Source organism: Bradyrhizobium sp. HKCCYLRH1034 (genome assembly GCF_051168375.1).
Lineage (GTDB): Bacteria > Pseudomonadota > Alphaproteobacteria > Rhizobiales > Xanthobacteraceae > Bradyrhizobium.
The window spans coordinates 114114-171784 of the sequence record NZ_JBNPUW010000014.1 but is presented as its reverse complement, the minus strand read 5'-3'; the positions used below and the strand labels follow the sequence as shown (position 1 = coordinate 171784).

Genomic DNA, 57671 nt, shown 5'->3' with positions numbered 1-57671 from the left:
CTCGGGCGCGGACAGCGGCGCGGTGACGATCTTGAAGTCGATGGCGCCGTCGGCATTGGTCAGGATGAACAGCTCATCGCCGCGGTCGGCGATCGAATATTGCACGCCGTTCTCGCGCGCGGCCACGAGGCGCGGCGGCGCCTCGGGAGCATCGAGATCGATCAACCGTTGTTCTGATGTCTCGTGGTCGCCGCCGGCGATGACGCAGAACCGGCCCGACGTCGACTCGTGCACATGGGTGAACCAGCCGGTGTCCTTCTCCTCGTACACCAGAACGTCATCGGCCTGCCTGGTGCCGAGCTTATGCCGCCACACCTGCATCGGACGGTGATTGTCGTCGAGCTTGACGTAGAAGAAGCTCGTGCAGTCGCGCGACCACACCGCGCCGCCGTCGGTCTCCTCGACGACGTCGGCGAGGTCATCGCCGCTATCCCAGTCGCGGACGCGGATGGTGAAATATTCCGAGCCCTTGGTGTCGGCGCTCCAGGCGACGCGCTTGTGGTCGTGCGAATGCCTGCTGCCGCCGAACTTGAAATAGTCGTGGCCTCGCGCCAGCGCATCGCCATCGAGCCCAATCGTCTCCGCCCCGCCGTTGCGCGGCGTCCGGCAGAACAGCTCGTGCTGGCCGCCCTCGCGATATTTGCGGAAATAGGCGTAGGGCCCGTCCGGCGACGGCACCGAGGAATCGTCCTCCTTGATGCGGCCGCGCATCTCCGCGACGAGCTTCTTCTGCAGCGGTGAGGTGTGGCCGAGCACGGATTCCGCATAGGCGTTCTCGGCCTCGAGATAGGCGCGGATATCAGCATCCAGCAGCGACGGATCGTGCAGCACCTCCTGCCACCGCGCGTCTTTCAGCCACGCATAGTCGTCGCTTACGGTGATGCCGTGACGGGTGAAGCTGTGCGGATGGCGCGGCGCCACCGGCGCCTTGGTGCTCAAGTCGGTCATGTCGTCCTTTACGGGGTCACGCTCTCGCCGAGCCATTGGATCGCGGCGTCGAGGCCGCCGCGGCCGTGCGGAATCTTCAACGCCACCAGCGCCATTTCGATCACGCCGAGCGTGCCCAGCACCATCGGCGCGTTGACATGGCCCATATGGGCGATGCGGAACGCCTGGCCCTGGAGATCGCCGATCCCGGTGCCGAGCACGACGCCGCACTGCTCCTTGCAGTAGGTCTGCAACACGGCCGGATCATAACCTTCGCCGACCAGCACAGTGGTCACGGTGTTGGAGCGCTCGGCGGCGTCTTCGATGTTGAAACCGATCACCTGGCCCTCGCTCCACTTCGCCACCGCGCGGCGCACGGCCTCAGCCAACAGCTCATGGCGGCGGAAGGCATGCGGCAGTCCTTCGGCGAACAGCATGTCCATGGCCTGGCGCAGTGCGAACAGCAGATGCACCGGCGCGGTGCCGCCATATTTGCGATAGTGCTCGGTGCCCTCGCGCTCGCTCCAGTCCCAATAGGGCGTGCGCATGTTGGCGCGCTTGTGCGCCTCGAGCGCGCGGTCATTGGCCGCGACGAAGCCGAGACCCGGCGGCGTCATCAGGCCCTTCTGCGACCCGGACATCGCGACGTCGATGCCCCAGGCATCCATCTCGAACGGCATGCAGCCGAGCGAGGCTACGGTGTCGACCATGTACAGTGCCGGATGGCCCGCGGCCTTGATGGCGCGGCCGATCGCCTCGACGTCGTTGACGACGCCGGACGCCGTATCGATCTGCGCCACCACGATCGCCTTGATGCTGTGCTCCTTGTCGGCGCGCAGCCGCGCCTCGACCTCGGCCGGCCGCACCGCGCGGCGCCAGTCGCCGCGGAGCACTTCGACCTCGGCGCCCATCGCGCGCGCCGCATTGCCCCAGCCGATCGCGAAGCGGCCGCTCTCCAGCACCAGCACCTTGTCGCCGCGCGCCAGCACGTTGGAGAGCACCGCCTCCCAGGCGCCGTGACCGTTGGCGATGTAGATGTAGGTCTTGCCCTTGGTGGCGAACAGCCGGCCGAGATCGGACATGATGCCGTCGGTCAGCTCGACCATCTGCTTGGAGTAGATGTCGAGCGCGGGGCGGTGCATCGCCTGCAGCACCTCGTCGGGCATCGTGGTGGGTCCCGGGATGGCCAGAAACTCCCGGCCCGCGCGAACGGTCATTGTCAGTGTCCTCGGCGATGTGGTTTGGCGGTTGAGGGTGGTGACGGGCTCTCGCACACGGCCGGCCCATGGTCGTTTTACGTGGCGCGGCGCATTAAGAAAAGCCGGAGAAGCCGGGGGGCTGGCATGCCCCGGCAGGCCGGCGGGTCGGGCCGTCAGCGCCTCGTTTCGCGGCAGCCGGCGGCCTCGGCCTCCTCGACCGAGCAGAACCAGCGGGTGCCCTTGGCGACGTGCATCTTGATCTGCGCGTACCAGCGGCTCTGCGGCGTGTGATAGATGCACTCGCCGGCGCCGTTGACATTGCCCTTGATGGTGCAGTCCGGCGAGGGCGCGACCGGGCCCGAGGCCGAGGCGAGCAGGATTTTGCGCGCGCCCTCCGGCGGGTTGGTGGCCCCGAGGATCGCAGTCTTCTTGTTGCGCACGCGCCAGTCCCATGGCGCGATGAACGCGCCCTGCCACATGCCGGCCTTGGCTGCGCGCGCCTCCGCCTCGTCGGGCTCGTAGTCATGCGAGAGGGTGCGATAGGCCAGCGCCCAGCCGCTGCGCACCAGCCATTTCTGGATGTCCTCGCCATCGACGTCGCAGCGCGCGACCTGGCGGCCGCGGCGGTCGATCGAGCGCGGATGGCAGGTCCAGCTCTTGCCGTCGACGTACTTGATCAGCTCGTCACGCGCCGCAACGCCGCAGGTCCAGCGCTCGCCGTTCTTGTTGAGGCAGAGCTGATCCACGGAGGGCGCGTCGATGCCGCCGAGCCGGATGCGGGTGGTCCCGATCGTGATCCCATCGGCCTCACGGATCTTGGGAATCCCGGTGATGTCGGCCGCGGACGCGACGGAGGGCAGCAGCAGGAGGAGCGCAAGCAAAGCTGGTTTCATCGACATCAACGGGCGCGGGTCGTCCTTGGGGATGGGAAGGCTGTAGCAATTGTGCGGCGGATCGGCCCGCGGTTCCAGCGCCGTGATTGGCTGAGCCGCTCAACTTCGCGCGATGGCGGGCTGAGAGAAGGGCGACTCGAGCTATCACCTCGACGGCAGTGCGCTCCCTTTCCCGCAAGGGGGAGGGGAGCCGACCGCCATCACTCCCTCACCGCACGACGACCCGCCGCGCCAGCGCCAGGCCCATCAGCACGAAGGCAGATGTCACCTCGGGGCCGCCGACCAGGATCCGGGTCGGGGTCTTCATCTTGTTCCACTCATAGGCGCGGTACGGATGCCGCCGGCCACCCTCGCCGAACGACGTCACGATGCAATGCACTGCGGGCGCGAAGCTCGCCGCAGCGCCGCCGAGATGGCCGAGCGCGATCAGCGCCAGCGCGGCGTCGAACGGGTTCATCTCGCGGCCGACCAGCTCGTCCTCGACATAGGCCAGCACGCGCAGGCGAATGAGCTCGAACGCGCCGTCGGGATCGATCGCCTGCCGCGCCGCCGGCGGCAGCGCCATGAAGGCGTGGTAGCAGCGGCCGAAATAGGCGCAGTACAGCTCCGGCAGATAATAGATGTGCGAGCGGGGGTCGGCGAAGGCGCCGCTCAGCACCAGCCGCTGCTGGAAGCCGACGATCCGCCTGACGACGTCGAGCCGGGCTTGCGTCTCCAGGATCTGCCAGCGCCCGAGATTGCGGAACGATACCTCGAGCACGTCGAGGTTCAACGTCGGATCGAGATCATTGCCGTAGGGCCGCTCGCCGGCCAGGCTGTCGATCCAGGTCGCGACACCGCCCTCATAGTCGATGTTGTCGTTGATCGGCACCGTCACGCGCGGCTCGTTGCCGCCGGCGCGCACCTGGTAGCCCGCATAGAAATCCAGCAGCGGCTGGCTCAACATCGGATCGTCCGAGCCGGCCTGCGTCGCCGCCGAGAACGAGCACGCCGTGGTGTCGCAATCCGGCACGTAGATGCCGAAGCCGAGGTCCTGCTTGATCTGGGTGAAGAAGCGCGAGAAGCGCGGATGCGGCGGCGGCGCCAGCGCGGTGACGACATTGTAGCTCTTGCCGTCGGCGCCGCGCACCTCCTCGCGGCTGATGGTCAGGCAGAACTCGACCATGGCGGCGATGGCGCTGCGCGCCGCGCTTGTCTGCTCCGATGACGCGAGGCCCGTCTCCAGATAGCTCAGCAGCGCCTCGGTGAAGAACGCGTCGTAATAGGCCGAGCGGTGGCGGATCTGCACCGGCTCCCACATTGGCTCGGCGATGCCGCGCCACGGCGGATTGATCACCGCGGCCGCCGGCGATCGCGCGATGAAGACGCGGGCGAGGTTGAACAGCAAGGTCGAGTTCTTGTAGCCGCGGGCGTCGAGCCCCTGCAGCGCCATCTTTACCTCGCGGCCCTTCATGTCGGGATCGCCGATCAGGTTGAAGGCGGCATAGGTCGGGATGAAGCCATTGCGGCTGAACGAGCCGAGCAGATCGGCGCCACAGGCCCGGATCACGCGATCGACCTCGCCGGCCGGCGGCATGGCCGCCGCCGCAGTCCGGCGCGGCGGGGCAGGGTGGTGCAAGGCGACGCTGTCGACCAGATCGGCGACGGGGCGGCCGACCTGCTCCCAGTCCGGCGTCGGATTGTCGCGGGCAAGGACCAGCGCGTCGCGCAGCGCATTGAGAACAGCGGGATCGTTCAACTCGGGCAGGCCGGCCCGGCGCAGCAATGCGCGCAGCGCCGGGTTCCCGAGCGCGGTCCGGTAGAATTTCGACAGATGCGGGTCGCCGCTGCCGGGCCGGCGCAGGATGGGATCGCAGACCTCGTACAGCGAGGGCCCATCCTTCCGGGCCGTCAGTGCGCGACAGGCCGCGCCGGCGAAATACTGGAAACTCAAGCGAGGACTCGCGGGTTGTCGAAGGCAGGACGAGCGGCATGCGTTGCTCGAGACGCCCGGCAAACGGTGCGTCACGCGCATGCATTGGGCAAACTGACACGCTGGACGGCCAAAGACAACGTGACGGCGGTCACGGCGCGGGAGGCGGATTTGGCGGCAATGTGGTCTCCCGGGCGGTCCGTCCGGGGCCGTTTGGAGATCGCCGTCATGGTTAAATTTGCGTTTCTCTTCAAGTGCTTGAAAAGTCAATGGTGTTCCGATGTTGCTTGGGACGCGGGTTCGGGTTAAGCCTTTCTTCGTTGCGGCGCCGCAATTTGCGCGCATTGAGACGACACATCGTCTCGCAACCCCTCAAACCTCAGAGGCGCCAGCGCGACCAAAGGGTGCACCCCTTTGGCATCGATGGGCAGGCTCGGACCAGGATTGACGTGATGACCGCAAGGCAGCCTTCTCTTTCCCGCCGATCGGCCGTGATCGCCGCCGCGCTTCTCTGCACGGTGTCGCTCGCGATCGGCGCGCATGCTGCCCTGAACAAGCGTTCGCTCGAGGCGCCCAAGGCCGCGGCCTCCGAGCAGAGCAGCGTGGCGACCGGCAACGGCGCGCGCCTCGCGCTCGTGATCGGCAATGGTCACTATCCCGACGCCAACGCGCCACTCGTCCAGCCGATCAACGATGCCCGTGCACTGACCGGCGCGCTGCGCCGCGACGGCTTCGACGTCGACGTCGTCGAGGATGCCAACAAGGACGACATGGCCCGCGCGGTCGAGCGCCTGAAGGCCAGGATCAAGCCCGACTCGGTCGTGATGCTGTTCTTCGGCGGCTACGCCATCCAGGCCGGACGCGAGAGCTACATGATCCCGGTCGACGCCAAGATCTGGCGGGAAGCCGACGTACGCCGCGACGGCACCAGCATCGAGCGCCTGCTCGATACCGTCCGCGAGCAGGGCGCGCGCGCCAAGCTGGTGGTGATCGACGCCGCCCGCCGCAATCCCTATGAGCGCCGCTTCCGCGCCTATTCGCACGGCCTGGCGCCGATCAATGCGCCGGCCAACGCCCTGATCCTGTCGTCGGCGACGCCGGGCAAGGTGCTGGACGATCCGAAGGGCCAGAACAGCGTGCTGGTCACCGAGCTGCTGAACCAGCTCGGCAAGAGCCCGAGCGCCGAGACCGTGTTCAACAAGACCCGCAACGCCATCGCCCGCAGCTCCGACGGCGAGCAGGTGCCGACCGTGTCATCCTCGCTGGTCGAGGACATCCGCTTCAGTGCCGACGTCGCGAACGCCGGCAGCTGAGCTTAGCCTGTCCCGCGCCTGAGATGCTCCGCCCTCTCGGCGGCCTCCCACCCTCCCCTGGAGGGGGAGGGTCGCCTCACGGCGAGCGAAGCGAACCGTGGGGCGGGGTGGGGTGATCTCTCCACTTGCGCCGTCATCCCTGGCTCCACCCCACCCCGCCGCACGACGCTGGCGCGCCGCGCGACGACCCTCCCCCTCCAGGGGAGGGTGGGGCCGCGTGCCCCTCAGACCCCTGCGGCGTCGCGTCTTTCAATTGCTCGCCATCACCGGCCGCACCGGGTCGCCCTCGCGCAGCAGCGCGCCGGCGCGGGTGACGACGACGTCGCCCTCGGCGAGGCCGTCGCGGATCTCGACCTGGCCGCCGGCCATCAGGCCGATCTCGACCCGCTTGGTCTCGATCCGCTGGGCCCGGACCACCTGCACCACCGTGCCGTCGGGATCGTACAGCACGGCGGTCAGCGGCACCGCGACGCCGCAGCTCTGGCCGATCTTGATCACGGCGCGGCCGAACGAATTGACCAGCAACCGCGCCGTGCCGGTGATGCCGATGAAGGCCTGGCCGAGCTGGCTGTTCGGCTCGACGGTCGGCGCCACCCTTCGGATCTTGCCCTCGACCTCGCCGGCCCCGACGATGCGGATCCGCGCCGTCTGGTTGACCGCGAGCTTGCCGAGCTGGGCTGATGGCACCAGGCCGACGAGATCATATTCGTTGCGGGCGAGAATCGAGAACAGCGCCTCGCCGCGACCGGAGGCGAACGCCCCGATGGTGGCGCTCGACGACAGGATGGTGCCTGCGACCGGCGCCTGGATCATGATCGTGCCGCCCTCCGGCGGCGTCAGCCGCGCCAGGTTCTGTCCGGCCGTGACGGTGTCGCCGGCATCGACCAGCACCTCCGCGACCTTCAGGCCGGGACGATCGGGCCTGACGGCGGTCTCGTCGCGCGCCAGCACCATGCCGGACACCTCGACCGTGTTGTCGAAGCAGGCCTTGGTCGCCTTGAGCACGCTGACCGCGGCGCCCTTCGGCGCGCCGTCATCGGCTGCCGCAGCCTGGATCATCGCCAGCAGGCCGGCGGCGGCGAGCATCGGCATCCGGCGCATCGTGGCGGCAATTGCGGCATGTCCCATCCGAAACCGATCCTCGCGAACCCAATTCATTGCACGGCTGTCGCCGGGATAGCAGACGCACCGCCGCCGGGCCAGCCGACCCGCGTCCCTGGTAGTCGCGCCAGGATGCCGCGACGTTCAGCCGATGGTGCCGAACTTCTCGGCCGGGTCCACGTTGACGCTGCCGAATGTCAGCCGTCTTTCACCTGGGACTCACGACCATGCTTCGGCTCTGGATACCGCTTCTGCTCTGCGCCGTCGTCGTCACGCCTGCGGTCTCCGCCGAGCTCACCGCCGACGCCGTCAACAGCGCCGAGCTGCGCAAGCGGCCGCCTGCCGAGGAGAAGATGGATCCGGTGGCGATCCGCGCCCAGGTGCTGCTCGATCGCGCGCATGTCTCTCCCGGCGAGATCGACGGCCGCTTCGGCGACAATGCGCGCAAGGCGCTCGCCGCGTTCGCGCGCGCCAAGGAGCTTGCCGGTGATGCGAAGCTGACGCCCGAGCTGTGGGAGGCGCTGCTGCGCGGCGACCAGGCGCCGGCGATCGTCTCCTACACGATCACCCGCGACGATGTGAAAGGGCCGTTCCTGAAGAAGCTGCCGCAGCACATGGAGGACATGAAGGACCTGCCGGCGCTCGGCTACACCTCGCCGCGCGAGGCGCTGGCCGAGAAATTCCACATGAGCGAAGCGCTGCTGTCGGCGCTCAATCCGAAAGCCAGCTTCGACAAGGAGGGCGAGCAGATCGCCGTCGCCAATGTGATCAGGCCGGACGAGAAGGCGCCGGAGATCATGCGGCTCGACATCAGCAAGGACGCCGGCACGGTGCAGGCGTTCGACCGCGACGGCAAGCTGGTGGCGGTGTTTCCCGCCACGGTCGGCAGCGACGAAAAGCCGACGCCCGACGGCACCTTCAAGGTCACCTCGCGGGATGCCGATCCCAACTACCGCTACAATCCGGACTACGAGTTCAAGGGCGTCAAGTCGCGCAAGCCGTTCACCATCAAGCCCGGCCCGAACAACCCGGTCGGCGCCTATTGGATCGGCCTGTCGGTCGGCAACGGCTACGGCATCCACGGCACGGCCGAGCCGTCCAAGGTCGGCAAGTCGGAGTCGCATGGCTGCGTGCGGCTGACCAATTGGGACGTGCGATTCCTCGGCGACCACCTGGCGAAGAAGGCGAAGGTGGAGCTGCATTGAATGTTCACAATCATTCCGGGGCGGTTGGATTGCTTCGTCGCTTCGCTCCCCGCAATGACGGAGCACGTCAATCTGCATCTGCGCGTAGCGGCCGATTTATTCAGTCATCTCAACTTGATCTGGGCTGTCCAGATGTTCGGTAAAAAAGAAATCGCTTGTGCCGTCGGGCAAATCAGGTGGAGACTTCCGCCCGTCCCGCCTCATTGAAGAGGGGCGCTTTCGCGAACGTCACGACGCGTTGAGGTGGGATGCGATGGCCGCGGCGGGGCGCAGCGTGAGAGCACGCGGACGTACGCCATGCTGCGGACGGTGAAGTCGCAGGGTCCTGGCCTCCCGACGCTGAGGTCCGCGCGGCGCGCGTGATGCGCGCGTCGTCGCCACGGTGACAAACAAGCCGGTCACCGAGGAGACTGCGTATAAATCGTAAAGCCATCGCGCAGGGAGGGCCGGGTCATTCCGGCTGTACCTGTGGTTCTGCCGCCTGCATTTTTTCTCGCAGGCGGACCGCAGGCCTCAGCCGAGGCCTGGCTCTCCCTGCGCCCTCTGTTCAGAAGAGGGTGTCTCGATGAGTAAAGCTCGGACGCGAAACGCGCCGCGAGACCGAAGTGTCATGTTCGCGCGGCGCTTCGTCGATCACCCGCGCAGGCGGGTGGTCCAGTACGCCGCGGCCGTGGTGATTGAGCCTGTCCGTCTCGGAGTCCTGGATCGCCCGTTCGAGCCAGGCGATGACGGCGAAGAAAATCAGCACCGCCTCGGGATGGCGGAAACGATGCTCATTCCTGTCACGTCACTTGGTCCTGCCGCGCCGCTATCTCGCAAACGACCGAGACGGCGCCACATGCAGTGCGTAGGCATCGGCCGCCTCGCTCACGCGCGGATAGAGTTCGGTCACCAGCGGATCGTGGCCCGGAATGAATCGATCCGGATGCCCGGCGAGGCGCTCGATGATCTCCCAGCCCTGGATCATGTCGCCGATGTTGAGCACGATCGGAAACGGGCTGCGGCGCTGCAGGTTGGCGTAGTAATGCGCGGCGTCGGAGGCGAGCACGACCGGGCCGCGCGCGGTGTCGACGCGCACCACCTGCAGCCCGTCGGAATGGCCGCCGACCCGGTGCACGGTGACGCCCGGCGCGACCTCGCTGTCGCCGTTGTGGAAGGTGACGCGCTCGCCATAGACGTGGCGCACCATGGTGGTGACGTGCTCGACCGTGAACGGGTAGCGCAGCATGCCGTTGCACATGCAGCGTCCGGTCGCATACGCCATCTCGCGCTCCTGCAGGTGAAAGCGCGCGTTCGGGAAGCGGTCGAGATTGCCGGCGTGATCGTAGTGCAGATGGGTCACGATGATGTCGCGGATGTCGGCCGCCGCGACGCCGAAGGAAGCGAGCGCATCGATCGGATCGCGCGTCAGGGTGCGATGGCGGATCTCGGCCTCCGCGGCGTTGAAGCCGGTGTCGACCAGGATGTCGCGCCCGTCACGGCGGATCAGCCACACGAAATAGTCGAGGTCCTGCGCCGTGCTGTCGTGCGGATCGGGCTGCAGGAAGTTCATGTGCGGCGTGCGCGGCGACATCGTCGCGTAGCGCAGCGCGTAGATCTCGGCGGCGTTCCCCATAATGGCCTTCTCGTTGGTTGGGCGCGGCCACCATCGAGCCATCGGCAGGGATCGAGGTCAATCGCATCGAGGTCAATCGCGGTGCTCGTCGAACCGGACGCTGCGCTGCCGCGACACAGCGTGAGGCATCTCACATTTCAAGCCATTGGGATCGTTGCATGGTCCGCTCGTGTCATGGCCCGCAGCTCGCAAGAGGCTCCTGCGGGCGGTCGCCGCCTCAGACGATTCGTCAACCTCTGCAAGCGGTTGACGTGCCGTCACGGCGATTTGATAATGCCTGACGCGTGGGATATGGTCGCCGCGGCGCAAGCTGGACGGCGCCTGATTGCTGACCGCTGGACCGCCATCGTGATGACTTTCCGCCTGCTGTTGCCGCTCGGCCTGATGTTCTCCGTCGCGTTTTCGGCCGTTGTCTCCGGGCCCGCGCACGCGGCCGGCGACCGCTTCGCCCTGGTGATTGGCAATGCGAAATATCCGGATGCCGAGGCGCCGCTCAAGGAACCGGTCAACGATGCCCGCGATCTCACCGACGAGTTGAAGCGTGACGGTTTCAGCGTCGAGACGCTGGAAAATGCCGGCGGCGACGCGATGCGCCGCGGCCTCGATCGGCTCTATGGCAAGATCAAGCCGGGCTCGGTGGCGCTGCTGTTCTTCTCCGGCTACGGCATCCAGTCGAGCCGACAGAGCTACATGATCCCGGTCGATGCGCAGATCTGGCAGGAGGCCGACGTGCGGCGCGACGGCATCGGCCTCGAGCAGGTGCTGCAGGAGATCAACAGCCGCGGCGCCGGCGTGAAGATCGCGCTGCTCGATGCCTCCCGGCGCAATCCCTATGAGCGCAGGTTCCGCACCGCCTCGGCCGGCCTCGCGCCGGTCATCGCACCGAGCGGTACTTTGGTGATGTACTCGGCGGCGCTGTCCGCTGTCGTGACGGATGGCGGGCGCGATCGCAGCCTGTTCGTGCAGGAGCTCCTGAAGGAGATCCGCGTTCCCGACCTCACCGCCGAGGAGACGCTGAACCGCACCCGCGTCGGCGTCACCCGCGCCTCGCGCAGCGAGCAGGTGCCGTGGATCTCGTCGTCGTTGGCGGAGGACTTCTCCTTCGTGCCGGGCAATGGCGGCGTCAGGCCGCCGCCGGCCGAGAGCAATGCCGCGCCGGCGCCTGCACCTGTACCTGTACCTGCGCCGACCCCGACACAGGTCGTGGTGGCGCCGCCGGTGCCGTCGCCGCTGCCGCCGGCTCCGCCCGCGCCGCAGCCGACGCCGGTGCAGAAGGTGGACACCCCGTCGCCCGCGCCGGTTGCTCCGGCGCCGCCGGCGCCCGCGCCATCTCCCGTGATCGCGAACGTCGCGCCCGCCGCGCCTGCGGCCCCAGCAGCGCCCGCGCAGGATCCGTTCGCCGAGGATCCGACGATCAAGAGCCTGAGCGCCAAGATCGCGGCCAATCCGGAGGATGCCGGCGCGCTGTACCGGCGCGGCCAGGTGTATGCGAGCAAGGGCGCCTACGCGCAGGCGATCCGCGATTTCGACGACACCATCCGGATCAATCCGAAGGACGTCGAGGCGCTCAACAACCGCTGCTGGGCCCGCACCGTCGTCGGCGAGCTGCAACCTGCGCTGCGCGACTGCAACGAGGCGCTGCGGCTGCGGCCGAATTTCGTGGACGCGCTCGACAGCCGCGGGCTGGTCAACCTCAAGAGCGGCGCGGTCAAGAACGCCATCGCCGATTTCGATGCGGCGCTGAAGATCAACCCGCGGCTGACGTCGTCATTGTACGGCCGCGGTCTCGCCAAACAGCGTAACGGAGCCGCGCAGGAGGGCGCGCTCGACATCGCCAACGCCAAGGCGATGGACCCCAACATCGTCCGCGAGTTCGAAGCCTACGGCGTGCGCTGATTTGTTGCGCGCGTCGGCCGGCCGGCTCGAACCATGCGGCAGGCCGGACCGACATAACAGCGAACAGCCGGGTGTCGCGCCGGGCGCGGCGGAGACCGGGACGATCAGTTCGCGTGAGGAGGGATTGGCAATGACCGCACCGAAAACGAATTCGACGATGACCGCCGGCCTGACGGCTCTCCTGGCCGCGACGGTCCTGAGCGCGGCCGCGTCGCTGAGCGCGATGCCGGCCTTCGCCGCCGATGATGTCAGCGAGGATCAGATCGTCCGCGCCCTGGCCGGGCCGAAGAGGCCGCTGACCCGGGGACTGTCGATGTCGCCGCCGTCGGAGGCCACACCCGCGGTCGCGCCGGAGCAGGACAAGTTCCTGCAGAGCATTCGCGGCCGCTCGACGCGGTCGCTGTCCACTGCCGAGCGCGAGGAGATCGCGGCGGTCGCCAAGACCAAGCCGAACATCGACCTCGAGATCACCTTCGACTACAACTCCGCCAACATCAGCCAGAAGTCGCTGCCGTCGGTGCAGGCGCTCGGCCGGGCGCTGACCAACGCCGAGCTGAAAGGGTCGACCTTCGTCGTCGCCGGTCATACCGATGCCGCCGGTGGCGAGGCCTACAATCAGGATCTCTCCGAGCGCCGCGCCGATTCGATCAAGCGCTATCTGGTCGAGAAGTTCGGCATCGCCGGCGCCGACCTGGTGACGGTGGGCTATGGCAAGAGCAAGCTGAAGGATCCGAGCCAGCCGCTCGCCGAGGTGAATCGCCGCGTTCAGGTCGTCAACATGCAGAGCAAGACGGCGGCGGCCAAGTAGCGCCGCGTCCATCAAGCGCCGTCGGAGGTCGCGTGGCCGGAGATCGAGGTGGCCGGATGCGTCCCGCAGGATTGCGGGGCGCATCGCCTTGTCGGAGCGCCCCGTGCCAAATTCGCAGCATCCATAACCCGCATCTCGCGCCGACCGGATCACCCTGCCGATGAAGCTGCCAAAATCCCTCAAGTCCGCGGCCAGTGCGGTCGTCTTCGTGGCCCTGTTCGCCGGCTATTACTGGTATGAGCATCGTCCCCATCACACCGCCGAGGAGCCGCCGATGCAGGCCCAGGTGCTGGTGACCAAGGCGGTGAAGGCCTGCTTCTCAGATCTCGTGCGCGTCACCGGCTTCGTCGTGGCCCGCCGCGAAGCGGTGGTCGGCGCCGATCAGGAAGGCTCGCGGGTCATCGACGTTCTGGTCAAGGAGGGCGACACCGTTACCGAGAACCAGGAGCTGGCGCGTCTGACGCCGTCACCGCCGCAGCCGGGAGCGCCGGCGGCGGCCGCGAACCGGCCGGCGTCGCTGCGTGCGCCGGCCGCAGGACTCGTCACCGAGGTCCGCACGATCGCCGGTGCGCCGGCCTCGCCGCAGGCCGGTCCGATGTTCCGCATCGCCGTGAACAACGAGCTGGAGCTCGACGCCGAAGTTCCGAGCGTTCATCTCCTGAAGCTCGGCACGGGCGCGCCGGTGCGCATCACTCGCGACAACCTACCCGACATTGTCGGCCGCCTGCGCGTGGTGGCGCCGCAGGTCGACCGGACCACGCAGCTGGGCCATGTGCGCATCGCGCTGACCAGCAATCCGTCGCTCAAGCCCGGCATGTTCGCGCGCGCCAATATCGATGCCCGGCGGAGCTGCGGCGTCGCCGTGCCCAATACGGCGATCGATCATCTCACCATCCAGGTCGTGAAGGGCAACACGATCGAGACCCGCCGGGTGCGGGTCGGCCTGGTGTCGGATACGGCGAGCGAGATCCTCGACGGGCTGACAGAGGGAGAAATCGTGGTGGCCGACGCCGGCAGCTCGCTGCACGATGGCGACCAGATCAAGACCATGTTTGCCGAAGACATCGATCGCACGCGGGTACGCTGATGGCACTGAACATTTCGGCATGGTCGATCAGGAACCCGCTGCCGTCGATCCTCTTCTCCATCATCCTGCTGATCCTGGGCTGGATGAGCTTCACCAAGCTCGCGGTCACCCGGCTGCCGAACGCCGACATTCCGGTGATCTCGGTCGCGGTGGCGCAGTTCGGCGCGGCGCCGTCGGAGCTTGAATCCCAGGTCACCAAGATCATCGAGGACGGCGTCTCCGGCGTCGAGGGCGCGCGCCACATCCAGTCGCTGATCACCGATGGCCTGTCCGTGACGACGATTACGTTCGCGCTCGAGACCAACACCGATCGCGCCATCAACGACGTCAAGGACGCCGTCACCCGGGTTCGTTCCGACCTGCCGCAGAACGTCACCGAGCCGCTGATCTCGCGCGTCGACAAGATCGGCCTGCCGATCGTCACCTATGCGGCGATCTCACCGGGCAAGACCCCGGAGCAGCTGTCGTTCTTCGTCGACGACGTCGTCAAGCGCGAGCTGCAGGGCGTGCGCGGCGTCAGCCAGGTCGAGCGCATCGGCGGCGTCGAGCGCGAGATTCTGGTCTCGCTCGATCCCGACCGGCTGCAGGCCATGGGTCTCACCGCCGTCAATGTGAGCCAGAGTCTGCGCGGCACCAATGTGGACGTCGCTGGCGGCCGCGCCGAGATCGGCAAGAACGACCAGGCGATCCGCACGCTTGCCGGCGCCAAGACGCTGAACGAGCTGTCCAACACGATGATTCCCTTGTTCGGCGGCGGCGAGGTCCGGCTCGCCGATCTCGGGACGGTCACCGACACGATTGCCGATCGGCGCACCTTTGCGCGCTTCAACGGCGAGCCGGTGGTCGCGCTCGGCATCAAGCGCGCCAAGGGCGCCAGCGACGTGGTCGTCGCTGCCGCGGTCCAGAAGCGCATCGACCAGGTCAGGGCCGCCCATCCCGATGTCGAGCTGAAGCTGATCGATACGTCGGTCGATTTCACCAAGGGCAATTACGAAGCGGCGATCTCGACCCTGTTCGAGGGCGCGATCCTGGCCGTCATCATCGTGCTCTTGTTCCTGCGCGACTTCAGGGCCACGGTGATCGCGGCGATCTCGCTGCCGCTGTCGATCTTTCCGGCCTTCTGGGCGATGGATATTCTCGGCTTCTCGCTGAACATGGTGTCGTTCCTGGCGATCACGTTGTCGACCGGTATTCTCGTCGACGACGCCATCGTCGAGATCGAGAACATCGTGCGCCACATGCGGATGGGGAAGTCGCCCTATCGCGCGGCGCTCGATGCCGCCGACGAGATCGGGCTCGCGGTCATCGCGATCAGCCTCACCATCATCGCGATCTTTGCGCCGGCGAGCTTCATGTCCGGCATCGCCGGACAGTTCTTCAAGCAGTTCGGCATCACCGTCTCGGTGCAGGTGTTCTTCTCGCTGCTGGCGGCGCGCTTCGTCACGCCGATGCTGGCGGCCTACTTCCTCAAGGACCACAAGCACGACGATCCGCCGCCGGGGTTCATCCTGCGTGCCTATCAGCGCATCGTGACGTGGTCGGTAAAGCACTACTTTGTCACGGTGCTGCTCGGCATCGGGATCTTCGCTGCCTCGATTTGGAGCACGACGCTGCTGTCGCAAGGGTTCTTGCCGGCGCAGGACGCGGCGCGATCGCTGCTCGCGATCGAGCTGCCGCCAGGCGCGCAGCTCGCCTACACCGAGAAGGTCACCGAGGACATCGTCGCGCGCCTGCGCAAGCGGCCCGAGGTCCGCAGCGTGTTCGTCGACGGCGGCCGGCTTCAGGGCGCGATGGAGGTTCGTCGCGCCGGAATGATCGTCAACTACACGCCGAAGACCGAGCGCAAGATCACCCAGAAAGAGCTCGAGCTCGAGATCACCAAGGATCTCGAAACCATTCCGGACATCCGTTTCTGGTTCACAGACGAAAATGGTCTGCGCCCGATCAAGCTGGTGCTGACGGGCTCGGATCCCAAGCTGGTCGACAACGTTGCGAGCGAGCTCGCCTCGCAGATGAGGCGGATTCCGATCATCTCCAACGTGGTGTCGGACACTTCGCTCGACCGGCCGGAGTTGCGGGTGCAGCCGCGCGCGGATCTGGCGGCACGTCTGGGCGTGTCGACCGAAAGCCTGTCGCAGACGATCCGCGTCGCCACGATCGGAGATGTTGGACCTGCGCTGGCGAAGTATGACGCCGGCGGCCGGCTGGTCCCGATCCGGGTGCAACTCGAGGACGCGGCGCGCAGCGACGTGAAGATCCTCGAACAGTTGCGGGTGCCGCTCGGCCAGTACGGCGAAAAGGGCGGCGTGCCGCTGGCCGTCGTCGCCGACATCAAGCTCGACCAGGGCCCGACCAGCATCAGCCGCTACGATCGCGGGCGGCAGGCCACCGTCGCCGCCGACCTCGTCGGACTTGCGGCGCTCGGCGACGCAACCAAGCAGATCGACGAGCTGCCGGTCAGAAAGAGCATGCCGGCCAGCGTCAAGCTGATCCCGTCCGATGATGCCGAGAGCCTGAACGAGCTGGCGTCGGGCTTCATCACGGCGATCACGGCGGGCTTGATGATCGTCTACGCCGTGCTGGTGCTGCTGTTCGGCACGTTCCTGCAGCCGATCACGATCCTGTTCTCGCTGCCGCTGTCGATCGGCGGCGCGATCGCCGCGCTGATGCTGACGGGCAAGCAGCTCACCATACCGGTCTATATCGGCATGATGATGCTGATGGGCATCGTCACCAAGAACGCGATCATGCTGGTGGAATTCGCGGTCGAGGCGATCCATGCCGGCGTCAGGCGTGACGAGGCGATCATCGATGCCGGCATGAAGCGGGCCCGTCCGATCGTGATGACCACGATCGCGATGGTCGCCGGCATGATGCCGAGCGCGCTCGCGGTCGGTGCCGGCGGCGAATTCCGCTCGCCGATGGCGCTGGCGGTGATCGGCGGGCTGGTGTTCTCGACCGTGCTGTCGCTGTTGTTTGTGCCGGCGATGTTCCTGGTGATGGACGATGTCGGCGCGTTGTTCGCCCGCCTTGGCCGCAAGCTGATCGTCTCTTCCGGCGATGCCGCCGACGAGGCGCAGTCCGGCCATGGGCCGGAGGCGGCGCATCAGCCAAAGCCGCCGCCGTCGGCGATGTCGCCGGCTGCGGAATGAGATGACGTGCCGGAACGAGCTGTTTCAGTTCGCGGTCGAGGGCATGCGGCGGCGTGCGCTGAGATCGAGACCCCCGCTCGGGGCGCCGTCGACTGGCGCGGCGGTCTCAGGCGGCACGATCAGGGCAACGAAGCCCTGGCTGGCGCCTTCCAGGCCGAACAGCTTGGTCCGGAGCGTGAAATCGGCCCGCACCGAACGCCGCGCCTGCGCCGCCGCGGCTTGCATGCCGGAGATGCAGGAGATGTCGGTGTCGTAGCACAGCGCCGCCCAGCCCTGCGCAGTCAGCGCTTCGGACGGAGGTTGCAGCTCATGCGGGTGCACCAGCGCCATTTCATAGTGCGGATGGTCGGGACTGTAGAACGCTGCGGCAAAGGCGAGGCCGTCATCGCCGCCGACGGAGACAAGGGCGCCGTTCGATGCCGTCTGCCACAGGCGGTCCAGCTCGGTCACGGCCGGCTCGTAGAAGTTGCGGCCCTCGTTCAACGGAACGTAGTTCCGGTACACTGCATGGAGGGGCGCCACGACGGTGGCCGCGAATGCGGCGATCGCGATCGTCGCCACGGCGAGATTGATAGTGATGTCGCGGGGGGCGTGATAGCTCGCGCCACACACGATCACGATGACGAACAGGAAGACGCCCTGCAGGCCCCACAGCGGCGGCATGTCGGTGCCGAACACGATCGAGACCAGTGCGGGGAACACCACGGTCCCGATGCTGATCATCGCCAGCAGCCGGAGTCCGGAGTCGAGGCTGAGCGCATCGTTCAGCACGCGGGTGGGGCGAGGCCGCGTCATGGCGAGCCATATGAGGCCGGGGATACCGGCGATGCCGGCCATCGCCAACAGGAAGCCGCTGCCCTCGACCAGGGCGGCCACGGCGGTCTTGCCGACGTGATGCTCGATTGCATGCGAGAACGGCTGGGCGCCGGTCGTGGCCAGCCAATAGATATGAGGCGCCAGCGCGACCAGGCCGGACAGCGCCGCGATCCACGGCGCGGGCGAGGTGAAATAGGCCCGACGCTCGCCGTGGCACAACGCTGCGACCGCAAAGCTCGCGATCAGGAAGACCGAGTAGTACTTGCCGAGCATCGCGAGCGCCCCGGTCAGGCCGACCGCGATGGCCCAGCCGACGTGACGCGTCTCGAACGAGCGCAGGAAACACCAGGTCGCCAGCGGCCAGCTCGACAGCAGCACGGCGTTGGCGTTGAAGCGCTGCGCATGCAGTTGATAGACCGGCAGCAGCATGAGCAACAGCAGCACGACCAGCCGCTTGTCACCGCGCGCGAAACGCCGGGTGATGAGGTCGACGGCGAAGAGGCCGACGGCTGCGTTGGTCAGCGCCAGCAGGTTGAACGACCAGTTGGTCAGCGGAAACACGGTGGTCCAGGCCCACGCCGCCCAGCCCATCAGCGGCGGATGCTTGGTCGAACCCCAGTCGAAGCTGCGTCCAAGCGACCAGGTCTCGATCACGTCCTGGTGGAGATCGCCCCCGAGATAGGCGATCGAGAAATACACCATCCAGACCGCGACGAACCCGACGATCAAGGCCGGAACGGCCCAGCCGTCCTCCACGGCGTCGATCCAGACCGCGAGAGCTCTGCGCCAACGGCCAACAGAACCACTGGCCTCGATGGCGATTGCCGGCAACGCAAGACTCATGACGTCACTTCCAACCAAGCTTGCCTGGCGCGCAAAGCTCCACCCCGCGCGCCGCCGCGCGCGAGCAAATGGAACTCTCCGCTGCCGGATTGAACCCTGTTAGAATTGTTAAAAAGAGTTCATGTCGCAAATTGTGAGGCGTGGTGGCCCAATTGCGATCATGTTTGGCCGATGCTGATACGAAACGATGCATGGCGGGCGGTTCCCGCCATGGACCGGACCCGCAATCGACAAATTTGCGGTGAGCACGCTGCGCGCTCGGCCAATTAGTCGTTGCGTGCGATCGTGTTCAGCTTGGTCAGGTCATGCAGAAGGATGCGGCCGCGTTGCAGATCCAGGATCTTGTCCTTGCGCCAGGCCTGCAACTGGCGGTTCACGCTTTCACGCGCCGCGCCGACGAAGACGCCAAGCTGTTCCTGCGAGATATGAACCTCGGAGCCGAAATCCTCCGCCAAGGCGCACAGCCGGCGTGCCAGCCGGACCGGCAGCGGCTGCAGCACCGATTCCTCCATTCGCTCGCTCTGCCAGCGGATGCGCTGGCACAGCAGCTGAATGATCCTGATCGCCACCTTGGGCTCGCGTTCCAGGAAGCTGAGGAAATCCTCGCGGCGAAGCACGAACAGCTCGGTCGCTTCACCGGCGGTGGCGTCGGCCGTGCGCTCCTGCCCGTCGAGCACGGCGACCTCGCCGAACAGATCGCCGGGCCCCATGAAGTTGAGCGTCAGCCGGCTGCCGTCGGTGGCACCGGTCTCGATGCGAATCTGGCCGCGCCGCACCCCAAACAGGGCATTGCCGGGGTCGCCCTTCTGGAACAGCACCTCGCCCGACGACAGATGCTGGGTGTGGCAGAGGCTCGAGATTCGCTGCAGCTCGTCCGCGCCGAGGTCGGCGAACATCGGGTTCATCTTCAGAATGACCGCAAATTCGGCCTGCTTGCTCATCACTATACCTTCGGCAACGGTTCAAAGCCTCAGTTACAGAAACCCCCCGGGCGGAAGTGTGTCATAAGTCACATAATGACGCACGGGCTTCCGACTATTTTGGTCGCGCTGGGAGCGGTCTTCGTTCCGAGAAAATTTCGGATTGAACCGGGTCGGCATTGCCGCACGCTAACCCGTGGAGACCGCTCGCGCCTCGCGCTTGGGACATCGACATGAAGGCATTGAAGATCGCAGGCGGTTTGATTGGCGCCGTCATCGTCGTGCTGGCTCTGGCGCTGGCTTTTGGACTTCCGGCGAGCTTCCTCACGGTGGCCATCCAGGACCGCGTCGAGCGTGACACCGGCTATCGCCTGAGCATCGCCGGCTCGGCGAGCGTCAGCCTGTGGCCGTCGCTGCATGCGACCCTGACGGACATCACCCTGCAGGATCCGAAGGAGCGTGACGGCAACAATCGGCTGACGATCGGCAAGCTGCAGGCCGACGTGGCGCTGTCGAGCCTGTGGTCCGGCCGGCCCGACATCGGCGAGATCATCATCGACAAGCCCACACTTTATCTGCTGTTGCTGCGCGAACGGCTGCGGGACAATGCGCCGCGCAGCCGTGCCTCGGCGAAGCCGGAAGCGGCGCTTGCGGCCCGGATCGAACGGGTCACCGTCAGGGACGGCGCCGTCGTCCTCTCCAACCCGCGCGACCGCGTCGAGAATCGGCTCGAGGGCATCGGCGCGACGGCGTCTCTGTCCGATGGCAAGGTCAAGATCACGGGTACGGCCCGGGCCGGCGACCGTCCGGTGACCTTCGACCTCACAGCGGCCGCGCCCGCGCTGCCTATTGAGCGCCAGACGCTGCCGGTCGATTTCAAGATCGACATGGCTTCTGCATTCCGCGGGAGTCTTGCCGGCCGCGCCGACGTTCGGCTGAATGGCCCGGTGGTGATGATCAACGGCCTCAGCGGCACGCTTGGCGACGGCGATTTCAACGGCTGGGCCTCGGTCGATCTGGCGAGCAAGCCGCTGGTGAAGGTCGATCTCGACGTTCGCCGGCTCGACTTGGGAGCGCCTGCCGCGCAGGGCTCTGCCGGCGCGTCGGGATGGAGCACGGCGGCAATCGACTTGCGGGGTCTGAACTACGTCGACGCGCGCGTGAAGTTGTCGGCGACGGATGTCGTTCTCTCCGGGACTCGCCTCGGTCCGCTCGATCTCGAAGCCTCGCTGGCCGGCGGCCTGCTGAAGGCGACCGTTGCCAATCTCGGCGCCTATGAGGGGCAGGCCAGCGGCGAGGTCGTGATCGACGCCTCCACGGGCAATCCGGCCTATGCGATGCACTGTGATCTCGTCGGCATCCGGGCGCTGCCGCTGCTCTCGAGCGTCGCCGGATTCGACAAGCTCGATGCGCGGATGCAGGGCAAGCTGGCCTTGCGCTCCAGCGGCGCCAGCCAGCAGGCTCTCATGAGCAACCTGAGCGGCTCGGCGTTCCTGCTGTTCCAGGACGGCGCGATCCGCGGCATCAACGTTGCGCAGATGATCCGCTCACTGACGTCCAATCCGCTGTCGGGATGGCAGGATTCGAAGGAACTGACGACCGATCTCACGCAGCTCTCGGCCTCGTTTCAGGTCGAGCGGGGACAGGCCGCCACCAGTGACCTCAACCTGGTCGGACCGCTGGTCAAGGTCGCCGGTACGGGGACGATCGATCTGGGGAATCGGGCGCTGGCGATGCGGGTCGAGCCGAAGCTCGTGATGACGACCGAGGGGCAGGGCCGCACCTCGGAGCCGATAGGCCTCGGGATTCCCGTCGTCATCGACGGCCCCTGGAGTCAGCCGCGCTTTTACCCCGACATGGCCGGCATCCTCGACAATCCGGATGCTGCCTACGCCAGGCTCAAGCAGATGGGCCAGGGCCTGTTCGGCAAGGACGGGATCGGGCTGAACAATTTGATCAACGACATCGGCGGCCTCATCGGAAATTCTGCGCCCACCGGTGCTGCTGGTCCGAACGGCGCGCCGTCAACGGCAGCCCCGAATGCGCAGGCCCCGGCGGCCGGCCAATCCGACCTGCTCGGCGGCGATCTCGGATCGGCGATCGGCAATCTGATTCAGCAAGGACTGCAGGCCGCGCAGCCGCCAGCCAAGAGCCGCGGCCGTACGCTGGTTGCGCCTCAGGACGGTGCTGTTTCTCGGCCTCCGGGCGACGACGGCCGGGGCGCGGCGGAGGCAGCTCCCGCCGAGCCCTTGCAGGAGGGTGTGCAGGACAGCCAGCCGATGAACGACGTTCTGAAGCGCATCTTCAATAGGTAATATATAGCCGCGATCGACCGAGCCTGCGGAGAATCTCCTCGAGCGGTGCATGCGATTCAGGGCCAGCCGAGCAATAACGAGTTGGCGCGGGGCGCCGGCATGGTCGCCGCTGTGCATGCCATTCTGTGCTAAACGGGTGCCGGCGACGGACCGTCTCGCACCCGAGCGGTCCCGCCTCCAAAGTGTTGCTGCCGCGAGGACGGCAGCGGACGCGCTTGTCCGGGGCTGACCTCGGCGATGATGCGCGTGAGGGGTCCGGATGAACGAGGTCGAGAACAGAGGCTGGTCGTTGCGGCAGGGCCTGTTCGCCAAATACGTCGTGTCGCTGGTCGGGCTCGTCGTGTTCGTCCTGGCCGTGAATGGCGCGACCGAAACCTGGATCAGCTATCAGTCCACCAAGGCGAGCCTGACCGCCGCCATGGCCGAAAAGGCCAACGCCAGCGCCCGGCGGATCGATCAGGCGCTCTCGGATCTGCAGCGACAGATCAGCTGGGTGACGCGGGCGAGCGCCAATACGCTGGAGCTCCGCCGCGCCGACTATGTACAACTGCTGAGTCAGGCGCCGGCTGTGCGGCAGCTGTATCAGCTCGACGGCCAGGGCCGGGAACAGCTCCGCGTGTCGCGCACCTCGATCTCGTTTGCCTCGGGCAACGACTTGTCACGCGATCTGCGCTTCACCGACACCGTCACGCACGGAAGCAATTTCTCCGCCGTGACCTTCAAGGGCGCGCAGCCGATGATGTCGATCTCGGTCGCGCATTCCGGCTTCAATGCCGGTGTGACTGTGGCCGACATCGACCTCGACTTTCTCGAAGACTCCATGACCGAGGCGCAGATCGGCAAGGTCGGCACCGCCTACGTGGTCGATCCGCGGGGCCAGGTGTTGGCGAGCTCGGCGAGGGGACCGGCGGTCGGTCAGGACCTCTCCAAGCTGCCGCAGGTCGCGGCGGTGCTCACGCCGGATGGCGAGCCGCTGGCCTCCGGCACCGACGGCGAGGGGCACGCGGTGCTCTCGGCGGCCGCGACGCTGCCCAAGCTCGGCTGGGCCGTGTTCTTCGAGCAGTCCACGGCTCACGCGCTGGCGCCGATCCGCGATCAGCTGTTGCGCGGGGCGCTGTTGATCGCGCTCGGCCTTGCGGTTGCGATCCTCGCGGGCTCGGTGCTGGCGCGACGCATGCTCGTCCCGATCACCGCGTTGCGCGCCGGCGCGCGCAAGCTCGGCGCCGGCGATTTCGCCCAGCGCATCGAGGTGAGGACGCATGACGAACTGGAGGAGCTCGCCGATCAGTTCAACAGCATGGCCGGCCAGCTCGCGCAGTCCTATGCCGTGCTGGAAGCCAAGGTCGAGGAACGCACGCGGGATCTGGCCCAGTCGATCAATGAGCTGAGGGTGCTCGAGGAGGTTGGCCGCGCGGTGGCCTCCTCGCTCGATCTCAATGCGGTGCTGCCGACGGTGGCGGCCCGGGCGCTGGAGATCACCAAGACCGACGCCGTGCTGATCTATTCCTATGAGGCCGCCGAACGCCGCTTCAGGCTGGTGGAGGCCAAGGGCGTCGACCGGGACGGCCCGCACAATGTGCTGGACGAGCGGACGAGCCTGCTCTCCGACTCCGTGCGCAGCGGCGAGCCGATCGCGATCGCCGAGCTGGAAAACGCGCCCGATCACCCGCTGCGCGACGTCGCGGTTGCCGCCGGCTTTCACGCCGTGCTGTTCACGCCGCTGGTCGATCAGCAGGGCGTGCTCGGCGCGCTCGTGGTGCTCCGCCGGTCGGCCGGTACGTTCCCGCCGAACCTGATCGGACTGATGCGAACGTTCGCCAACCAGGCCGTGCTGGCGATGCGCAACGCGCGACTGTTCACCGAGGTCGATCAGAAGGGCCGCGAGCTGGCGCTGACCCACGCGACGGTGCAGCAGCAGGCCGAAAAGCTCACCGAGCAGACCGAGCAGCTGCGCGAATGGAACAAGTCGCTCGAGGAGCGCGTCGAGAAGCAACTGGCGGAGATCGAGCGGATCAGGCGGCTGGAGCGCTTCCTGGCGCCGCAGGTGGCGCAGATCATCGCGTCGTCGGACGGCCATGATGCGCTGCTGGAAAGCCACCGCCGCGAGGTCACGGTGGTGTTCTGCGATCTGCGCGGCTTCACAGCGTTTACCGAGACGACCGAGCCCGAAGAGGCGATGAACGTGCTCCGTGAATATCACGCCGCGCTGGGCAAGCTCATCTTCAAATATGAGGGCACGCTCGATCGCTATGCCGGCGACGGCGTGATGATCCTGTTCAATGCGCCAATCCCGTTCGAGGACCACACGACGCGCGCGGTGAAGATGGCGCTCGAAATGCGCGACGAGATCGGCCAATTGACGGAGCGCTGGAAAAATCGCGGCCACAGCCTGGGGTTCGGCGTCGGCATCGCACTGGGATATGCGACGCTCGGCCAGGTCGGCTTCGAGCACCGGCTCGAATACGCCGCGATCGGCAGCGTCACCAATCTCGCCTCGCGGCTGTGCGACGAGGCCAAGGCAGGCCAAGTGATCGTGTCGCGCCGGGTGTTCGGCGTCGTCGAACAGTCGGTCGATGCCAGGCCGATCGACGACCTTCATCTCAAGGGCTTCAATCACCCGGTGCTGGCGATGGAGATCCTGCGCTGGCGGGGGGAGGGCGCCGACGTGGTCGAAGTCGAGGAGCGGCGGCGATCGTCGGCGACTAACAAGTAGGGCGGGCAAAGGCGCGTGGCGCCTTGCTCGTCGTCGACGGCAGTGTCGCGCCCCCCGTGCCCATCGCTGTCGTTTGACGAAGGATGGTGGGCACGGGTCGCCTTCGGCGCTTTACCCACCCGACGAAGCTCGGCTCAATAGGCCTGCTTCGCATCGGCCTCCTCGCTGGTCTGGATCAGATCGAGGCTTGCCTCGATCTTGCCGATCAGGCGGTCGAACGTCTTGCGCTCGTCGGCGGACAGGCATGCCATGATTTCGCGCTCGCGCTGCTGCAGACGCGGGATCAGCTCCTCGTACAGCGTCTTGCCCTTACGTGTCAGGCGCAGACGGAACTCGCGGCGGTCCTCGGCGTTCTCGACGCGCTCGATCAGCCGCCGCTCCAGCAACGACGTCACGGCCCGGCTGATGGTCGATTTGTGCGTGCGGGTGCACGCTGCGACATATTGCGCGCTGCAGGCCTCGCGGCGGAAGCCGAGCGTCGCCAGCACGCGCCATTCCGGAATGTCGAGCCCGTAGCGCTCCCGATACTCGACGGCGAGCGCCGCGCTGACCTCGGCGGCCAGACGGTTGAGCCGGAATGGCGCGAACTTGAACAGGTCGAGCCGCTCGTCGTCCTGCGGCACTGCCGCATTTCGGTCATCCTCGACCGGCTTCGCCTGCCGCCTGGACGCCGCGGTAGATGGCTTCGCCAAGATCGCGCTCCGATTTTTGAGTTGACGCGGCCGAAGCCGTCGGCTTTAGAATAGTTGCAGGTGAGACTATCTGGCAAGACGGCCAGATGCCTCGCCCGAGGAAATGTCGGTCGCTTCGAAAGTCGTCGCTTCGAAAGTCCAAGAAAACCACAAGGCGAGCAAGCCATGGTGCAGGCCAATCCGGGGCAGGGCGCGAGCCAGGCGAAGGTTCAGTTCGGCTATCATCGGCACGAAGACCAGGATCAGGCCACGCCGGCCGCGCATCCGGTCGTCGTCGTGGGTGCGGGTCCCGTCGGGCTGTCGTTTGCCATCGATCTTGCGCAGCGCGGCCATACGGTCGTGGTGCTCGATGATGCCGACCGGATCGGCGAGGGCTCGCGCGCGATCTGCTTCTCCAAGCGCTCGCTGGAATATTGGGATCGCCTCGGCGTTGGCGACCGGATGGTCGACAAGGGCGTGGTGTGGAACGTCGGCCGCATCTTCCACGGTCCGTCCGAGCTCTATCAGTTCAACCTGCTGCCGGAGCCCGGGCACAAGCGGCCGGCCTTCATCAACCTGCAGCAGTTCTACGCCGAGGCCTATCTCGTCGATCGCGTCAACGCGCTGCCGGCGATCTCGCTGCGCTGGCGCAACAAGGTCAGCGCGCTCGAACAGCGCAACGATCATGTCGTGCTGACGATCGAGACGCCGGACGGCCCCTATCGGCTGTCGGCGCAATATGTGATCGCCTGCGACGGCGCGCGCTCGTCGCTGCGCCAGATGGTCGGCGCGGGTTTTTCCGGCAAGGTGTTCGAGGATCAGTTCCTGATCGCCGACGTCAGGATGACGGCCGAATTCCCCACCGAGCGCTGGTTCTGGTTCGATCCGCCGTTCCATGCCGGGCGCTCGGCGCTGTTGCACCGGCAGCCGGACAATGTCTGGCGCATCGACCTGCAGCTCAGCCGCTATGCCGATCCCAACGTCGAGAAGCAGCCGGAGAATGTGCGGCCCCGGATCGCGCGCATGCTCGGCCATGATCAGTTCGAATTCGAATGGATCTCGCTCTACAAATTCCAGTGCCGGCGCATGGAGCGCTTCGTTCATGGTCGCGTCGTCTTCGCTGGCGATTCCGCCCATCAGGTCTCGCCGTTCGGCGCACGCGGTGCCAATTCGGGGCTGGAGGATGCCGAGAATCTGGCCTGGAAGCTCGATCGCGTGCTGCGCGGAACCTCGCCCGCGACGCTGCTCGAAACCTACCATCTGGAGCGAAGCGCGGCCGCCGACGAAAACATTCGCGAATCCACGCGGGCGACGGATTTCATGGCGCCGAATTCGCACCAGGAAGCGCGGCTGCGCAAGGTGGTGCTCGCGCTCGCCAGGGACACCGAATTCGGCAAGCGCATGGTCAATGGCGGCCGGCTGTCGGTTCCCTCGGTCTACCAGACGCCGTTGTCGACCGAAGACGACGAGGCCTGGCACAGTGGCCCTCGTCCGGGAACATCGATGCCGGATGCGCCCCTCGAGACGGCAGACGGACGGCACCTTCACCTTACCGATGCATTCAATGCTCAGGGCCGGCGTTTCACCCTGCTGTCTTTTGCCAATGGTGAGGCGATCGATGTACCCGACGATGTCGGTGTCGTCAGCATCGGCGGTCCGAATGGACTTGCCGATGGCGAGGGTTTCGCGGGCAAGCGTTACGGGGCCGAACCCGGCACCTCCTATCTGCTGCGTCCGGATGGCTATGTCGCGGCGCGCTTCCGGCACCCGAGCCGCGCCGCGATCGCGGCGGCGGTCGCACGCGCCTCCGGCCTGAACTGAGGAAGCCGCAACGATGACGCTCTCGACCGCTTCCAATTTCGCCAAGCCCGACGATGCCTTCCGCGCCATTGTCGAAGCGCATCGCGGCCTCTCGGACCTCGAAAGCGCCGATCTCGATGCGGCGTTGGTCCTGATCCTCGCCAATCACATCGGTGACATCGGTGTGCTGGGCGAGGCGATCGCGCTGGCGAAACGCAGCATGGCGGATGCCGGCCAACAGCAACAACAGCAGCAGCAATAGGCTGCTGCACACACAAGGAATGAAGTGATGGCGAAGGGTTTCGCATCGACCACGGATCTCGCCGAGAAGAAGGTCACCTTCTCGGAGATCGGCCCGGATCTCTATGCTTTCACGGCGGAGGGCGATCCGAACTCTGCGGTGATCGTCGGCGACGACGGCTGCATCGTGTTCGACGCGCAGGCGACGCCGGCGATGGCCAACAAGGTGATCGAGCGGGTCAAGACCGTCACCGACAAGCCGATCAAATATGTCGTGCTGTCGCACTACCACGCCGTGCGCGTGCTCGGCGCCTCGGCCTATCATGCGCAGGGCATCGTCGCCTCGCAGGAGACGCACCGGCTGATCGTCGAGCGCGGCCAGCAGGATTGGGACTCCGAATACGGCCGTTTCCCGCGCCTGTTCCAGGACGCCGAGAGCATTCCCGGCCTGACCTGGCCGACCCTGACCTTCGAGGGCGAGATGACGATCCATCTCGGCAAGCGCGAGGTGCAACTGATCCAACTCGGCGCGGGCCACACCTCCGGTGACATCGTCGCCTGGGTGCCGGACGCCGAGGTGATGTTCTCCGGCGATCTCATCGAATATCACTCGGCCTGTTATTGCGGCGATGCCTATTTGCGCGAATGGCCGTCGACCTTGAACGAGATCCGCGACTTCAATCCCAAGGCGATCGCGCCGGGCCGCGGCGATGCGCTGAAGGGCGAGGCCACCGTGCGTGAGGCGATCGCGATGACGCGCGACTTCGTCACGTCGCTGTATGGCGCGGCCGAGATGTCGGTCGCCAAGGGGCGCAGCCTGAAGGAGTCGATGGCGGCGACGCGCGAGGTGATGGATCCGAAATTCTCGAGCTTCGCCATCTACGAGCACTGCCTGCCGTTCAACGTGTCGCGCGCCTATGACGAGGCCAGCGGCATCGACGATCCCGTGATCTGGACCGCCGAGCGCGACCGCGAGATGTGGGCCCGCCTGCAAGGAGAAGGATGATGAACGTCAACACATCGCCTGACCAGCTCAACCGCGCCACCGGGCAGGTGACGCCGGGCTACATGTCCGGCTTCGGCAATTCGTTCGAGACCGAGGCGCTGCCCGGCGCACTGCCGATCGGCCGCAACTCGCCGCAGCGCTGCGCCTACGGGCTCTATGCCGAGCAACTCTCGGGTTCGCCGTTCACCGCTCCGCGCGGGTCCAACGAGCGCTCCTGGCTGTATCGCATCCGTCCGTCGGTGAAGCATTCCGGCCGCTTCGCCAAGGTCGATGCCGGGCTGTGGCGCACCGCGCCCTGCCACGAGCAGGAGATCACGGTGCAGCAACTGCGCTGGGATCCGACACCGTTGCCGTCGGGCGATGTGACGTTCCTGCAGGGCGTGCAGACCATGACGACGGCCGGCGACGCCGCGACGCAGGCCGGCATGGCCGCGCATGTCTACGTCATCACCAAGTCGATGGTCGACCAGCATTTCTACAATGCCGACGGCGAGCTGATGTTCGTCCTGCAGCAGGGGCGCCTCAAGTTCGTTACCGAGTTCGGCCGCATCGATGCAGAGCCCGGCGAGATCGTCGTGATCCCGCGCGGCGTCAAGTTCCGGGTCGAGATCCCGGCGGGGCCGGCGCGCGGCTATCTCTGCGAGAATTATGGCGGTGCGTTCACGCTGCCGGAGCGCGGACCGATCGGCGCCAACTGTCTCGCCAATGCCCGCGACTTCCTGACCCCGGTCGCCTCCTACGAGGACAAGGACGTCCCGACCGAGCTCTACGTCAAGTGGGGCGGCGCGCTGTTCAAGACCGAGCTCGAACATTCTCCGATCGACGTCGTCGCCTGGCACGGCAACTACGCGCCCTACAAATACGACCTGCGCACCTTCTCGCCGGTCGGCGCCATCGGCTTCGACCATCCCGATCCGTCGATCTTCACCGTACTGACCTCGCCGTCGGAGACGGCCGGCACCGCCAACATCGACTTCGTGATCTTCCCCGAGCGCTGGATGGTGGCCGACAACACCTTCCGTCCGCCGTGGTATCACATGAACATCATGTCGGAGTTCATGGGGCTGATCTACGGCGTCTACGACGCCAAGCCGCAGGGCTTCGTGCCGGGTGGCATGAGCCTGCACAACTGCATGCTGCCGCACGGGCCGGATCGCGAGGCGTTCGAACACGCCAGCAATGGCGAGTTGAAGCCGGTCAAGCTCACGGGCACCATGGCCTTCATGTTCGAGACGCGCTTTCCCCAGCGCATCACGAAGCATGCGGCGGAGTCCGGCACCTTGCAGCCGGACTATGCCGATTGCTGGAACGGGCTCGAAAAGCGCTTCGATCCGAACCGGCCGTAGCCACGACCTCCGCCGTCATTCCGGGGCGCCGCGCAGCGGCGAGCCCGGAATCCATAACCACGATCGGCCGTGGGGATGCAAAGCTCGGCCACAACCACTGTGCCCCACACATCTGCCCGTTGCTATGGATTCCGGGCTCGCGCTGCGCGCGCCCCGGAATGACGAGCGGAGACATGGTCCGAACTCAGGAAGACAACTGTGCCCCACCCCAACGATCCCTCGCTCCGCTCCTTCATCCCGGTCGATCCGTCTTCCGACTTCCCGATCCAGAACCTGCCTTATGGCGTGTTCTCGGCGCAGGACTCGCCGAAGCCGCGCGTCGGCGTGGCGATCGGCGACGTCGTCCTCGACCTCGCCGTGCTCGAGGACGAAGGCCTGCTCGATCTGGCGCCGGCCTATGAGGTGTTCGCGCAATCCTCGCTGAATGCCTTCATGGCGCTCGGCCCCGCCGTGTGGTCGAAGACGCGGGCTGCGATCAGCGCCCTCTTGCGCCAGGACAATCCGCGGCTGCGCGACGACAAGCCGTTGCGTAGCCGGGCGCTGCTGCCGCGCTCCGACGTTACGCTGCATCTGCCGTTCCATGTCGCCGGCTACACGGATTTCTATTCGTCGAAGGAGCACGCCACCAATGTCGGCGTCATGTTCCGCGGCAAGGACAATGCGCTGCAGCCGAACTGGCTGCACATGCCGATCGGCTATAACGGCCGCGCGTCGACCGTGGTCGTGTCGGGCACCCGAGTGCGTCGGCCGCGCGGACAGCTGAAGCCGCCGGGCGCCGACGTGCCGAGCTTCGGTCCATGCAAGCGGCTCGATTTCGAGCTGGAGATGGGCGTCGTCATCGGCCAGTCCTCGCCGCTCGGCGAGATGCTGACCGAGGCGCAGGCGGAGGCGATGATCTTCGGCTTCGTGCTGCTCAACGACTGGAGCGCGCGCGACATCCAGCAATGGGAATATGTGCCCCTCGGCCCGTTCCAGGCCAAGGCGTTTGCGACGTCGATCAGCCCGTGGGTGGTGACGCGGGAGGCGCTGGAGCCGTTCCGCGTGTCGGGGCCAACGCAGGATCCAACGCCGCTGCCCTACCTGCAGCAGAAGGAGGCGCAGAACTACGATCTCTCCCTCGACGTGGCCTTGCGCGCCTCCGGCAGCAACGCCGCGCAGACCATCGCGCAGACCAATTTCAAGTACATGTACTGGTCGAGCGTGCAGCAGCTGATGCACCATGCCTCGTCCGGCTGTGCCATGAGTGTCGGCGATCTCCTGGGGAGCGGCACCATCTCCGGTCCGGAAAAGCACCAGCGCGGCAGCCTGCTGGAGATCAGTTGGAACGGCACCGAGCCGGTCGAGCTCGCCGGTGGCGTGAAGCGCTCGTTCTTGGAGGACGGTGACTCCCTCATCATGCACGGCTGGTGCCAGGGGCAGGGCTATCGCGTCGGCTTCGGCGAGGTCGAAGGCACGATCGTGGCGGCGGAGTAGGCGTCACTGCGAGCGTAGCGAAGCAATCCAGAGTCGTGTCCGCAGCCCTGGATTGCTTCGCTGCGCTCGCTATGACGAAGATCTAGCGGTCCTCTGGCATAACGTCCTTCACACCAGCCACGAATGCCGCAACGTCCTCCGCCGCATATTTCAGATGCACGCGCGTGTCGGACGGCCGTTGCTTCGTCACGCAAGCTCCCGACCGCCACTCGCGGCTGGGCCGGATCGGCCTGGGCGCAAAGCCGCCGCCGCAGTTCGGGCAGACATTGAACAGCTTGGTCTCGACGCAGTCGGCGCAGAACGTGCATTCGTAGGAGCAGATGCGCGCCTCTGTTGCCGAGGGCGGCAGGTCCTTGTCGCAATATTCGCAATTGGGGCGGAGCTGGAGCGCCATTGGTCGTCTCGCAGATGTGCTGGTGAGTGCAGTGTCGCAAAGCCGCGCCGCAAAGGGGAGGGCGCATTTCCCTCGATTTGCGCCGCAGACGCTCAGTCGGTCGATAGCGAAGCCAGCGGCAGCTTCGCGCTCTCCTTCAGGCGGTCGAGCACGATCGAGGAGCGGACATGCGCCACGCTCTGGTGCGGCATCAGCACGTTGTTGACGATGTCGGACAGGCTCTTGAGATCGCGCAGCACGACCTTGAGCAAATAGTCGGAATCGCCGGTCAGCGCGTAGGCCTCCTGGATGTCGTCGACGCGGTTGACCAGCGCGCGAAACTTCTGCGCATTGTCGGGCGAATGCGTCGCCAGGGTGATCTGGATGAAGGCAATCAGCTCGAAGCCGAGCGCCTGGCTGGCGAGCTGCGCACGATACCCCGCGATCACGCCGTCCTGCTCCAGCCGCATCCGGCGCCGCGAGCACTGCGAGGCCGACAGGCCGGCGATGTCCGCCAGCTCCTGGTTTGTGAGCCGGCCGTCGTCCTGCAGCGCGGCCAGGATACGGAGATCGAAGCTGTCGACCGAATTCATGCGCCATTTCCTCTGATCGTGCATGGATCGTGCATAACCAGGCGAAAATGACAATGGTTTGCATGCCCTGTGCGCGGAATTCGGGAGATGATCGGCACATCAAGCCGAAGGAGCTTCCACCGATGGGTCCATTTCCGCACGATGCGCCTCCTGCCACCATCTCCGCCGACAACCCGATGGGCACGGACGGCTTCGAGTTCGTCGAATATGCGCACCCCGAAGCAAGCGAGCTGCACGCGCTGTTCAAGCTGATGGGCTTCGCCGCGGTCGCGCGCCACAAGACCAAGGCGATCACGCTGTACCGCCAGGGTGCCATCAACTACCTCGTCAACGAGGAGCCGGGCAGCCACGGCCACGACTTCGTCGCCGCGCACGGGCCGTGTGCACCGTCGATGGCGTTCCGCGTGGTCGACGCCAACAAGGCTTACGACCGCGCGATCGCGCTCGGCGCCGAGCCGGCCGACCTGCCCGCATCGCAGAAGACGCTGGACGTTCCTGTCATCAAGGGCATCGGCGGCAGCCTGCTGTATCTGGTCGATCGCTACGGCGCCAAGGGCTCGGCCTATGATCTCGAATTCGAGTGGACCGGCGCGCGCGACCCGCGCCCCGCAGGCTCCGGCCTGTACTACATCGATCATCTGACCCACAATGTGCACCGCGGCCGCATGGACCTCTGGGCCGGCTTCTACGAAAAACTGTTCAACTTCCGCCAGATCCGCTTCTTCGACATCGAGGGCCGCGCCTCCGGCCTGTTCTCGCGTGCGCTGACCAGCCCCGACGGCAAGATCCGGATTCCGATCAACGAGGATGCCGGAGATTCCGGGCAGATCGAGGAGTATCTCAAGATCTATCGCGGTGAAGGCATCCAGCACATTGCTTGCGGCGCCCGCGACATCTACGCCACCGTCGAGGGCCTGCGCGCATCAGGCCTGCCGTTCATGCCGTCGCCGCCCGACACCTATTTCGAGCGCATCGAGTCTCGCCTGCCCAAGCATGGCGAGGACCTCGCCCGCCTGCAGAGAAACGGTATCCTGATCGATGGCGAGGGAGTCGTCGCCGGTGGTCACACCAAGGTGTTGCTGCAGATCTTCTCGGCCAATGCGATCGGGCCGATCTTCTTCGAGTTCATCCAGCGCAAGGGCGACGACGGTTTTGGCGAAGGCAACTTCAAGGCGCTGTTCGAGTCGATCGAGGAAGACCAGATCCGCCGCGGCGTGCTGAAGGTGGAGGCGGCGGAGTAGGCGAAGGAAGCAGGCCGTCATTGCGGGAAGCGGAGCGACGAAGCAATCCAGACTTCCGTCTGTCCCTGGAATGCTTGGCTTCGCTGGCAATGACGGCGTGATTGGAGGCAGTTTGCCGCCAAACTCTCAACTGTCGTCCCGGGCGCCGACCCGGGACTCATACCGCGGGGTGCGTCGATGAGGCACGGCGACAGATAATCGTCGTCTCAGCACGGCCTGTGGTTATGGGTCCCCGCGTTCGCGGGGACGACACTGAGATTGAGGCGACGGCGTAGCCAACTCATTGACCTCGGAACAGTCGAGCAGCGCTCGATCGGCGCTGCTGCAGCGATCGAGCTTTACCGCCCCGCCTGCCACGCACTCACCACAGCCCTGATCTCCGTCACCTCCGGCTCGCGGATATTCGACGGCGTCCGCGAGAACCTTGGCGCCGGCGCGGGCTGCGTCACGCCGTGCCGCTCGACGAACACGCCACGCGCGGCCATGTGCGCATGCTTCGGCGCCTCCGACATCGTCAGCACCGGTGCGAAGCAGATGTCGGTGCCCTCCATGATTGCGCACCATTCCTCGCGCGTCTTACGCTTGAACACCGCGACCAGTTTCTCCTTCAACGCCGGCCAGGCGCGCGGATCCATCTGCGCATCGAAGGCGGGATCGGAGAGGTCGGCATGCTGCCGCAGCAGCGCGTAGAACTGCGGCTCGATCGAGCCGATGGAGATGAAGTTGCCACAGGCGCATTCGTAGACGCCGTAGAAGTGCGCGCCGCCGTCGAGGAAGTTGCGCTCGCGCCCCTCGGTCCAGCGGCCCATCGCGGTGAGGTCGAAGAACATCGCGAGCAGCGAGGCCGCGCCGTCGCACATCGCGGTATCCACCACCTGCCCCTTACCGGACTTCGAGGCTTCGAGCAGTGCGGCAAGCACGCCGACGACCAGATAGAGCGCACCGCCGCCGAAATCCCCGACCAGGTTGAGCGGCGGCACCGGCCGCTCCCTGGGTCCGATCGCGGCCAGCGCGCCGGTAATCGAGATGTAGTTGATGTCGTGACCGGCCGCATGCGCCAGCGGTCCGTCCTGGCCCCAGCCGGTCATGCGGCCGTAGACGAGCCTCGGATTACGCGCGAGCACGACCTCGGGGCCGAGGCCCAACCGCTCCATCACGCCGGGCCGGAAACCCTCGATCAGCGCGTCGGCACCGGCGAGCAGATCGAGCACCTGGGGGATGACCCCCTTGTCCTTGAGATCCAGCTCGATCACCTTGCGGCCGCGGCCGGCGACCGACTTCATGGTCTTGCGCGCACCGACGCGATCGAGCGTCACCACCTCCGCGCCCATGTCGGCCAGCAGCATACAGGCGAACGGACCCGGTCCAATGCCGGCGAACTCGACGATGCGGAAGCCCGCGAGCGGTCCGGTGGCGCGGATCTCGGTCTGTGGTGCGGTCTTGTCGAGCACGTTTGTCTTGTCCCTGCGGTGCTTCGGCGCGTGATGAGGTCGATCGGACAAAGATGGTCGCCGTGACCTTCACCCTCCGCCTCCAGGGGAGGGTGGGTGTGCTTGGCTGCTGTCCGCATCAATCAAACATCATCACGCGCGATGCGTTTCCTGATCCTTTGATTGTCCCGCGTGCATCAGGCCAACGCAAGCGCGCTGTATGCCGCAAAGCAAAACGGCGCGCATCGCTGCGCGCCGCATGGAATTTGTCGTGCCGTTGCGCGGAATGATCCGCGTCGTGAGGTCAGCCCGCGGCTTGCACCGCGCGCTGCGCCATCACCTTCACCAGATTGGCACGGTAATCGGCGGAGCCGTGGATGTCGCTCAAGAGGCCTGACGCCGACACCGTGACACCGTCGATCGCCGAGGCCGACCAGTTCGACTTCAGCGCCGCCTCGATCGCCGGCACGCGCATCACGCCGCTCTGCGAAGCGCCGGTGGCCGCAACGCGGACGTCGCCGCCCTTCGTCTTTGTGACGAACACGCCAGTGAGCGCGAAACGCGACGCCGGGTGGCGCATCTTGGCGTAGCCGGCCTTTTCCGGCACCGGGAACGACACCTGGGTGATGATCTCGCCGTCCTCCAGCGCCGTCGTGAACAGGCCCTTGAAGAAATCATCCGCCGAGATCGACCGCTTGTTCGTCTTCACGGTGGCGCCGAGCGAGATCAGCGCCGCCGGGAAATCCGCCGCCGGATCGTTGTTCGCGATCGAGCCGCCAATCGTGCCGCGGGCGCGCACCGCGGGATCGCCGAGCACCGAGGTGAGATGGGCGATCGCGGGGATCGCCTTCTTCACATCGGCATTGGTCATGATGTCGTAGTAGGTGGTCGCGGCCTTGATGACGAGCGTGTCGCCCGACAACTGCACCCCGATCAGGTCCTTGATCTTGCCGATGTCGATGACATCGGACGGAGCAGCAAGGCGCTGCTTCATCACCGGGATCAAGGTGTGACCGCCGGCAAGGAACTTGGCTTCGCTGCCCTTGGCGAACAGCGCCGCCGCCTCGTCGACCGAGGAGGCACGATGATAAGTCGTCTGATACATGGTTGCTCCTCCGTTCGATCAGGCGTTGCCGTGGATCGCGTGCCAGACGCGGTCCGGCGTCGCCGGCATTTCCAGCTTGTTGTTGCCGATCGCATCCGTGATCGCGTTGATCACGGCGGCGGATGCGCCGATCGCGCCGGCCTCGCCGCAGCCCTTCACGCCGAGCGGATTACCCGGGCACAGGGTCGTGGTGTGGCTCAGCTTGAAGGACGGCACGTCGTCGGCACGCGGCATCGCGTAGTCCATGAACGATGCCGTCACCGGCTGGCCGTTGCTGTCGTAGATCGCGTGCTCGAGCAGTGCCTGGCCGATGCCCTGGACCAGACCGCCATGAACCTGGCCCTCGACGATCATCGGATTGATCAGTCGGCCGAAATCGTCCGCCGCGACGAAGTTGACGAACGACGTCTTGCCGGTGGCCTCGTCGACCTCGAGCTCGCAGATATAGGTGCCGGCCGGGAAGGTGAAGTTGGTCGGATCGTAGAAAGCAGTCTCCTTCAATCCGGGCTCCATGCCGTCCGGCAGGTTGTGCGCGGTGTAGGCAGCGAGCGCGACCATCGGCAGCGCGATCGACTTGTCGGTGCCGGTCACCTTGAACTCGCCGTTCTCGATGACGATGTCGCCTTCCGAGGCCTCCAGCGCATGCGCTGCGATCTTCTTGGCCTTGGCCTCGACCTTCTCCATCGCCTTGAGGATCGCGGTGAGGCCGACTGCGGCCGAGCGCGAGCCGTAGGTGCCCATGCCGAACTGCACCTTGTCGGTGTCGCCATGAACGATCGAGACTTGGCTGATCGGCACGCCCAGGCGCTCGGCGATCAGCTGGCAGAAGGTGGTCTCGTGGCCCTGGCCGTGGCTGTGTGATCCGGTGAGCACCTCGATGGTGCCGACCGGGTTGACGCGGATCTCGGCCGATTCCCACAGACCGACGCCGGCGCCAAGGCTGCCGACTGCCTTCGACGGCGCGATGCCGCAGGCCTCGATGTAGCAGGAGAAGCCGAGGCCGCGCAGCTTGCCCTGCGCCTTGGCGGCCGCCTTGCGCGCCGGGAAGCCGGCGTAGTCGATCGCCTTCAGCGCCGCGTCGAGCGAGGCGTTGAAGTCGCCGGTGTCGTAGGCCATGATCACGGGGGTCTGGTGCGGGAACTGGGTGATGAAGTTCTTGCGCCGCAGCTCGGCCGGATCGACCTTGAGCTGACGCGCTGCGGTCTCCATCAGCCGCTCCAGCAGGTAGCTCGCCTCAGGGCGTCCGGCGCCACGATAGGCGTCGACCGGCGTGGTGTTGGTGTAGACGCCCATCACCTCGGCATAGATCGCCGGGATGTTGTACTGGCCCGACAGCAGGGTCGCGTACAGATAGGTCGGCACCGAGGACGAGAACAGCGACATGTAGGCGCCGAAATTGGCGTGGGTCTTGACCCGCAGCCCCAGGATCTTGTTGTCGGCATCGAGCGCCATCTCGGCCTTGGAGATGTGGTCGCGGCCGTGCGCGTCGGTCAGGAACGCCTCGGTGCGATCGCCGGTCCACTTCACCGGACGGCCGACCTTCTTGGAGGCCCACAGCGCCACCATCTCCTCGGGATAGATGAAGATCTTGGAGCCGAAGCCGCCGCCGACGTCGGGCGCGATGACGCGCAGCTTGTGTTCTGGTGCGATGTTGTAGAACGCCGACAGCACCAGGCGAGCGACGTGCGGGTTCTGCGACGTCGTATAGAGCGTGAAATGCTCCTCGGCCGCATCGTACTCGGCGATCGCCGCGCGCGGCTCCATCGCGTTCGGCGCCAGCCGGTTGTTGGTCAATTCCAGGGTGACGACGTTGGCGGCCTTGGCGAAGGCGGCGTTGACCGCCCCCTCGTCGCCAATATGCCAGTCATAGACGACGTTGCCGGGGGCCTCCGGGTGAAGCTGCGGCGCGCCGGGCTTCAGCGCGGAGGGCATGTCGGCGACCGCCGGCAGCTCCTCATATTCGACCACGACGGCCTCGGCGGCGTCGCGGGCGAGGTTCTTGCTCTCGGCGATCACGACCGCCACGGCCTGGCCGACGAATCGCACGGTCTCCGGCGCCATCGCCGGCCATGCGCCCATCCTCATCGGCGAGCCGTCCTTCGAGGTGATGGCCCAGCCGCAGATCAGATTGCCGACCTTGTCGTCGACGATCTGCCTGCCCGTGAGCACCGCGACCACGCCGGGCATTGCCTCGGCGGCCGAGGAGTCGATGCTCTTGACCTTGGCGTGCGCGTGCGGGCTGCGGATGAAATGGGCAAAGGTCATGCCCAACAGCTTGACGTCGTCGACGTAACGGCCCTTGCCGGTGATGAAACGCTTGTCCTCCTTGCGGACGACGCTGGCGCCAATGCCTTCCATACCCATGCGAATCTCTCCCCTACCGGAGTTCTATTGTCCCGCCGCGGCCATCGCGCGCAGCGGTCGTGGTCTCGGTATTGCGGTAAACGGCGGCTCTCGCCGGCCTCATTCGGCAGCTTGCGCGACCTTCATCCGTCCGGCAGCGTCGAGCACGGCCTTGACGATGTTGTGATAGCCGGTGCAGCGGCAGATGTTGCCTTCCAGCTCCTCACGCACCGTGCTCTCGTCGAGCTCGCCTCCGTGGCGGTGCACAATGTCGATGGCCGACATGATCATCCCCGGCGTGCAATAACCGCATTGCAGGCCGTGATTGTCGCGGAAGGCCGCCTGCATCGGGTGCAGCTCGTCACCCTTGGCGATGCCTTCGATGGTGGTGACGTTGGCGCCGGCGGCCTGGCCGGCCAGCACGGTGCAGGATTTCACGGCACGGCCGTCGATATGGACGACGCAGGCGCCGCATTGGCTGGTGTCACAGCCGACATGGGTGCCGGTGAGGTTCAGATGATCCCGCAGGAGGTGAACGAGCAGGGTGCGATCCTCGGCCTCGACCGAGACCGCCTTGCCGTTCACCGTCAGTTTGACTGTCGACACGAGTAACCTCCCGATGAATTTTTCTTATTCTGATTAGAAACAGCGCCCTCAGGACTTTGCAACTCGAATTTTCGTCTCTGATGTCATTGCGACGTCTTGCGCGCGGCCCCGGCGATTCGGTCGCATGTGGCACGCCATGCGAGGCGGCACCGGCGCGGGTGAGCGCAGGCCGCAGGCCGATGCCGCCCATTTACCGCCCCTTAGCCATTGTGACGTAGTTTTGATCACGCTCTGGTGCGTTGCTGCCGGGCAGTTGGTTTCTGGCCAATATAAAGAATGGCGTGTCGGGGGTGGGAATGTCTGCGCAGCTTGCGCCGCAGTCGCGGCGCGCCAATTTTCTGACCCTGCGATTTCGCGGCAAGATCTTCCTGGGCTTCGCCGTGGTGCTGGCCATCTCCGCCGTCAGCATCGGCTTCTCCTATCTGGGGTTCGAGCGGGTCGCCGCGGCGGTGGCGGCCTATCGCAGCAGCGTTGCGGAAGCCGACACCACCCGCACCATCGATCGCGAGCTGGTCTCGTACCAGGCTCTCGCCCGTTACTATGCCCTGACCGGCAAAGCCGATGACGAGGCGGCGGCCACCGCTGCCCAGCAGGCGCTCCAGGCCGCGATCGACAAATCGATGGCCGCGACCGGCGCCGAGCGGCGGGCGCAGGTCGGCAAGCTGCAGGCGCAGTTTCAGGCCTTCGCCAAGACATTCTCGAGCATCGTTGCCCTGACCCGCGAGAACGCGAAGCTGGCGACCGACCAGATCGGCATCATCGGCAACAAGATCCGCTTCAAGTTCGATGATCTGGCGGACACCGCCGCGCTCGCCGGCCTGCCGTCCGTGCAGACGACGGCCAAGGACCTCACCGGCCAGTACCTGACCGTGTCCGCGCTGGTCGGGACCTACATCGCCAAGCCCGATGCCAAGACGGCCGACGGCGCCATCGCGCGCACGCGCTTCCTGGAAACCTCGCTGGTGACGATCTATGCCAATGACGAGAAGATCACCCAGCGCGTCGCCGAGCTCGGCGACCTGATCAAGCAGTACCGCGCCGCCTTCATCAAGCTGTCGGAGAACATGAAAGCGCTCGACAAGCTCGAACAGGAGATGGGCGTCGTCGGGACCGAGATCATCGCGCTGTCGAACGGGCTGAAATCCGAGGTCGCGTCCGACCAGCAGCGCATCGAGGCCGCCGCCAACACCAGCATCGCGGACATCGAGCGGCTGATCGCGATGCTGGCGATCGGCGGGCTGACGCTCGGCGCCGTGCTGGCGCTGATGCTCGGCAACGGCATTTCCAGGCCGATGATCACGATGTGCAAGGCGATGCGCGAGCTCGCCTCGGGCAATTTCGACGTCCGGCTGCCCGGCCTCGGGCGCGCCGATGAGATCGGCGAGATGGCGGCCGCCGTCGAGGAGTTCAAGGTCCAGGCGGTGGCCAAGGCCGAGCGCGACGCCGCGACGCAGGACGCCCAGAACAAGGCTGCGGGCGCCGCGCGCCGGGCCGAGCTCATCCGCTTCGCCGACGAGTTCGAGACCGCCGTCGGCTCGATCGTGTCCAACGTCTCGAGCTCGGCCGAGCACCTCGAGCAGGCGGCTTCGACCCTGACGCGCACCGCCGAGACCACGCAGTCGCTGGCGAGCCGCGTGAGCGGCACCTCCGACCAGGCCACCGGCCGCATCCACTCGGTCGCGAGCGCGACCGACGAGCTGTCGGCCTCGGTCGACGAGATCGGCCGCCAGGTCCGCGAGTCCAGCCGCATCGCGGAGTCAGCCGTGGCCCAGGCCGAGGAGACCGACGGGCGCATCGGCAAGCTGTCGCGTGCAGCGCAGGAGATCGGCGACGTCGTCAAGCTGATCACCGCGATTGCCGAGCAGACCAACCTGCTGGCGCTGAACGCGACCATCGAGGCCGCCCGCGCCGGCGATGCCGGCCGCGGGTTTGCGGTGGTGGCTTCCGAGGTCAAGTCGCTGGCGGAGCAGACCGCCAAGGCGACCGACGACATCTCCAACCACATCTCCGGCATGCAGGCAGCGACCCAGGAGTCGGTGACCGCGATCAAGCAGATCGGCGGCACGATCCGTCAGATCTCGACCATTGCCTCGTCGATCGCGACCGCGGTCGAGCAGCAGGGCGGCGCGACCCAGGAGATCGCCAGGAACGTGCAGAGCGTCGCGGCAGGCACGCAGGCCGCCGCCGCCGATATCACCCAGGTCAATCGCGGCGCGACCCAGACCGGCGAGGCCTCGGAGGAGGTGCTGCGCTCGGCCCAGTCGCTGTCCTCGGAAAGCGCCCGCCTGCGCGCGGAGCTCAACCGCTTCATGGCGAACATCCGCGCGGCGTGAGTTTTGCGGCGACAGGCTGGTCTTCACGCCGCTCGCAAATGCGTTGGCGAGCCCGCGGCCAAACCCTCCGCTGTCATCCCGGCGAACGCCGGGATCCATACCCCGCGTCAGATGTGTGGCGGGCGGTATCGATCGCGTGCCCCAATCTTGCATCACGCGGTATGGATCCCGGATCGCGCTCGCTCCGCCCGCTTGCCCGGGACGACAGCTGAAATGAGGCGCGCCTGGGCCTCACCCAGGAAACGCTGCGGCCCCCCGGGGCGGGTCGAGCGCCGAACCCCGCCCCACTTCCGGGAACCCAGCGCGCGGCGAGACGTTGGGTCGCAGCGGCAGGGTTTCATTGCCGCATTTGCTTCATCCTCTCGGTCGAGCATGCGGTGCGACCCGCGCCGTCGCATTGGGATTCCATGGCACCCCGACAGGCATCCTTTCCGCACCTCCGCGTCATCACGTCAGCGCCGCAATCCAGCGCGCCGCCGGGCGACACGGCTGGCCAGGATCGAATCATCGAAACCAACATCCCCGCCCGGCTCGACGACCTCCGCTGGAGCGCCTTTCACACCCGCGTCGTGCTGGCGCTCGGCATCACCTGGGTGCTCGATGGGCTCGAGGTGACGCTCGCCGGCGCCTTGTCGGGCGCACTCAAGCAGAGCCCGGCGCTGCATTTCTCCAATCTCGAGATCGGGCTTGCCAACAGCGCCTATCTCGCCGGCGCCGTGCTCGGCGCGCTCGGCTTCGGCTGGCTGACCGACCGCATCGGCCGCCGGAAGCTGTTCTTCATCACGCTCGCGCTCTATCTGTCCGCGACGGCCGCCACCGCCTTGTCGTGGAATGTCGCAACCTACGCGCTGTTTCGCTTCCTGACCGGCGCCGGCATCGGCGGCGAGTATACTGCGATCAACTCAACGATCCAGGAGCTGGTGCCGGCGCGCTATCGCGGCTGGACCGATCTCATGATCAACGGCAGCTTCTGGCTGGGTGCCGCGCTCGGCGCCGTCGGTGCCATCGTGCTGCTCGATCCTGATGTCGCCAGCCCGGATGTCGGCTGGCGGCTGGCCTACGGCATCGGCGCCTGTCTCGGCCTGGTCGTGCTGGTCATGCGGATGTGGATTCCGGAAAGTCCGCGCTGGCTGATGATTCACGGCCATCCCGAAGAGGCGCATCGGATCGTGGCGGAGATCGAACGCGACGTCACCGGCCACGACCGCGAGGCGCGCGCTAAGGAATTGCCGAGGATGCGGCTGCGGATGCGTAGCCACACGCCGTTACGAGAGGTCGCGCATACGCTGTTCTCGGTCTATCGTCAGCGCTCGCTGGTCGGGCTGACGCTGATGATCGCCCAGGCGTTCTTCTACAACGCGATCTTCTTCACCTTCGCGCTGGTGCTGACCGACTTCTACGGCATCAAGTCCGATCATGTCGGCTGGTACATCCTGCCCTTCGCGGCCGGCAACGTGCTCGGGCCGCTGCTGCTCGGCCGTCTGTTCGACACGCTCGGTCGCCGCGCCATGATCACCTTCACCTATGGCGTCTCCGGCGTGCTGCTCGCGCTCACCGGCTATCTGTTCTCGATCGGAGTGCTGAGCGCCGCGACACAGACCGCGGCCTGGATGGTGATCTTCTTCTTCGCGTCACCGGCGGCGAGCGCCGCCTATCTCACCGTGTCGGAAAATTTTCCGCTGGAAGTGCGCGCGCTCGCGATCGCGCTGTTCTACGCAATCGGCACCGGGATCGGCGGCGTGGCGGGACCCGCGCTGTTCGGCGCGCTGCTCGACAGCGGGGCGCGCGGCGCGGTGTTCGGCGGCTATCTGTTCGGTGCCGCGCTGATGCTGGTGGCGGCGCTCGTCGCTTGGCGCTATGCCATCGCGGCCGAGCGCAAATCGCTCGAGCAGGTGGCGCGCCCGCTCGCTGTCATGGAGTAGATGATGATGTCCGACAACTCCGATCTGATCGGTTCTCCTGCGGCGGAGCCCGCCGAGATCGTTCCGACGCCGGTGAGTCTCGTGCCGCATCTTCGCGAGGTGGCGATCCTGCTCGATATCGACGGCACCCTGCTCGATCTCGCGCCGACACCGCGCGAGGTGTGGGTCCCGCCGGGCCTTGCCGAGGCACTCAACGCGTTGCTGCAACGAACCTCCGGCGCGCTTGCGCTGGTCTCGGGCCGCTCGCTCAACGACATCGATCTCATCTTCGCGCCGGAGGTCTACCCCGCCGTCGGCGGTCATGGCGCGGAGATGCGGCTCGGCGGCGGCGGTGAGGCGGATGCGATCAAGGCGCCGCCGCTGGACAAGGAGCTGAAGCGCAGGCTCGCTGCGATCGCCAAGCTCAGCCCCGGCATTCTGCTCGAGGACAAGGGGTACTCGCTGGCGCTGCATTATCGCCTCGCGCCGCAGGCGGAGAAGGCGATCTACGAGGAGGTGTCGCGCATCCGCGCCGAGTTGCCGGAGGCGCCGATCGAGGTGCTGCCCGGAAAATGTGTGTGCGAGATCAAGCATGCCGGCTTCACCAAGGCGAGCGGCGTGCGCGAGCTGATGCGGCACGCGCCCTTCAAGGGACGCAAGCCGTTCTTCATCGGCGACGACGTCACCGACGAGACGGTGTTCGCGATCATGCCGGATTTCGCTGGCCTGTCGTTCTCGGTCGGCCGTCGGGCGCTCGGTGTCGACGGACATTTCGACGCTCCGGACGACGTGCGCGCGTTCCTGGCGCGCCTCGCCGACGGCGGAACTAATTCATCGACCTAGCGGTCCGCGCAGTGGTTCGGTATCGCCGCGTTATTAGTTCCATCCGCCATGCATTCGCATGTTGCATGCGTCGCTCTTGATTAGAAACGTTCTGACTTGATTGACGCTGTGATTACACCGCGCGAATGCCCGAATTTGGTTTCATTTGGTTGAAAGGGTGGCCTGGAACCATATTGATGAACAGCTGTTAACCGACATGACCAACAGGAGGGAGCTGTGAACCTCGTCGTGGTTTCGAATCGGGTGGCACGTGGCAAAGCCAACGAGCCAATGACCGGCGGACTTGCGGCAGCATTGCTGCCCATCGTGGAGAAATCGGGGGCAGTATGGGTGGGATCTTCGGGACGTGTGCGCGACGGCGCGCAGACGGAACCGATCGCGGAGATCGAGCAGATCGGTGAAGGCGCGCTCGCGCTGCTGGATCTGCCGGCTGCGCACTATGCCGGCTACTACGAAGGCTTCGCCAATTCGGCGCTGTGGCCGGCGCTGCATTCACGCAGCGATCTGATCAGCGTCTCGCATGATGACTATCGGTCCTATCGCGAGGTCAACGCCTTCGTGGCGCGCGCGCTGCTCCGGTTCCAGAAGCCGGACACCTTGTTCTGGATCCAGGACTATCACTTCCTGTCGCTCGGCGCGGAGTTGCGCACGCTCGGTGTCAAGAGCCCGATCGGTTTCTTCCTTCACACGCCGTGGCCCGCGCGCAGCGTCATCGACAGCGTGCCGAATCACCGCGATCTCGTCACCGCGATGCTCGCCTATGATCTGATCGGCTTCCAGACCGAGGACGATCGCGAGAACTTCACCGCCTGCATCCGCGCCGATCTCGGCTTGCAGGTGCGTGACGGCGTGGTCAGGTCGCTGCACGGCCGCACCCGTCTGGCGGTGTTCCCGATCGGCATCGATGCCGACAAGTTTGCGCAGCAGGCGGCGAAGGCGGTGGCGCATCCGGACGTGTCGCGGCTGCGCCGCAGCCTGCACGGCGAGAAGCTCGCCATCGGCGTCGATCGGCTCGACTACTCCAAGGGCCTCGTCAACCGCATCAACGCGTTCGACCGGATGTGGACGATGCACCCGAGCCTGCTGCGCGCCGTGTCGCTGCTGCAGATCGCAACGCCGTCGCGCGAATCGATCGAGGCCTATGGCAATCTGCAGAGCGAGGTCGCGCGCCTCGTCAGCGAGGTCAATGGCCGCCACGGCGAGGTCGACTGGACGCCGATCCGCTACCTCAACAAGGGCTATGGTCAGGGCGTGCTGGCCGGCCTCTATCGCAGCGCCCAGGTCGGCGTCGTCACGCCGCTGCACGACGGCATGAACCTGGTGGCGAAGGAGTATGTCGCCGCGCAGAGCCCGGTCGATCCCGGCGTGCTGGTGCTGTCGAAATTCGCCGGCGCCGCCAACGAGCTCGACGCGGCGCTGATCGTCAATCCGCATGACATCGACGGCATGGCGCGGACGATCGCGATGGCGCTGTCGATGCCGCTCAACGAGCGCCGCATGCGCTATGAGATCATGATGACGAAGCTGCGCCGCCATTCGATCCAGCAATGGTTTGCCGACTTCGTCGAGACCCTGCAGGACGGTGACTCGGCCGAGGTCGAGATCGAGCCTCTGCCTGCAGCGCCGGCGGGTTTTCTGGCCGGCCGCATGCTGTCGCCCGGCGCGCGCTATCACTGAACCGGGCGTTACACCTCGCCGCCGCACGGCGGCGAGGCTCAATGGCAGTAGGAGACGCCGTCGAGCACGGCGCAGCGCAGCTTGTTTGGCGAACTCGGATTGTCCATCGGCACCATCCCGTTGCCCTGTCCGACGAACACGCCGGGTCCCACCACCACCGATGCCTTGTTGCCGACGATGACGGACGGGTGCGGCTTCAGGCTGGACTTGGTCCCGTCCGGCCACAGGATCGCATCGCCCTGCCAGATCCCCTTGCGGCCGTCGTCGCAGGTCACGTCGACGCCCTGCTTGGTGCATTGATCGGCGCGCGCCGGGCCGGCGGCAGTCAGGCTGAATGCTGCCGCCAGCAGCACGGCGAGACGGGCAGGGGTGGATGACGGCATCGCGAGGTCCCTCGTGTGCAGCCGGACCGACGGGCTGCAAATCAGTGGTCGTGCCGGCCGGCCGGCCGGTTCATCGATCGGCCGGCGAGCGGCGGCGGCCCCCGGCCGAGCCCGCAACCAGGGCGGATTGATGATTTTTATCAGCGATTTGGGGGAAATTTGCCGCCGAGGCCCCCGCCCGGCTTGCAAAACGCCGCCGACCCCGCCAAGAGAGGGCCGCCGGAGAGATGGCCGAGTGGCTTAAGGCGCACGCTTGGAAAGCGTGTGTGCGGGAAACCGTACCGTGGGTTCGAATCCCACTCTCTCCGCCATCCCAGCGTTCGCATCTGTTCGCTCCCGTCCGCCAACCCCCTGAAAAATCGCCGTAATTTTAGCGTTTGATGCCTTCTGGCGTCCGCGCGGGTTCGCCCCAGAACGTGGGTAAACGCGCGCAGGATGTGGGTAGCATCGTGGGTAGGCTGCGCGAGGCAGAAATGGCGCATCTGGTGGGCCGGTTGACGGCGCTGAAGGTCGCGAAGGTCAAGAAGCCAGGCATGTACGCCGATGGCGCGGGCCTTTATCTGCAGGTCACAGGGGACGGCGAAAACACGTCTGCCAAATCCTGGATATTCCGCTTCACCCTTCGCGGCCGCTCCCGCGAAATGGGCCTCGGTTCGTTCTCGATCTTTGGGCTGGCCGAAGCGCGGGCAAAGGCAGCCGAGTATCGACGGCAGGTCTACGAAGGCATCGATCCGATCGAGGCGCGCCGAGCGCACCGCGTTCAGGCTGCCCTGGAGGCCGCCGCCGCGCTGACCTTCAAGGAATGTACCAAGCAGTATCTGGCGGCCCACAGCGCCGGCTGGCGCAACGCTAAGCACGCGGCGCAATGGAGCTCGACGCTGAAGACGTATGCCGAGCCGGTGATCGGTTCGCTCTCGGTGCACAGCATCGACACCGCGCTGGTGATGAAAATCATCGAGCCGTTGTGGTCGAAGAAGCCGGAAACAGCCTCGCGGCTGCGTGGTCGAATTGAAGCTGTGCTTGATTGGGCGACCGTGCGGGGCTTTCGCCAGGGTGAGAATCCAGCTCGGTGGCGCGGCCATCTCGACAAGCTGCTGCCAGCACGCACCAAGGTGCGCAAGGTCAAGCACCACGCCGCCTTGCCCTATGATGAGCTACCCGCATTCATGACCGCATTGCGGGCGCAAGACGGCGCCGCGGCGCGAGCGCTTGAGTTCTTGATACTGACGGCGGCCCGCACCGGCGAGGTGATCGGTGCGCGACCGGAAGAAATAAAGGACAAGGTCTGGACGGTGCCAGCCGGACGCATGAAAGCCTCCAAGGAACACCGCGTTCCGTTGCCTGCAGCGGCGCTGGCCATTGTCGAGAAACTGCGTAACGAACAGGGCGGGGCGCATCTGTTTCCCGGCGGCAAGCGCGACAAGCCGCTCAGCAATATGGCTATGCTGGCGCTGCTCGACCGGATGGGGCGATCGGACCTGACCGCGCACGGCTTCCGCTCGACCTTCCGAGACTGGGCCGCCGAGTGCACGAATTATCCCAGTGAAGTGGTTGAGATGGCACTCGCCCACACGATCGGCAGCAAAGTCGAGGCCGCTTACCGCCGAGGCGATCTGTTCGAGAAGCGGAAAACTTTGATGTCCGATTGGGCAGCATTTTGTGCCTCAAGCGGAGGCGCGGATCAAAAGATCATTTCGATTCGCGCCTGAACTGCCCGCTCGCTGGCTTGGCTGCGCATCTTAGCTTTCGAATGCCTCCCGAGAAGATTGCTCGCAGAGCAGATCCCTGGTGCTGACAGTTCGATATGCTGTGCAAACATTAGCCGGAACATTTTGCGCGCGGCAACCCGATGACGCTCGCCATCGGGAGCTTGAACACGTGCTCAGCGTGAGGAGCCTTTATCCGCGGAGTTCGCAATCATGGGAATCAGTTTAGTTGATGCTTGCGATCTCGATAGTTGCGCGAAGCCGTATAGATTACGAGCGACGGATCGCTTTCGCCCGACCGACATTACAAACTTGGAGTTCGCCGACATTTAGGAGAGGCGCCGTACGCGTCGTTCGGAAACGGTAACCGCACGTCGGCCATTTTGCAAATCGCTTCAATCAGGAGCCGAACCGCTCGGGCATCCCATTCCATTTGCTCAATAGGCACGTCCCAATGCTCTGACACAACGTGCGCTGCATGGCGAGCTTTTATGCCCAGGCCTACGATCGTCCGCGCCGGCGTAGCCATGATTGCCAGCTCAATGGGCGCCAGGCGAGCCAGCACCGATTCGATTTTCTGCGTTCGGCTGGCGTCGTCCGAGCGGACGTTCTCCGCGTCTGGGGGCTCTCGCTCATCAACGCGATGGGACTCTAACGCAGAAATCTCCGACAACAGCGTGATAAAGGTCGTGTCTAACTGGACAAGCGCAAAATCGGGATCAAGCTGCTCAGCTGCGGCCGTCCGATCCAGCGAAAGCTCATTCCGAGCATTCGACTCTTCCGCTCTCAGAGAGGTAGTGGGATTCATCGCCTCCCCCTTACGGTACGTTGTCCATTCGCCCCTCGACATTCATTCCAGGGGAAATTGCATGTATTGGTCATGGTGTGCGCCAGCGCTCGCGCCTGCAGCCACGCTGCATGAGACGGAGCGGCATTCCCATTGAAGCCCCCGCGAAGCGAATAGGGTGGTCCCGTAGAATACCGAATTTATCGGTATCTGAAAAGTCGTTTTATGTCTCTGGCCCCCTTGTGAGGCCGGGATGCCGAAAACGGTCACATCACCCCTGCAGAAAAAGCTTGCCGCCATGCTGGTCGAGCACAGGAAGGCTGCGGGCTTGAGACAGGTCGACCTGGCTGAAAAGATGGGTGTCTACCAGTCCTGGGTGACCCACATGGAATCTGGTCAGCGTCGGATTGATGTCGTCGAGCTTATTGAGCTGGGGAAGATCCTGGGGTTCGACCCGATCGACGTGGTTAGGAAGTTGAGCCGCAAGTAGGCCTTGCGATCCCAGTCGTGCTCTGGGACCTGATATTGTCGGACGACATCGTGCGAGAAAGAGCGTTCTTCAAGCGCGTGGCGGCGATAGGGATTTACCCGGCGGTGCTCTATTCGCTAGCGAAGCTTTGAAATGTAATTGGAGTCGGCCGGCCAATCAAAGGGATCCATCACCAGCAAGTACATCCATATGATAAGCAATGCGCCGATCATTGCGGCCGACATAATTATGGGATGCATCTAAGGTTCCTAGACCTAGTGAAATTCAAGCGGACGGCTTACGCGCTTCATCGGGGTCGCGCGGAGGGCGGCTATAGCTCCGCTTCTTAAGCGGCTGGTGAATCGCTCATAGAAGTTGACGAAGTGCGCGGCCACACGTGGCCTAGTGGCAGTACGTCACCGTGGCTCGTAGGCTACGAATCTGAGGGCCAGAAGTTCGAAACATTCTGGGCGCGCAAGCTACCCCATTCAATCTTGAAAGCGGATCGGGCATTGCTTCGCGCACCACCGCTAGCATGGAGCATGGCTCGGGACGGGGCCGCGACGGGCTTACGACCCGCGATGTGCTGATGATCGATGAGGAGGGCATGGTCGGCACGCGCCAGTTGGAGCGCACTATCCCATGCTGCCGCAGCCGGTGCAAAGGTGGTGCTGGTCGGTGATCCGCAGCAGCTGCAATCCATCGAGGCGGGTGCGGCGTTTCGGTCGATCCATGAGCGGCACGGCGGCGCCGAAATCGCCGAAGTACGTCGTCAGCGGGAGGGCTGGCAGCGCGACGTCACGCGTGATCTGGCCAATGGCAGAACCAGCAAAGCGCTCGGAGGTCACCGCTCCCACGGCATGGTGCACGAGGCCCAGATCCGCGAGCAGGCTTGCGACGATCTGCTCGACCGCTGGGATCGCGACCGGCAGGCGTCGCCCGACAAGAGCCGGATCATCCTCACCCACACCCCGAGCGGCTATGCCATTTCGCGGAACCCCGGCTAGCTGAGCAGCAAGAGTGTTACGATGAGGCGAATGAGTGCGAGCAGAAATTCGGCGATTGCAAGATAAAGATCGCGCGGGTCCGTCATGGTTTCAGTCTCCGTCCAGGCCAGCGCTTCACCGGCCTTGATGTGAGAATTGATAGTTAACCCGTGCTATCAGTCCTCCGAGGGGCGCGTCTGAGACATTAATTCCCGGCCAATGCGCTCGGCCTCGGCCCCAAGTTCGCGGGCGGCGTCGCGGATAGAGGCACCTTGGGCGCCGCTTTGCTTTGGTTGCGGAACGCGGCGTCCCTTAACCGGTAGTCGCGATACCCATTTTGGAAAACCAAACTTGGCGGGCGCCTTGCTCACGGCAGCATGCAGGCGCTTCAATCGGTTCGGAAGTGTCGTGCGGTCGGCCGCGCGCGGCGGGCGAATCATCGCAGCCCAGCGCACGAGCTGGTCGAAGGACCGCGTGCGATATTGCGGCCAGGTCATCCAGACATAGACCTGCCAGAGGATTTCCAAATCATAGGTGCTCGGCTTGACGCCCGGCGGCCGGCCGCGTTTCCTCTTCACCAATGGCGGACTCCAAGATTCGAAAAAATGGCATGCGGCTGTCCTGGCGAGGATGATATAGCTAAGCACATTGCGGCTACAACAAAGCGGATACTGAAGGGTAAGCATGGCGAAGGGAAAGAGGAAAGCAGCGTCGCTGCCGTCGCAGAATCACAGGCTCTGGCTGCTCAAATATGAGGTTGATGATGAACGTTTCCAGCAGATCTTTGGCGACTTCGCCGATCTGATCCGCCGTTCGGAGCGCGCTTGCGAAAAGGCAGCAAAGCAAGGAAATCCCGAATATGCCGAAGCGGTCTCCGACACGGAGTCCGATTATCTCGAAGAGCTTATCGGCGCATCGTTTCTTGTGCTTCAGGCTAAGATTCGAAGGGTCGATAAGGCAGCCGAACATCTGGTGACGTTCATGAAAGAACAGCATGGGCTAACGGTGAAGGGTCTCGACCACCAGAGTATCTTCGCGCTCGGCGGCAAATACCGGAAGAGCGGACACAGCCGGATCGAGCTCATTTGGGCGATCGGAAACTACTATAAGCATCGTGATGAATGGGATGCTGAGGTCTGGAAGAGCCGGCCGGCGATCGCGCAGGGCCATGATCCACACCGCCAGTCACGTCGAACGCGCCAGACAGTCGAAAAGGCCGGCATAGTGCAGCTCTCGACTGGCAATATGCGTCGAGCCTACGAATTCCTTGGGATCAAGCAATATTCGAAATGCGAAAAACTCGCCGAAAAGGTTCAGGCGTGGGCAAAGGAGGTGTATGAGCACGCAAAAAAGGAATGCAGCCGGGCACAAACCGGCTACTGAGTTTTCGCCCGCACGACCGGCACAGTTTTGAACCCGCGCGAGGCAAGGCCCGCGCGTACGCGTTCAACTGCTCCCTCGTCCGCATTAGGCCCGACCATCACCTCGACGATGCTTTGTTTGAGACGCGGCTGAGCGAGTTCGACCCGTGGCCGCTCAGGGTTGATGATGGGCAGCTTTGGGTGCTTCAGGAAGTTGCGGGCGAGAATGCGCATTTCGTTCTGGTGGCTCCACTTGGCGTCTTTGGTCGTTACGCATGCCAGAGCAGCTCGGTGTCACTGATGCCAAGAGGTCGCGGCAGAACCACATCGCCTCTTCACCGGACTTCAGCCATTTGCGTCGTTGCACCTGCTCGATCGATGCCAGTGCCGCATCGATCACCTTCGTGTGGCGAGCCCGCCCGTCCGCGTCCCTGTACGCAAGAGCGCAGCCTCAGCCAGGCTTATTGGCACGCGTGAACTCGCGCATTTCCTGCAGTTGGCGGTCGCTCTCGGCTTGCGCCCGCTTCCCGAGCTCGACAAACCTATCGAGCGTCTTGATGCTTTCGCTTGAAATATCGTCGGGCACCGCGGCATCGACGGGCGTGGGTCCAACGCCTGGCTGAAACATGGATAAAGAGGCCCAGCCGATCTCTATGTAATTCCGCAATCGTTCGTTCGGCGCCATTTTCCATGCTGCCTTGAACACCTGCAGCATCTGGTCTTTCGGTAGCGGCAGCCAGCTTTCGTCCATGAACGCGGTAGGATGTCGCTCGAGCAGTTTGCCGTACTTCCCAAGTATGTCGGCAATAGCGTCCGTCGTGAGCTCCGCTGGCTTAGCTGACTTGCCCTTGAACCAACCTAGCATGAGATCACCCGAAGTCTGAGGTTCTCACGGTCACGGTATTGTTCGAAACTTGCCCGGCGCCGTACTTTTGGCTGCCCTTCGCCTGGCAGGTATCTTCGCCGTAGTCTTGGACCGCTTCATGCGAGATATCAACGATTACGAGCTCGTTCTGCGAACCCATCGCCTTGTAGCTCGTGCCTGTCATGGTCTGCATGGATTCACCGGTATACGTGAGGGACATCGGTCTTCCCTATTTTCCGGGTGCTTGGTCGCGACCGGGTGCTTGGTCGCGATACATGAGCGCAGGCGCGTACGTGCCGACGTGCCCGCAGCTCGGGCACTTCAGGTCCGAAATGGTCCGCTGCTTTACTTCAGGTTTTTCATCAGGCGACGGCGCTTCGAGGAAAGGAATGGGCTCGTCGCATCCGGCGCATTCAACGACAAAGTACCACTGACCCGGTCTTATCTGGTTGAGCATCGGAATCGCCTCGCTGATCTTGACCGGTACGATGTGCTCAACCGTCGCTTTTGGCAATAGAACGCCGAAGTACCTGGCGCCGTCCGGCGTGATCGAGTGGTTCTTCTCGAAGATCTCGTGCTCGTAGAAGCCAAGCGTGTAACGCATGACACGAGGCTGGTGAAATGGGTCTATAGAACACGCGCCCAGCGCGCCGGACGCAAGCAAAGGCGGCTCTGGGTATTGCCAAAGTCCCGTCGACGGTGGCTGGCGGTCCGCCGCTCGGATGCTAGACTTTCTAGTTTCGGATTTCGCTGCGGAACTAAGGACAGCCGCAAGAAAATGGTACCACCAGCGACCTCATTGAACCTCGTCGAAGTCGCGCTCCGGGCGCCATCCGACTGGATCTGCGATCCAGCGGCTGATGTCAGATTCATGCCAGCCGGTCCCGTTGGTGCTGATTTTGAGCTTAGGCGGGAACGTGCCCTCGGCGATCTTGCGGTAGATGGTGGACCGGGACAGGCCTGTCCTCGCGAGGACAGTTTTCAAACGGATGATACGGTCGGGTTCGCGCATGGCCGCGCTGCATCCTGCTGGCTGTTTCTGACTGCATCTGAGACAAGACATGATCGGCGGGCCCAGATCAGCAAGCTCATTTTTGCGTTGCCGTACCTCGGCGTAGAGCCGGCAGAAAATGGGCGGAGTTAAAGTTCGGGGCCTCGGCCTCTTCCAAGGTCAATGCCGTGGGTGAAGGCCAATTCGTGGCCGAGCCGGCGGCCTGATTCGAACGAGATGCCGAGCTCCCGCTTGCGGCTGGCGAGGATGGATTCCAGTTGTGGATCACGTTCGAGGCTTCTCGCCATGTCGCCCATTGCAGAGCGGGTCGCCTTGTAGCCGGACATGTCGCCAACCTGATATTGGCGCCGGCTAGCTTGGTCGAGTTTCTGCCAGCGCTCCACGAAGCGGTCCGCGCGGCGACTCGGATCGGTGCGCAGCTCGGTCTCGAGCTGGAGTGCGCGCACGGCGCGCCCGACTTGGCCGCCGGCGGCCTCACGGGCCAGCTCGGGGTTCTGCTTGTAGGCTGACTCGGCGTCATGTGAGCCATAGGGTCGCATCTGCTCGAAGGCCTGCCGAGCGTTCTGCAGCTCTTTGACCTGCGCAGGTGTGGCCGCTCCGCCCATCTCCTGCGCTGTGACGATGGCATCGACTGCGCGGGCATGGCGGACGAGTGCCCGAGTGCGCAAGCGACGCAATTCCTCGCGCGGCTCTTCGGCCACCTGCCGTTCCGGCGCTTCGATATCGCGCCGGTCGGCTCCCGTCCGCCTCGCTTCCCTTTCCGGCGATGCCTGCTCCGGCTTGCGTCCGCCATCCGGCCGGAGGGCATCTGCAGGCGAGCGCAGGCCGTCGAATATATCGCGCAACTTCTCCGGCACGATCTTGCGCACTATCTCGACCGCGCGCTCGCGGAACGTGATCCCGCGCCGTTCGGCATAGCTCTGGATCGGATCGGCCAAGTCGTAATCCGAGGCCATATCCTTGGCGCGGTCGCGCGACAGGGCGCGGGTGAGCCGGTCCGCATTGGCAAAATCGTCGCGGCCATAATGCAGGTCCACCCCGTCACGATGCCGCGACAGTGCGACATAGCTGCTATGGGCGTCCATACCGGGCGTTGCGAGCACATGGACGCGGTCGACCGTCATGCCCTGGGCCTTGTGGATCGTGGCGGCATGGCCATGGTCAATCCGGTTGTAATCCTTGAGGTCGAAACGCACGGATCGGCCATCCTCGGTCTGCACGGTCATGGATTGCGCGCTGACCCGCTCGATGGTCCCGAGCGTGCCATTCTTCACGCCAAGCCCGCGCTCGTTCTGCAGGAACATGACGCGATCCCCGCTCGCGAAGTTTCTCGCGCCGCGCTCGACCGTCACGCGTACCTCGTCGCCGAGATTGCCCGCGGCCCGCATCCGCCCGCGCGCTGCTTCGTTCAGCGCCCGGACCTCGTCATTGGTGTGGGTGAGGATGATCCGGCTCCGGTCCGGCAAGGCCTGCCGATCACGGTCCCAGCGCTCGATCAGATCGTCGCGCGCCTGCCCGCGACTCTCGGCCTCATGCACCATGCCGTGGGAGCTGTACGCTCCGAGCGCATGGTCCACCTTGCCGGTCGCCAGATCGCGCGTGGCATCCCGCTGCCAGCCCTCCCGCTGACGGCGCACGTCGCCGATCTCTGCTCCGCCGTGACGCTCATGGATTGACCGGAATGCCGCGCCTGCCTCGATGGCCTGCAGCTGTTGCGGATCGCCGACCAGCACCACCTTCGCGCCGGCCTCGGCAGCATGAGACAGCACGCGCTCAAGCTGGCGCGTGCCGACCATGCCCGCCTCGTCGATCACCAGAATATCGCTCGGCCTGAGCAGGTCACGGCCTTGCTCCCAGCCATGCTCCAGGCTGGCGATCGTGCGCGACACAATGCCCGATCCGCTTTCGAGGTTTTCCGCCGCGATGCCGGACAGCGCCACGCCCCGGACCTCGAAGCCTGCCGCTTCCCAGGCCTCCCGCGCCACCCCCAGCATCGCGCTCTTTCCTGTCCCGGCATGGCCGACCACGACGCTAAGACCGCGCCCGTCTGTGATATGCGCGAGCGCCTCGGCCTGCCCGGACGACAGCACGAGGCCGCGCCCTTCCGCTCGCATCAAAGCGCCCTGGCGAGCTGCGTCGCGAACCCCATGGTGCTCCCGGTCCACCATCAATTCAGCGGCACGGTGCAGGCACCGTTCTGTCTCGACCATCCCGCGGGTGGTGAACCGATCCTCGCCGCGGGCGTCCTTACCGAGTTCGACCAGATCGGGCGCTCCCTGCATCGCGCCCGCCACCTGGTTGAACTGGTCGAGCCCGTCACTATGCCGGTGCGCGAACTTGGCCAAGTCCCGGCGTGTGAACGTCGATTGCTGCTGGGTGATGGCGTCCAGTCCAAGGGAGGGATCGGCGATGATCCGCGCGCCATTGTTGCGCGCGATTTCGCGGTGCATCTCCGCGCGGTCGGCCTCGCTCCCTTGACCAGCGATGCCCCGACCCTCGATGCGCTTTGCAGGCGCGCCGATCTGGCTTTGCGGCTCCAGCGCAATGCCCTGGGCTTCCAGACTGCGATGGTCGATCCGCGCGTCGATGTCGAGCTCGGCCAGCCGCTCATTGGCAAGCTCGGCCCAGCGCTTACGCCAGCGCTCAACCAGCTCGGTGCGGTTCCAGTCCCGTACCTTGTGGCCAAAACCGTTCTCGTCGACCGCGCGCATGGTCAGCATGACATGCGCATGGGGCTTGGGCATGCCGTCCTCGGCCATATCCCAATGCACATTGAGATCAGCGATCATGCCGCGACCGATGAACTCGCCCTGAACGAAGTCGCGAGCCAGCTCGATGCTCTGCGCCTCACTCAGCTCGCGCGGAAGGGCGAACTCGACCTCACGAGCTAGCTGCGCGTCTTTGCGGACCTCGGACGCTTCGACATCGTTCCAAAGCCGCTTGCGGTCGCTCCATGCCTGCGGCGCGTTCTCCGGCAGCATCACCTCGGAATGGACGACGCCGCGCTTGGCGGAAAAATCCTGATCGCGGCCAATACGCTCGTCGCGTAGCCGCGAGGCTGAGCGGTAGGCCGCCGCCGCCACCGCGCTGCTCCCGGCCTTCCGGCCAATGACCTTGACGTGAAGATGATAGATCGCCATCGCGACCAGATCACTGGCACAGCGAAGCGCACGTCGGAACGACGTATAAGCGCGCCCTCCCTCGAAAAAATCTCGGGAGGGACTATCCCGTCTCAGCTCGTCCTGACGACCTTACAGCATTGTGAGGGGTGCCAAGCTATCATTTCTCCATCGAACACATGGAGACGCTGATGCGTAAACCCAGGGACTTTGACGCGGACCTGAAGGCACTCGAAAACAAGGCGCGCGGGCTGAAAACTCGCAAGGTGCGTCAGCTCGGCGAACTGGTTATTGCCACAGGGGCTGACACGCTCACCGCTGAAGAACTCGCCGGTGCGCTGATTGTGCTGGCCGAGACGAAGGAGGCCGGAAAGAGGGAGGCATGGGCCAAACGCGGGGCCGCGTTTTTTCAAAGCCGGGCGCGGCGAAATGCGCCAACAACTGACCGCAATAGGGACGGCGCTTCTGCGCAGCCGAGCGGTACGCAACCAGCATCAGGCCGCAAGGGCGCGACATGACATGCGCACGTGGCAAGTCGAGCGCCGCAAGCGCACACGGCATCTCATCGAACTCGGTGGCCTCGTCGCCAAAGCCGGAATCGTCGATCTAACCGGCGACGACCGCGCCACGATCCTCGGCGCGCTGCTTTGGATGGCCGACAAGCTCCAAGGCGATCAAGGCGAAACGGCGCGCGAGCTATGGGCCGCAAAAGGCAAGCAAGCGTTCGAGACGTCGAGGCCTTCAAAGAAGCGTACGCGATTTCAACCGTCGTAAGAAGAGCGCGTCAGATGTTTTCGAGCTTCGGTACGGTAATTTCCTTCAGGACGACGGCGCCTCATGGCAACTCTGCGAGCAAGTGCTCGATCGAGACGAGGCCGACAAGATCCTGAGCACTGGCTGGTAAAATTGGCCTCAAACCGTGCAGCGCACCGAGGTCATGAATCCGGATGCGTGCGGCTTCCTGGCAACGTGAGCGGTGACCAGCGTCGGCGAAGTGCCCTGCATGCTTAAGGCATGGTCGCCGGACCGGAAACGAAGCGAGGCGTTCATGTTGACAAGGCTTCGAAACAGCGTGCTGAATCCGGTACCCCGCTTCGCCGCCTTGCCGTGGCGCGATTCGCCGTCAGTCAACGCGCACTGCAGGGCGTCGCCCTCGTCGGCCAGGTGAGCGTATTCCGGGCTGGAGCGAAGACTGGCGAGGACTCCGACGCCATCGTCCGCGACGACGAACTCGAAGACGCCGGCGCGTGAACCGAAGACGACGAATCCGGTCGGTGCCGCTTCGGA

At 65.5% G+C, this 57671-nt stretch carries 49 protein-coding genes, 1 tRNA gene and 1 pseudogene (2 of these 51 cut by a window edge); 25 read left to right on the top strand and 26 right to left on the bottom strand.

Going from position 1 to position 57671, the window contains the following annotated elements:
- The 4 genes from ACQR0W_RS27845 to ACQR0W_RS27830 all read right to left on the bottom strand — a co-directional run.
- Positions 1–948, bottom strand: the 5' end (the start) of a protein-coding gene (locus ACQR0W_RS27845) for a S9 family peptidase (RefSeq protein WP_316169904.1). 1152 nt of this gene lie to the left of the window's left edge; only the first 948 of its 2100 coding nucleotides appear in the window; it begins with the start codon at positions 946–948; its stop codon lies off the left edge, out of view.
- Between the two features lie 8 nt (positions 949–956).
- Positions 957–2144 (bottom strand): pyridoxal-phosphate-dependent aminotransferase family protein, encoded by a 1188-nt coding sequence (locus tag ACQR0W_RS27840; RefSeq protein ID WP_315828376.1) that lies wholly within the window; start codon positions 2142–2144, stop codon positions 957–959.
- A gap of 155 nt (positions 2145–2299) precedes the next feature.
- Positions 2300–3025, bottom strand: a complete 726-nt coding sequence (locus tag ACQR0W_RS27835) for a thermonuclease family protein (protein ID WP_315716988.1) — start codon at positions 3023–3025, stop codon at positions 2300–2302.
- A 202-nt stretch (positions 3026–3227) separates the two neighbouring features.
- Positions 3228–4952: a hypothetical protein gene (locus ACQR0W_RS27830; protein ID WP_316169903.1), complete on the bottom strand. Its 1725-nt coding sequence runs from the start codon at positions 4950–4952 to the stop codon at positions 3228–3230.
- Between the two features lie 431 nt (positions 4953–5383).
- Between ACQR0W_RS27830 and ACQR0W_RS27825 the strand changes: the two genes are divergently transcribed.
- Positions 5384–6244 carry a caspase family protein gene (locus ACQR0W_RS27825; protein ID WP_315750742.1) on the top strand — a complete coding sequence of 287 codons (861 nt, stop codon included), beginning with the start codon at positions 5384–5386 and terminating at the stop codon, positions 6242–6244.
- 249 nt (positions 6245–6493) lie between these two features.
- On the opposite strand, the gene ACQR0W_RS27820 is transcribed toward ACQR0W_RS27825, so the two are convergent.
- Positions 6494–7372, bottom strand: coding sequence for an efflux RND transporter periplasmic adaptor subunit (locus ACQR0W_RS27820; protein ID WP_315716991.1), 879 nt, complete (start codon positions 7370–7372; stop codon positions 6494–6496).
- A gap of 200 nt (positions 7373–7572) precedes the next feature.
- Between ACQR0W_RS27820 and ACQR0W_RS27815 the strand changes: the two genes are divergently transcribed.
- Positions 7573–8550: a L,D-transpeptidase family protein gene (locus ACQR0W_RS27815; protein WP_316169902.1), complete on the top strand. Its 978-nt coding sequence runs from the start codon at positions 7573–7575 to the stop codon at positions 8548–8550.
- Positions 8551–9097: 547 nt separating this feature from the next.
- On the opposite strand, the gene ACQR0W_RS27810 is transcribed toward ACQR0W_RS27815, so the two are convergent.
- Together ACQR0W_RS27810 and ACQR0W_RS27805 are read right to left on the bottom strand one after the other, a co-directional pair.
- Positions 9098–9298: a hypothetical protein gene (locus ACQR0W_RS27810; RefSeq protein ID WP_316169901.1), complete on the bottom strand. Its 201-nt coding sequence runs from the start codon at positions 9296–9298 to the stop codon at positions 9098–9100.
- 60 nt (positions 9299–9358) lie between these two features.
- Positions 9359–10165, bottom strand: coding sequence for an N-acyl homoserine lactonase family protein (locus tag ACQR0W_RS27805; RefSeq protein ID WP_316169900.1), 807 nt, complete (start codon positions 10163–10165; stop codon positions 9359–9361).
- 351 nt (positions 10166–10516) lie between these two features.
- Here ACQR0W_RS27805 and ACQR0W_RS27800 point away from each other — a divergent pair, with 351 nt between their 5' ends.
- The 4 genes from ACQR0W_RS27800 to ACQR0W_RS27785 all read left to right on the top strand — a co-directional run bounded on the left by ACQR0W_RS27800 (position 10517) and on the right by ACQR0W_RS27785 (position 17108).
- The gene (locus tag ACQR0W_RS27800; protein ID WP_316170081.1) at positions 10517–12061 is read left to right on the top strand and encodes a caspase family protein; all 1545 of its coding nucleotides are present in this window, start codon (positions 10517–10519) and stop codon (positions 12059–12061) included.
- A 130-nt stretch (positions 12062–12191) separates the two neighbouring features.
- Positions 12192–12869, top strand: coding sequence for an OmpA family protein (locus ACQR0W_RS27795; RefSeq protein ID WP_315750748.1), 678 nt, complete (start codon positions 12192–12194; stop codon positions 12867–12869).
- 160 nt (positions 12870–13029) lie between these two features.
- A complete protein-coding gene (locus ACQR0W_RS27790) occupies positions 13030–13956 on the top strand; it encodes an efflux RND transporter periplasmic adaptor subunit (protein ID WP_315828371.1) in 927 nt (308 codons plus the stop codon).
- Entirely contained in the window at positions 13956–17108 is a 3153-nt protein-coding gene (locus tag ACQR0W_RS27785; RefSeq protein ID WP_315750752.1) for an efflux RND transporter permease subunit, read from the top strand. Before ACQR0W_RS27790 ends, ACQR0W_RS27785 begins: the two co-directional genes overlap by 1 nt.
- A 24-nt stretch (positions 17109–17132) precedes the next feature.
- On the opposite strand, the gene ACQR0W_RS27780 is transcribed toward ACQR0W_RS27785, so the two are convergent.
- Complete coding sequence (locus tag ACQR0W_RS27780; RefSeq protein WP_316169899.1) at positions 17133–18767, bottom strand: glycosyltransferase family 39 protein; 1635 nt, start codon at positions 18765–18767, stop codon at positions 17133–17135.
- Positions 18768–19033: 266 nt separating this feature from the next.
- Positions 19034–19708: a Crp/Fnr family transcriptional regulator gene (locus tag ACQR0W_RS27775; RefSeq protein WP_315717001.1), complete on the bottom strand. Its 675-nt coding sequence runs from the start codon at positions 19706–19708 to the stop codon at positions 19034–19036.
- 212 nt (positions 19709–19920) lie between these two features.
- Between ACQR0W_RS27775 and ACQR0W_RS27770 the strand changes: the two genes are divergently transcribed.
- Both ACQR0W_RS27770 and ACQR0W_RS27765 read left to right on the top strand, forming a co-directional pair.
- Positions 19921–22002, top strand: a complete 2082-nt coding sequence (locus ACQR0W_RS27770; protein ID WP_316169897.1) for an AsmA family protein — start codon at positions 19921–19923, stop codon at positions 22000–22002.
- Positions 22003–22261: 259 nt separating this feature from the next.
- Positions 22262–24715 (top strand): adenylate/guanylate cyclase domain-containing protein, encoded by a 2454-nt coding sequence (locus ACQR0W_RS27765; protein WP_315828367.1) that lies wholly within the window; start codon positions 22262–22264, stop codon positions 24713–24715.
- Positions 24716–24849: 134 nt separating this feature from the next.
- Here ACQR0W_RS27765 and ACQR0W_RS27760 read toward each other — a convergent pair whose 3' ends face one another.
- Positions 24850–25407, bottom strand: a complete 558-nt coding sequence (locus ACQR0W_RS27760; protein ID WP_315750760.1) for a MarR family winged helix-turn-helix transcriptional regulator — start codon at positions 25405–25407, stop codon at positions 24850–24852.
- Positions 25408–25572: 165 nt separating this feature from the next.
- Between ACQR0W_RS27760 and ACQR0W_RS27755 the strand changes: the two genes are divergently transcribed.
- The 5 genes from ACQR0W_RS27755 to fahA all read left to right on the top strand — a co-directional run bounded on the left by ACQR0W_RS27755 (position 25573) and on the right by fahA (position 31251).
- The gene (locus ACQR0W_RS27755; protein WP_316186395.1) at positions 25573–27207 is read left to right on the top strand and encodes an FAD-dependent oxidoreductase; all 1635 of its coding nucleotides are present in this window, start codon (positions 25573–25575) and stop codon (positions 27205–27207) included.
- Between the two features lie 13 nt (positions 27208–27220).
- A complete protein-coding gene (locus ACQR0W_RS27750; protein WP_315750764.1) occupies positions 27221–27448 on the top strand; it encodes a DUF2783 domain-containing protein in 228 nt (75 codons plus the stop codon).
- 27 nt (positions 27449–27475) lie between these two features.
- Positions 27476–28432, top strand: a complete 957-nt coding sequence (locus tag ACQR0W_RS27745; RefSeq protein WP_315750766.1) for an MBL fold metallo-hydrolase — start codon at positions 27476–27478, stop codon at positions 28430–28432.
- Positions 28432–29778, top strand: a complete 1347-nt coding sequence (hmgA, locus tag ACQR0W_RS27740; RefSeq protein WP_316186394.1) for a homogentisate 1,2-dioxygenase — start codon at positions 28432–28434, stop codon at positions 29776–29778. The genes ACQR0W_RS27745 and hmgA overlap by 1 nt, the downstream gene beginning before the upstream one ends.
- 198 nt (positions 29779–29976) lie before the next feature.
- Positions 29977–31251 carry a fumarylacetoacetase gene (fahA, locus tag ACQR0W_RS27735; protein ID WP_316205867.1) on the top strand — a complete coding sequence of 425 codons (1275 nt, stop codon included), beginning with the start codon at positions 29977–29979 and terminating at the stop codon, positions 31249–31251.
- 82 nt (positions 31252–31333) lie between these two features.
- Here fahA and ACQR0W_RS27730 read toward each other — a convergent pair whose 3' ends face one another.
- On the bottom strand, positions 31334–31645 hold the full coding sequence (locus ACQR0W_RS27730; protein WP_315828363.1) for a DUF1272 domain-containing protein: 312 nt from the start codon (positions 31643–31645) through the stop codon (positions 31334–31336).
- Positions 31646–31737: 92 nt separating this feature from the next.
- A complete protein-coding gene (locus ACQR0W_RS27725; protein WP_316165701.1) occupies positions 31738–32217 on the bottom strand; it encodes an Lrp/AsnC family transcriptional regulator in 480 nt (159 codons plus the stop codon).
- Between the two features lie 122 nt (positions 32218–32339).
- On the opposite strand from ACQR0W_RS27725, the gene hppD reads away from it, so the two are divergent.
- Positions 32340–33458, top strand: a complete 1119-nt coding sequence (gene hppD / locus ACQR0W_RS27720; protein WP_316186392.1) for a 4-hydroxyphenylpyruvate dioxygenase — start codon at positions 32340–32342, stop codon at positions 33456–33458.
- Between the two features lie 338 nt (positions 33459–33796).
- Here hppD and ACQR0W_RS27715 read toward each other — a convergent pair whose 3' ends face one another.
- From ACQR0W_RS27715 to ACQR0W_RS27700, 4 genes are all read right to left on the bottom strand, one after another.
- Positions 33797–34909: a CaiB/BaiF CoA transferase family protein gene (locus ACQR0W_RS27715; protein WP_316186391.1), complete on the bottom strand. Its 1113-nt coding sequence runs from the start codon at positions 34907–34909 to the stop codon at positions 33797–33799.
- 283 nt (positions 34910–35192) lie between these two features.
- A complete protein-coding gene (locus ACQR0W_RS27710) occupies positions 35193–35993 on the bottom strand; it encodes an FAD binding domain-containing protein (protein ID WP_316165695.1) in 801 nt (266 codons plus the stop codon).
- Between the two features lie 18 nt (positions 35994–36011).
- On the bottom strand, positions 36012–38357 hold the full coding sequence (locus ACQR0W_RS27705) for a xanthine dehydrogenase family protein molybdopterin-binding subunit (RefSeq protein WP_316165694.1): 2346 nt from the start codon (positions 38355–38357) through the stop codon (positions 36012–36014).
- Between the two features lie 99 nt (positions 38358–38456).
- Complete coding sequence (locus ACQR0W_RS27700; RefSeq protein ID WP_315717018.1) at positions 38457–38942, bottom strand: (2Fe-2S)-binding protein; 486 nt, start codon at positions 38940–38942, stop codon at positions 38457–38459.
- 296 nt (positions 38943–39238) lie between these two features.
- On the opposite strand from ACQR0W_RS27700, the gene ACQR0W_RS27695 reads away from it, so the two are divergent.
- The 4 genes from ACQR0W_RS27695 (at position 39239) to ACQR0W_RS27680 (ending at position 45696) form a co-directional block, all read left to right on the top strand.
- Positions 39239–41275: a methyl-accepting chemotaxis protein gene (locus tag ACQR0W_RS27695; RefSeq protein WP_315828358.1), complete on the top strand. Its 2037-nt coding sequence runs from the start codon at positions 39239–39241 to the stop codon at positions 41273–41275.
- Positions 41276–41682: 407 nt separating this feature from the next.
- Positions 41683–43197: an MFS transporter gene (locus ACQR0W_RS27690; protein ID WP_315750786.1), complete on the top strand. Its 1515-nt coding sequence runs from the start codon at positions 41683–41685 to the stop codon at positions 43195–43197.
- A complete protein-coding gene (gene otsB, locus ACQR0W_RS27685; RefSeq protein WP_315750788.1) occupies positions 43198–44019 on the top strand; it encodes a trehalose-phosphatase in 822 nt (273 codons plus the stop codon).
- 216 nt (positions 44020–44235) lie between these two features.
- Positions 44236–45696, top strand: coding sequence for a trehalose-6-phosphate synthase (locus ACQR0W_RS27680; RefSeq protein ID WP_315750791.1), 1461 nt, complete (start codon positions 44236–44238; stop codon positions 45694–45696).
- A 38-nt stretch (positions 45697–45734) separates the two neighbouring features.
- On the opposite strand, the gene ACQR0W_RS27675 is transcribed toward ACQR0W_RS27680, so the two are convergent.
- Positions 45735–46079, bottom strand: a complete 345-nt coding sequence (locus ACQR0W_RS27675) for a hypothetical protein (protein ID WP_315717023.1) — start codon at positions 46077–46079, stop codon at positions 45735–45737.
- Positions 46080–46300: 221 nt separating this feature from the next.
- Between ACQR0W_RS27675 and ACQR0W_RS27670 the strand changes: the two genes are divergently transcribed.
- Positions 46301–46390: transfer RNA gene (locus ACQR0W_RS27670), tRNA-Ser, on the top strand.
- A gap of 162 nt (positions 46391–46552) precedes the next feature.
- Complete coding sequence (locus ACQR0W_RS27665) at positions 46553–47788, top strand: tyrosine-type recombinase/integrase (RefSeq protein WP_434840843.1); 1236 nt, start codon at positions 46553–46555, stop codon at positions 47786–47788.
- A 301-nt stretch (positions 47789–48089) separates the two neighbouring features.
- Here the strand turns inward: ACQR0W_RS27665 and ACQR0W_RS27660 are convergent, their stop codons facing one another.
- Positions 48090–48593, bottom strand: coding sequence for a hypothetical protein (locus ACQR0W_RS27660; protein WP_434840844.1), 504 nt, complete (start codon positions 48591–48593; stop codon positions 48090–48092).
- A 232-nt stretch (positions 48594–48825) separates the two neighbouring features.
- Between ACQR0W_RS27660 and ACQR0W_RS27655 the strand changes: the two genes are divergently transcribed.
- Complete coding sequence (locus tag ACQR0W_RS27655; protein WP_434840845.1) at positions 48826–49062, top strand: helix-turn-helix domain-containing protein; 237 nt, start codon at positions 48826–48828, stop codon at positions 49060–49062.
- 424 nt (positions 49063–49486) lie between these two features.
- Positions 49487–50012, top strand: a pseudogene (locus ACQR0W_RS27650) (AAA family ATPase); the annotation flags it as partial.
- A 191-nt stretch (positions 50013–50203) separates the two neighbouring features.
- Here ACQR0W_RS27650 and ACQR0W_RS27645 read toward each other — a convergent pair.
- Entirely contained in the window at positions 50204–50608 is a 405-nt protein-coding gene (locus ACQR0W_RS27645) for a hypothetical protein (protein WP_434840846.1), read from the bottom strand.
- A 103-nt stretch (positions 50609–50711) separates the two neighbouring features.
- On the opposite strand from ACQR0W_RS27645, the gene ACQR0W_RS27640 reads away from it, so the two are divergent.
- Entirely contained in the window at positions 50712–51410 is a 699-nt protein-coding gene (locus ACQR0W_RS27640) for a hypothetical protein (RefSeq protein ID WP_434840847.1), read from the top strand.
- On the opposite strand, the gene ACQR0W_RS27635 is transcribed toward ACQR0W_RS27640, so the two are convergent.
- The 6 genes from ACQR0W_RS27635 to traA all read right to left on the bottom strand — a co-directional run bounded on the left by ACQR0W_RS27635 (position 51404) and on the right by traA (position 56405).
- The gene (locus ACQR0W_RS27635; RefSeq protein WP_434840848.1) at positions 51404–51622 is read right to left on the bottom strand and encodes a hypothetical protein; all 219 of its coding nucleotides are present in this window, start codon (positions 51620–51622) and stop codon (positions 51404–51406) included. The two genes, ACQR0W_RS27640 and ACQR0W_RS27635, sit on opposite strands and share 7 nt — an antisense overlap.
- Positions 51623–51839: 217 nt before the next feature.
- The gene (locus ACQR0W_RS27630; RefSeq protein ID WP_434840849.1) at positions 51840–52253 is read right to left on the bottom strand and encodes a hypothetical protein; all 414 of its coding nucleotides are present in this window, start codon (positions 52251–52253) and stop codon (positions 51840–51842) included.
- A gap of 4 nt (positions 52254–52257) precedes the next feature.
- Complete coding sequence (locus tag ACQR0W_RS27625; RefSeq protein WP_434840850.1) at positions 52258–52473, bottom strand: hypothetical protein; 216 nt, start codon at positions 52471–52473, stop codon at positions 52258–52260.
- 9 nt (positions 52474–52482) lie between these two features.
- Entirely contained in the window at positions 52483–52857 is a 375-nt protein-coding gene (locus tag ACQR0W_RS27620; protein WP_434840851.1) for a hypothetical protein, read from the bottom strand.
- A gap of 192 nt (positions 52858–53049) precedes the next feature.
- Positions 53050–53265 (bottom strand): helix-turn-helix transcriptional regulator, encoded by a 216-nt coding sequence (locus ACQR0W_RS27615; RefSeq protein ID WP_434840852.1) that lies wholly within the window; start codon positions 53263–53265, stop codon positions 53050–53052.
- Positions 53266–53393: 128 nt separating this feature from the next.
- Positions 53394–56405, bottom strand: a complete 3012-nt coding sequence (traA, locus tag ACQR0W_RS27610; protein ID WP_434840853.1) for a Ti-type conjugative transfer relaxase TraA — start codon at positions 56403–56405, stop codon at positions 53394–53396.
- Between the two features lie 170 nt (positions 56406–56575).
- On the opposite strand from traA, the gene ACQR0W_RS27605 reads away from it, so the two are divergent.
- Both ACQR0W_RS27605 and ACQR0W_RS27600 read left to right on the top strand, forming a co-directional pair.
- Positions 56576–56902: a conjugal transfer protein TraD gene (locus tag ACQR0W_RS27605; protein WP_434840854.1), complete on the top strand. Its 327-nt coding sequence runs from the start codon at positions 56576–56578 to the stop codon at positions 56900–56902.
- 1 nt (position 56903) lies between these two features.
- Positions 56904–57158 (top strand): conjugal transfer protein TraD, encoded by a 255-nt coding sequence (locus tag ACQR0W_RS27600; RefSeq protein ID WP_434840855.1) that lies wholly within the window; start codon positions 56904–56906, stop codon positions 57156–57158.
- A gap of 138 nt (positions 57159–57296) precedes the next feature.
- Here the strand turns inward: ACQR0W_RS27600 and ACQR0W_RS27595 are convergent, their stop codons facing one another.
- Positions 57297–57671, bottom strand: the 3' portion of a protein-coding gene (locus ACQR0W_RS27595) for an ATP-binding protein (protein ID WP_434840856.1). Its footprint extends 417 nt past the window's final position; 375 of the gene's 792 nt are visible here — the last part of the coding sequence; its start codon lies beyond the right edge, outside the window — the gene reads right to left on this strand; its stop codon occupies positions 57297–57299.

Excerpts from the sequence above, each read along its gene's own strand:
- ACQR0W_RS27615 (WP_434840852.1), bottom strand. The coding sequence starts at position 53,265 with ATGCGCGAACCCGACCGTATCATCCGTTTGAAAACTGTCCTCGCGAGG.
- ACQR0W_RS27795 (WP_315750748.1), top strand. The coding sequence starts at position 12,192 with ATGACCGCACCGAAAACGAATTCGACGATGACCGCCGGCCTGACGGCT.
- ACQR0W_RS27800 (WP_316170081.1), top strand. The coding sequence starts at position 10,517 with ATGACTTTCCGCCTGCTGTTGCCGCTCGGCCTGATGTTCTCCGTCGCG.
- ACQR0W_RS27805 (WP_316169900.1), bottom strand. The coding sequence starts at position 10,165 with ATGGGGAACGCCGCCGAGATCTACGCGCTGCGCTACGCGACGATGTCG.
- hppD (WP_316186392.1), top strand. The coding sequence starts at position 32,340 with ATGGGTCCATTTCCGCACGATGCGCCTCCTGCCACCATCTCCGCCGAC.
- ACQR0W_RS27665 (WP_434840843.1), top strand. The coding sequence starts at position 46,553 with ATGGCGCATCTGGTGGGCCGGTTGACGGCGCTGAAGGTCGCGAAGGTC.
- ACQR0W_RS27640 (WP_434840847.1), top strand. The coding sequence starts at position 50,712 with ATGGCGAAGGGAAAGAGGAAAGCAGCGTCGCTGCCGTCGCAGAATCAC.
- ACQR0W_RS27620 (WP_434840851.1), bottom strand. The coding sequence starts at position 52,857 with ATGCGTTACACGCTTGGCTTCTACGAGCACGAGATCTTCGAGAAGAAC.
- hmgA (WP_316186394.1), top strand. The coding sequence starts at position 28,432 with ATGAACGTCAACACATCGCCTGACCAGCTCAACCGCGCCACCGGGCAG.
- ACQR0W_RS27630 (WP_434840849.1), bottom strand. The coding sequence starts at position 52,253 with ATGCTAGGTTGGTTCAAGGGCAAGTCAGCTAAGCCAGCGGAGCTCACG.
- ACQR0W_RS27840 (WP_315828376.1), bottom strand. The coding sequence starts at position 2,144 with ATGACCGTTCGCGCGGGCCGGGAGTTTCTGGCCATCCCGGGACCCACC.
- ACQR0W_RS27635 (WP_434840848.1), bottom strand. The coding sequence starts at position 51,622 with ATGCGCATTCTCGCCCGCAACTTCCTGAAGCACCCAAAGCTGCCCATC.
- ACQR0W_RS27790 (WP_315828371.1), top strand. The coding sequence starts at position 13,030 with ATGAAGCTGCCAAAATCCCTCAAGTCCGCGGCCAGTGCGGTCGTCTTC.
- ACQR0W_RS27695 (WP_315828358.1), top strand. The coding sequence starts at position 39,239 with ATGTCTGCGCAGCTTGCGCCGCAGTCGCGGCGCGCCAATTTTCTGACC.
- ACQR0W_RS27755 (WP_316186395.1), top strand. The coding sequence starts at position 25,573 with ATGGTGCAGGCCAATCCGGGGCAGGGCGCGAGCCAGGCGAAGGTTCAG.
- ACQR0W_RS27770 (WP_316169897.1), top strand. The coding sequence starts at position 19,921 with ATGAAGGCATTGAAGATCGCAGGCGGTTTGATTGGCGCCGTCATCGTC.
- ACQR0W_RS27785 (WP_315750752.1), top strand. The coding sequence starts at position 13,956 with ATGGCACTGAACATTTCGGCATGGTCGATCAGGAACCCGCTGCCGTCG.
- ACQR0W_RS27710 (WP_316165695.1), bottom strand. The coding sequence starts at position 35,993 with ATGTATCAGACGACTTATCATCGTGCCTCCTCGGTCGACGAGGCGGCG.
- ACQR0W_RS27750 (WP_315750764.1), top strand. The coding sequence starts at position 27,221 with ATGACGCTCTCGACCGCTTCCAATTTCGCCAAGCCCGACGATGCCTTC.
- ACQR0W_RS27825 (WP_315750742.1), top strand. The coding sequence starts at position 5,384 with ATGACCGCAAGGCAGCCTTCTCTTTCCCGCCGATCGGCCGTGATCGCC.
- otsB (WP_315750788.1), top strand. The coding sequence starts at position 43,198 with ATGATGATGTCCGACAACTCCGATCTGATCGGTTCTCCTGCGGCGGAG.
- ACQR0W_RS27780 (WP_316169899.1), bottom strand. The coding sequence starts at position 18,767 with ATGAGTCTTGCGTTGCCGGCAATCGCCATCGAGGCCAGTGGTTCTGTT.
- ACQR0W_RS27660 (WP_434840844.1), bottom strand. The coding sequence starts at position 48,593 with ATGAATCCCACTACCTCTCTGAGAGCGGAAGAGTCGAATGCTCGGAAT.
- ACQR0W_RS27775 (WP_315717001.1), bottom strand. The coding sequence starts at position 19,708 with ATGAGCAAGCAGGCCGAATTTGCGGTCATTCTGAAGATGAACCCGATG.
- ACQR0W_RS27625 (WP_434840850.1), bottom strand. The coding sequence starts at position 52,473 with ATGTCCCTCACGTATACCGGTGAATCCATGCAGACCATGACAGGCACG.
- ACQR0W_RS27835 (WP_315716988.1), bottom strand. The coding sequence starts at position 3,025 with ATGTCGATGAAACCAGCTTTGCTTGCGCTCCTCCTGCTGCTGCCCTCC.
- ACQR0W_RS27730 (WP_315828363.1), bottom strand. The coding sequence starts at position 31,645 with ATGGCGCTCCAGCTCCGCCCCAATTGCGAATATTGCGACAAGGACCTG.
- ACQR0W_RS27690 (WP_315750786.1), top strand. The coding sequence starts at position 41,683 with ATGGCACCCCGACAGGCATCCTTTCCGCACCTCCGCGTCATCACGTCA.
- ACQR0W_RS27655 (WP_434840845.1), top strand. The coding sequence starts at position 48,826 with ATGCCGAAAACGGTCACATCACCCCTGCAGAAAAAGCTTGCCGCCATG.
- ACQR0W_RS27820 (WP_315716991.1), bottom strand. The coding sequence starts at position 7,372 with ATGGGACATGCCGCAATTGCCGCCACGATGCGCCGGATGCCGATGCTC.
- ACQR0W_RS27815 (WP_316169902.1), top strand. The coding sequence starts at position 7,573 with ATGCTTCGGCTCTGGATACCGCTTCTGCTCTGCGCCGTCGTCGTCACG.
- ACQR0W_RS27705 (WP_316165694.1), bottom strand. The coding sequence starts at position 38,357 with ATGGGTATGGAAGGCATTGGCGCCAGCGTCGTCCGCAAGGAGGACAAG.
- ACQR0W_RS27765 (WP_315828367.1), top strand. The coding sequence starts at position 22,262 with ATGAACGAGGTCGAGAACAGAGGCTGGTCGTTGCGGCAGGGCCTGTTC.
- ACQR0W_RS27725 (WP_316165701.1), bottom strand. The coding sequence starts at position 32,217 with ATGAATTCGGTCGACAGCTTCGATCTCCGTATCCTGGCCGCGCTGCAG.
- ACQR0W_RS27745 (WP_315750766.1), top strand. The coding sequence starts at position 27,476 with ATGGCGAAGGGTTTCGCATCGACCACGGATCTCGCCGAGAAGAAGGTC.
- ACQR0W_RS27600 (WP_434840855.1), top strand. The coding sequence starts at position 56,904 with ATGCGCACGTGGCAAGTCGAGCGCCGCAAGCGCACACGGCATCTCATC.
- ACQR0W_RS27675 (WP_315717023.1), bottom strand. The coding sequence starts at position 46,079 with ATGCCGTCATCCACCCCTGCCCGTCTCGCCGTGCTGCTGGCGGCAGCA.
- ACQR0W_RS27605 (WP_434840854.1), top strand. The coding sequence starts at position 56,576 with ATGCGTAAACCCAGGGACTTTGACGCGGACCTGAAGGCACTCGAAAAC.
- traA (WP_434840853.1), bottom strand. The coding sequence starts at position 56,405 with ATGGCGATCTATCATCTTCACGTCAAGGTCATTGGCCGGAAGGCCGGG.